Annotated in this window: 55 protein-coding genes, 2 pseudogenes and 1 riboswitch (2 of these 58 only partly in view); of the genes and pseudogenes, 33 read left to right on the forward strand and 24 right to left on the reverse strand. The window is 72.0% G+C overall.

Annotated features, from left to right (window positions below; genetic code table 11):
• Positions 1-296, forward strand: partial view of a hypothetical protein gene (locus ACZ4M3_RS05525; protein WP_467730340.1) — the final stretch only. It extends 679 nt beyond the left edge of the window; 296 of the gene's 975 nt are visible here — the last part of the coding sequence; the start codon falls outside the window, past its left edge; it ends in the stop codon at positions 294-296.
• A 47-nt stretch (positions 297-343) separates the two neighbouring features.
• Here ACZ4M3_RS05525 and ACZ4M3_RS05530 read toward each other — a convergent pair whose 3' ends face one another.
• The gene (locus ACZ4M3_RS05530; RefSeq protein WP_467730341.1) at positions 344-844 is read right to left on the reverse strand and encodes a carboxymuconolactone decarboxylase family protein; all 501 of its coding nucleotides are present in this window, start codon (positions 842-844) and stop codon (positions 344-346) included.
• Positions 845-890: 46 nt separating this feature from the next.
• Here ACZ4M3_RS05530 and pdxR point away from each other — a divergent pair, with 46 nt between their 5' ends.
• Positions 891-2,318 carry a MocR-like pyridoxine biosynthesis transcription factor PdxR gene (gene pdxR / locus ACZ4M3_RS05535; RefSeq protein ID WP_467730342.1) on the forward strand — a complete coding sequence of 476 codons (1,428 nt, stop codon included), beginning with the start codon at positions 891-893 and terminating at the stop codon, positions 2,316-2,318.
• Positions 2,319-2,876: 558 nt separating this feature from the next.
• On the opposite strand, the gene ACZ4M3_RS05540 is transcribed toward pdxR, so the two are convergent.
• Positions 2,877-3,677, reverse strand: coding sequence for a DMT family protein (locus ACZ4M3_RS05540; protein ID WP_467730803.1), 801 nt, complete (start codon positions 3,675-3,677; stop codon positions 2,877-2,879).
• 125 nt (positions 3,678-3,802) lie between these two features.
• On the opposite strand from ACZ4M3_RS05540, the gene ACZ4M3_RS05545 reads away from it, so the two are divergent.
• Positions 3,803-4,117 (forward strand): hypothetical protein, encoded by a 315-nt coding sequence (locus ACZ4M3_RS05545; protein ID WP_467730343.1) that lies wholly within the window; start codon positions 3,803-3,805, stop codon positions 4,115-4,117.
• A 15-nt stretch (positions 4,118-4,132) separates the two neighbouring features.
• Positions 4,133-5,323 carry a glutathionylspermidine synthase family protein gene (locus ACZ4M3_RS05550; RefSeq protein WP_467730344.1) on the forward strand — a complete coding sequence of 397 codons (1,191 nt, stop codon included), beginning with the start codon at positions 4,133-4,135 and terminating at the stop codon, positions 5,321-5,323.
• A 23-nt stretch (positions 5,324-5,346) separates the two neighbouring features.
• Here ACZ4M3_RS05550 and rocD read toward each other — a convergent pair whose 3' ends face one another.
• Positions 5,347-6,552, reverse strand: coding sequence for an ornithine--oxo-acid transaminase (gene rocD, locus ACZ4M3_RS05555; RefSeq protein WP_467730345.1), 1,206 nt, complete (start codon positions 6,550-6,552; stop codon positions 5,347-5,349).
• A 109-nt stretch (positions 6,553-6,661) separates the two neighbouring features.
• A riboswitch (ZMP/ZTP riboswitch) is annotated at positions 6,662-6,752 on the forward strand.
• Between the two features lie 34 nt (positions 6,753-6,786).
• On the opposite strand from rocD, the gene ACZ4M3_RS05560 reads away from it, so the two are divergent.
• From ACZ4M3_RS05560 to ACZ4M3_RS05575, 4 genes are all read left to right on the forward strand, one after another.
• Positions 6,787-8,055, forward strand: a complete 1,269-nt coding sequence (locus ACZ4M3_RS05560) for a serine hydroxymethyltransferase (RefSeq protein WP_467730346.1) — start codon at positions 6,787-6,789, stop codon at positions 8,053-8,055.
• Between the two features lie 501 nt (positions 8,056-8,556).
• Positions 8,557-9,570 (forward strand): tryptophan--tRNA ligase, encoded by a 1,014-nt coding sequence (trpS, locus tag ACZ4M3_RS05565; RefSeq protein ID WP_467730347.1) that lies wholly within the window; start codon positions 8,557-8,559, stop codon positions 9,568-9,570.
• Between the two features lie 87 nt (positions 9,571-9,657).
• On the forward strand, positions 9,658-10,254 hold the full coding sequence (locus ACZ4M3_RS05570; protein WP_467730348.1) for a 2'-5' RNA ligase family protein: 597 nt from the start codon (positions 9,658-9,660) through the stop codon (positions 10,252-10,254).
• Between the two features lie 188 nt (positions 10,255-10,442).
• Positions 10,443-11,444: a YihY/virulence factor BrkB family protein gene (locus ACZ4M3_RS05575; protein WP_467730349.1), complete on the forward strand. Its 1,002-nt coding sequence runs from the start codon at positions 10,443-10,445 to the stop codon at positions 11,442-11,444.
• On the opposite strand, the gene ACZ4M3_RS05580 is transcribed toward ACZ4M3_RS05575, so the two are convergent.
• Entirely contained in the window at positions 11,383-12,648 is a 1,266-nt protein-coding gene (locus ACZ4M3_RS05580; protein ID WP_467730350.1) for a D-alanyl-D-alanine carboxypeptidase family protein, read from the reverse strand. The two genes, ACZ4M3_RS05575 and ACZ4M3_RS05580, sit on opposite strands and share 62 nt — an antisense overlap.
• A 121-nt stretch (positions 12,649-12,769) precedes the next feature.
• Here ACZ4M3_RS05580 and ACZ4M3_RS05585 point away from each other — a divergent pair, with 121 nt between their 5' ends.
• The 3 genes from ACZ4M3_RS05585 to ACZ4M3_RS05595 all read left to right on the forward strand — a co-directional run bounded on the left by ACZ4M3_RS05585 (position 12,770) and on the right by ACZ4M3_RS05595 (position 15,916).
• Positions 12,770-13,015: an SCO4848 family membrane protein gene (locus ACZ4M3_RS05585; RefSeq protein WP_136217236.1), complete on the forward strand. Its 246-nt coding sequence runs from the start codon at positions 12,770-12,772 to the stop codon at positions 13,013-13,015.
• Positions 13,012-14,271 carry a metallophosphoesterase gene (locus ACZ4M3_RS05590; RefSeq protein ID WP_467730351.1) on the forward strand — a complete coding sequence of 420 codons (1,260 nt, stop codon included), beginning with the start codon at positions 13,012-13,014 and terminating at the stop codon, positions 14,269-14,271. The genes ACZ4M3_RS05585 and ACZ4M3_RS05590 overlap by 4 nt, the downstream gene beginning before the upstream one ends.
• Before the next feature lie 88 nt (positions 14,272-14,359).
• Entirely contained in the window at positions 14,360-15,916 is a 1,557-nt protein-coding gene (locus tag ACZ4M3_RS05595) for an ABC transporter substrate-binding protein (RefSeq protein WP_467730352.1), read from the forward strand.
• A gap of 19 nt (positions 15,917-15,935) precedes the next feature.
• Here ACZ4M3_RS05595 and ACZ4M3_RS05600 read toward each other — a convergent pair whose 3' ends face one another.
• The 4 genes from ACZ4M3_RS05600 to ACZ4M3_RS05615 form a co-directional block, all read right to left on the reverse strand.
• A complete protein-coding gene (locus tag ACZ4M3_RS05600) occupies positions 15,936-16,670 on the reverse strand; it encodes a TetR family transcriptional regulator (RefSeq protein WP_467730353.1) in 735 nt (244 codons plus the stop codon).
• Between the two features lie 11 nt (positions 16,671-16,681).
• A complete protein-coding gene (locus ACZ4M3_RS05605; RefSeq protein ID WP_467730354.1) occupies positions 16,682-17,107 on the reverse strand; it encodes a thiol-disulfide oxidoreductase DCC family protein in 426 nt (141 codons plus the stop codon).
• Between the two features lie 6 nt (positions 17,108-17,113).
• Positions 17,114-17,518: a hypothetical protein gene (locus ACZ4M3_RS05610; protein ID WP_467730355.1), complete on the reverse strand. Its 405-nt coding sequence runs from the start codon at positions 17,516-17,518 to the stop codon at positions 17,114-17,116.
• Between the two features lie 79 nt (positions 17,519-17,597).
• Positions 17,598-18,011, reverse strand: coding sequence for a hypothetical protein (locus ACZ4M3_RS05615; RefSeq protein WP_467730356.1), 414 nt, complete (start codon positions 18,009-18,011; stop codon positions 17,598-17,600).
• A 149-nt stretch (positions 18,012-18,160) separates the two neighbouring features.
• Between ACZ4M3_RS05615 and ACZ4M3_RS05620 the strand changes: the two genes are divergently transcribed.
• Both ACZ4M3_RS05620 and ACZ4M3_RS05625 read left to right on the forward strand, forming a co-directional pair.
• Positions 18,161-18,922 (forward strand): helix-turn-helix domain-containing protein, encoded by a 762-nt coding sequence (locus ACZ4M3_RS05620; protein WP_467730357.1) that lies wholly within the window; start codon positions 18,161-18,163, stop codon positions 18,920-18,922.
• Complete coding sequence (locus ACZ4M3_RS05625; protein WP_467730358.1) at positions 18,919-19,161, forward strand: DUF397 domain-containing protein; 243 nt, start codon at positions 18,919-18,921, stop codon at positions 19,159-19,161. Before ACZ4M3_RS05620 ends, ACZ4M3_RS05625 begins: the two co-directional genes overlap by 4 nt.
• On the opposite strand, the pseudogene ACZ4M3_RS05630 reads toward ACZ4M3_RS05625, so the two are convergent.
• The 7 genes and pseudogenes from ACZ4M3_RS05630 to ACZ4M3_RS05660 all read right to left on the reverse strand — a co-directional run bounded on the left by ACZ4M3_RS05630 (position 19,158) and on the right by ACZ4M3_RS05660 (position 25,019).
• Positions 19,158-19,864: pseudogene (locus ACZ4M3_RS05630) on the reverse strand (Uma2 family endonuclease). The gene ACZ4M3_RS05625 and the pseudogene ACZ4M3_RS05630 overlap by 4 nt on opposite strands.
• A gap of 41 nt (positions 19,865-19,905) precedes the next feature.
• Entirely contained in the window at positions 19,906-20,511 is a 606-nt protein-coding gene (locus ACZ4M3_RS05635; RefSeq protein ID WP_467730359.1) for a Uma2 family endonuclease, read from the reverse strand.
• Positions 20,512-20,750: 239 nt separating this feature from the next.
• The gene (locus ACZ4M3_RS05640; protein WP_463410444.1) at positions 20,751-21,518 is read right to left on the reverse strand and encodes a succinate dehydrogenase iron-sulfur subunit; all 768 of its coding nucleotides are present in this window, start codon (positions 21,516-21,518) and stop codon (positions 20,751-20,753) included.
• Positions 21,518-23,272 (reverse strand): succinate dehydrogenase flavoprotein subunit, encoded by a 1,755-nt coding sequence (gene sdhA, locus ACZ4M3_RS05645; RefSeq protein ID WP_467730360.1) that lies wholly within the window; start codon positions 23,270-23,272, stop codon positions 21,518-21,520. The genes ACZ4M3_RS05640 and sdhA overlap by 1 nt, the downstream gene beginning before the upstream one ends.
• 24 nt (positions 23,273-23,296) lie before the next feature.
• Positions 23,297-23,779: a succinate dehydrogenase hydrophobic membrane anchor subunit gene (locus ACZ4M3_RS05650; RefSeq protein ID WP_467730361.1), complete on the reverse strand. Its 483-nt coding sequence runs from the start codon at positions 23,777-23,779 to the stop codon at positions 23,297-23,299.
• Between the two features lie 5 nt (positions 23,780-23,784).
• Positions 23,785-24,165 carry a succinate dehydrogenase, cytochrome b556 subunit gene (gene sdhC, locus ACZ4M3_RS05655; protein ID WP_467730362.1) on the reverse strand — a complete coding sequence of 127 codons (381 nt, stop codon included), beginning with the start codon at positions 24,163-24,165 and terminating at the stop codon, positions 23,785-23,787.
• Positions 24,166-24,317: 152 nt separating this feature from the next.
• The gene (locus ACZ4M3_RS05660) at positions 24,318-25,019 is read right to left on the reverse strand and encodes a 2-oxo-4-hydroxy-4-carboxy-5-ureidoimidazoline decarboxylase (protein WP_467730363.1); all 702 of its coding nucleotides are present in this window, start codon (positions 25,017-25,019) and stop codon (positions 24,318-24,320) included.
• Between the two features lie 329 nt (positions 25,020-25,348).
• On the opposite strand from ACZ4M3_RS05660, the gene ACZ4M3_RS05665 reads away from it, so the two are divergent.
• Together ACZ4M3_RS05665 and ACZ4M3_RS05670 are read left to right on the forward strand one after the other, a co-directional pair.
• On the forward strand, positions 25,349-26,146 hold the full coding sequence (locus ACZ4M3_RS05665) for an RNA polymerase sigma factor (RefSeq protein WP_467730804.1): 798 nt from the start codon (positions 25,349-25,351) through the stop codon (positions 26,144-26,146).
• Entirely contained in the window at positions 26,146-27,192 is a 1,047-nt protein-coding gene (locus ACZ4M3_RS05670) for a hypothetical protein (protein ID WP_467730364.1), read from the forward strand. Before ACZ4M3_RS05665 ends, ACZ4M3_RS05670 begins: the two co-directional genes overlap by 1 nt.
• A 193-nt stretch (positions 27,193-27,385) precedes the next feature.
• Here ACZ4M3_RS05670 and ACZ4M3_RS05675 read toward each other — a convergent pair whose 3' ends face one another.
• On the reverse strand, positions 27,386-28,006 hold the full coding sequence (locus tag ACZ4M3_RS05675) for a L,D-transpeptidase family protein (RefSeq protein WP_467730365.1): 621 nt from the start codon (positions 28,004-28,006) through the stop codon (positions 27,386-27,388).
• On the opposite strand from ACZ4M3_RS05675, the gene ACZ4M3_RS05680 reads away from it, so the two are divergent.
• From ACZ4M3_RS05680 to leuE, 3 genes are all read left to right on the forward strand, one after another.
• Positions 28,005-28,289: a hypothetical protein gene (locus tag ACZ4M3_RS05680; RefSeq protein ID WP_467730366.1), complete on the forward strand. Its 285-nt coding sequence runs from the start codon at positions 28,005-28,007 to the stop codon at positions 28,287-28,289. The genes ACZ4M3_RS05675 and ACZ4M3_RS05680 overlap by 2 nt on opposite strands.
• 130 nt (positions 28,290-28,419) lie before the next feature.
• Positions 28,420-30,012, forward strand: coding sequence for an acyl-CoA mutase large subunit family protein (locus ACZ4M3_RS05685; protein WP_467730367.1), 1,593 nt, complete (start codon positions 28,420-28,422; stop codon positions 30,010-30,012).
• Between the two features lie 67 nt (positions 30,013-30,079).
• A complete protein-coding gene (gene leuE, locus ACZ4M3_RS05690; RefSeq protein ID WP_467730368.1) occupies positions 30,080-30,724 on the forward strand; it encodes a leucine efflux protein LeuE in 645 nt (214 codons plus the stop codon).
• 25 nt (positions 30,725-30,749) lie between these two features.
• Here leuE and ACZ4M3_RS05695 read toward each other — a convergent pair whose 3' ends face one another.
• Entirely contained in the window at positions 30,750-32,063 is a 1,314-nt protein-coding gene (locus ACZ4M3_RS05695) for a polysialyltransferase family glycosyltransferase (protein WP_467730369.1), read from the reverse strand.
• Positions 32,060-33,034 (reverse strand): glycosyltransferase family 2 protein, encoded by a 975-nt coding sequence (locus ACZ4M3_RS05700; protein ID WP_467730370.1) that lies wholly within the window; start codon positions 33,032-33,034, stop codon positions 32,060-32,062. Before ACZ4M3_RS05700 ends, ACZ4M3_RS05695 begins: the two co-directional genes overlap by 4 nt.
• Positions 33,035-33,210: 176 nt before the next feature.
• Between ACZ4M3_RS05700 and ACZ4M3_RS05705 the strand changes: the two genes are divergently transcribed.
• From ACZ4M3_RS05705 to ACZ4M3_RS05760, 12 genes and pseudogenes are all read left to right on the forward strand, one after another.
• Positions 33,211-34,548 (forward strand): DUF6716 putative glycosyltransferase, encoded by a 1,338-nt coding sequence (locus ACZ4M3_RS05705; protein ID WP_467730371.1) that lies wholly within the window; start codon positions 33,211-33,213, stop codon positions 34,546-34,548.
• Between the two features lie 137 nt (positions 34,549-34,685).
• Positions 34,686-35,051 (forward strand): annotated as a pseudogene (locus ACZ4M3_RS05710) (acylneuraminate cytidylyltransferase family protein); the annotation flags it as partial.
• A 348-nt stretch (positions 35,052-35,399) separates the two neighbouring features.
• Positions 35,400-36,311: an N-acetylneuraminate synthase family protein gene (locus ACZ4M3_RS05715; RefSeq protein WP_467730805.1), complete on the forward strand. Its 912-nt coding sequence runs from the start codon at positions 35,400-35,402 to the stop codon at positions 36,309-36,311.
• A 38-nt stretch (positions 36,312-36,349) separates the two neighbouring features.
• Entirely contained in the window at positions 36,350-37,501 is a 1,152-nt protein-coding gene (locus tag ACZ4M3_RS05720; protein ID WP_467730372.1) for a hypothetical protein, read from the forward strand.
• 137 nt (positions 37,502-37,638) lie between these two features.
• On the forward strand, positions 37,639-38,883 hold the full coding sequence (locus ACZ4M3_RS05725; protein ID WP_467730806.1) for an amidohydrolase: 1,245 nt from the start codon (positions 37,639-37,641) through the stop codon (positions 38,881-38,883).
• A gap of 229 nt (positions 38,884-39,112) precedes the next feature.
• Entirely contained in the window at positions 39,113-40,177 is a 1,065-nt protein-coding gene (locus ACZ4M3_RS05730; RefSeq protein WP_467730373.1) for a BMP family lipoprotein, read from the forward strand.
• Between the two features lie 237 nt (positions 40,178-40,414).
• Positions 40,415-41,986 carry an ABC transporter ATP-binding protein gene (locus tag ACZ4M3_RS05735; RefSeq protein ID WP_467730807.1) on the forward strand — a complete coding sequence of 524 codons (1,572 nt, stop codon included), beginning with the start codon at positions 40,415-40,417 and terminating at the stop codon, positions 41,984-41,986.
• Positions 41,983-43,098, forward strand: coding sequence for an ABC transporter permease (locus ACZ4M3_RS05740; RefSeq protein ID WP_467730374.1), 1,116 nt, complete (start codon positions 41,983-41,985; stop codon positions 43,096-43,098). The genes ACZ4M3_RS05735 and ACZ4M3_RS05740 overlap by 4 nt, the downstream gene beginning before the upstream one ends.
• On the forward strand, positions 43,095-44,360 hold the full coding sequence (locus ACZ4M3_RS05745) for an ABC transporter permease (RefSeq protein WP_467730375.1): 1,266 nt from the start codon (positions 43,095-43,097) through the stop codon (positions 44,358-44,360). The genes ACZ4M3_RS05740 and ACZ4M3_RS05745 overlap by 4 nt, the downstream gene beginning before the upstream one ends.
• Positions 44,357-44,746 (forward strand): cytidine deaminase, encoded by a 390-nt coding sequence (locus ACZ4M3_RS05750; protein WP_467730376.1) that lies wholly within the window; start codon positions 44,357-44,359, stop codon positions 44,744-44,746. Before ACZ4M3_RS05745 ends, ACZ4M3_RS05750 begins: the two co-directional genes overlap by 4 nt.
• Before the next feature lie 99 nt (positions 44,747-44,845).
• On the forward strand, positions 44,846-46,123 hold the full coding sequence (locus ACZ4M3_RS05755; RefSeq protein WP_467730377.1) for a thymidine phosphorylase: 1,278 nt from the start codon (positions 44,846-44,848) through the stop codon (positions 46,121-46,123).
• Positions 46,124-46,285: 162 nt separating this feature from the next.
• Positions 46,286-46,621, forward strand: a complete 336-nt coding sequence (locus ACZ4M3_RS05760) for an STAS domain-containing protein (protein WP_467730378.1) — start codon at positions 46,286-46,288, stop codon at positions 46,619-46,621.
• On the opposite strand, the gene ACZ4M3_RS05765 is transcribed toward ACZ4M3_RS05760, so the two are convergent.
• The 3 genes from ACZ4M3_RS05765 to ACZ4M3_RS05775 form a co-directional block, all read right to left on the reverse strand.
• Positions 46,508-47,515, reverse strand: coding sequence for a sigma-70 family RNA polymerase sigma factor (locus tag ACZ4M3_RS05765; RefSeq protein ID WP_467730379.1), 1,008 nt, complete (start codon positions 47,513-47,515; stop codon positions 46,508-46,510). The two genes, ACZ4M3_RS05760 and ACZ4M3_RS05765, sit on opposite strands and share 114 nt — an antisense overlap.
• A gap of 102 nt (positions 47,516-47,617) precedes the next feature.
• The gene (locus tag ACZ4M3_RS05770; RefSeq protein ID WP_467730380.1) at positions 47,618-48,352 is read right to left on the reverse strand and encodes a L,D-transpeptidase family protein; all 735 of its coding nucleotides are present in this window, start codon (positions 48,350-48,352) and stop codon (positions 47,618-47,620) included.
• Positions 48,353-48,461: 109 nt separating this feature from the next.
• A complete protein-coding gene (locus ACZ4M3_RS05775; protein ID WP_467730381.1) occupies positions 48,462-49,742 on the reverse strand; it encodes an MFS transporter in 1,281 nt (426 codons plus the stop codon).
• Between the two features lie 99 nt (positions 49,743-49,841).
• Between ACZ4M3_RS05775 and ACZ4M3_RS05780 the strand changes: the two genes are divergently transcribed.
• Positions 49,842-50,768: a LysR family transcriptional regulator gene (locus ACZ4M3_RS05780; RefSeq protein WP_453355707.1), complete on the forward strand. Its 927-nt coding sequence runs from the start codon at positions 49,842-49,844 to the stop codon at positions 50,766-50,768.
• On the opposite strand, the gene ACZ4M3_RS05785 is transcribed toward ACZ4M3_RS05780, so the two are convergent.
• From ACZ4M3_RS05785 to ACZ4M3_RS05795, 3 genes are all read right to left on the reverse strand, one after another.
• Positions 50,719-51,846, reverse strand: coding sequence for a helix-turn-helix transcriptional regulator (locus tag ACZ4M3_RS05785; protein WP_467730382.1), 1,128 nt, complete (start codon positions 51,844-51,846; stop codon positions 50,719-50,721). The two genes, ACZ4M3_RS05780 and ACZ4M3_RS05785, sit on opposite strands and share 50 nt — an antisense overlap.
• Positions 51,847-52,086: 240 nt before the next feature.
• On the reverse strand, positions 52,087-52,455 hold the full coding sequence (locus ACZ4M3_RS05790) for a cupin domain-containing protein (RefSeq protein WP_467730383.1): 369 nt from the start codon (positions 52,453-52,455) through the stop codon (positions 52,087-52,089).
• Positions 52,456-52,548: 93 nt separating this feature from the next.
• Positions 52,549-53,286 (reverse strand): alpha/beta hydrolase, encoded by a 738-nt coding sequence (locus ACZ4M3_RS05795; RefSeq protein ID WP_467730384.1) that lies wholly within the window; start codon positions 53,284-53,286, stop codon positions 52,549-52,551.
• Between the two features lie 114 nt (positions 53,287-53,400).
• Between ACZ4M3_RS05795 and ACZ4M3_RS05800 the strand changes: the two genes are divergently transcribed.
• Both ACZ4M3_RS05800 and ACZ4M3_RS05805 read left to right on the forward strand, forming a co-directional pair.
• On the forward strand, positions 53,401-54,549 hold the full coding sequence (locus ACZ4M3_RS05800) for an adenosine deaminase (protein ID WP_453357284.1): 1,149 nt from the start codon (positions 53,401-53,403) through the stop codon (positions 54,547-54,549).
• Positions 54,550-54,687: 138 nt separating this feature from the next.
• Positions 54,688-54,715, forward strand: partial view of a hypothetical protein gene (locus ACZ4M3_RS05805; protein WP_467730385.1) — the start only. It continues 236 nt past the right edge of the window; only the first 28 of its 264 coding nucleotides appear in the window; the start codon lies at positions 54,688-54,690; its stop codon lies off the right edge, out of view.

The following is a 54,715-nucleotide window of genomic DNA, read 5'->3' on the forward strand; positions in this document are numbered from 1 at the left end:
AAGCGGAACTCAGCCCGCTGCAGGCCGTCCAGGGCGCCTCCGCCGACCTGCGGGCCCGCACCTCGGGCTACGAGGAGATCCGGGTCGGCCAGGTCGCGGGGGCCGATGACGCCGCCGAACTGGTCTACGAGTACGACAGCGCGGAATCCCACGGCCGGCGCCGGGGCGTGGAGCGGGTCTCCCGCACCCCGGACGGCGGCAAGTGGGCCGTCCTGACCGCCGGCCCGGCCGCCGAGTGGGCGGTCACCCGGCAGCACCACGCGGCGGCGCTGGAGGCCTTCCGGCCCGGCGGCTGAGGCGGCGGACGCCGGTGCCCCGGCGCCGTCGCCCGGCCGCCGGTGGATCAGTGGCCCAGCATGCCCGGCGTGTAGTGCCCCGGGACCAGACGGCAGCTGACGCCGAACCGGTTCCAGGCGTTGATCGTCGTGATCACGGCGATCAGCCGGGCCAGTTCGGCCTCCTCGAAGTGCTCGGCGGCGGTCGCGTAGACCTCGTCCGGAACGAACCCGTCCGTCAGCACGGTCACCGACTCCGTCAGCGCGAGCGCGGCCAGCTCCTTCTCGGTGTAGAAGTGCCGGGACTCGCGCCAGGCCGAGAGCTGCACGAGCCGTTCGACGCTCTCGCCCGCCGCCAGGGCGTCCTTGGTGTGCATGTCCAGGCAGAAGGCACAGTTGTTGAGCTGCGAGGCGCGGGTCTTGACCAGCTCGACCAGCACCGGGTCCAGGCCCTTCTTGGAGGCGATCTCCAAGGCCACCATGGCCTGGTAGACCTCGGGCACGTGCTTGTACCAGTTCAGGCGGGCCGGTTCTTCGGGGGCGTGCTGCGCGGCTGCGGTCGTCGTCATGCCCCCACCGTATGAGGGAGGCAGCCCGCCGATATGGTCCACATCCATGACGGAATCCTGGGCCACTTTCGGCGCCGACCTGCACCTCGACCTGGCCGCCGGACGCGGGCTGCGGGCCGGGCTGACCGAGGCCATCCGCGAGGCCGCGCGCAGCGGGCGGCTGGCACCCGGGACCCGGCTGCCGTCCTCGCGGTCCCTCGCGGCGGACCTGGCCATCGCCCGGAACACGGTCGCGGAGGCGTACGCGGAACTCGTCGCCGAGGGCTGGCTGACGGCCCGCCAGGGCTCGGGCACCCGGGTCGCGGAACGGGCCAGGCCGCGCCGGTCCGCGCCGGTGGCCGCCGCCCGGGTGCGTCCCCCCGCGCGCCGGGGGCCCGCGTACAGCCTCGTCTCCGGCACCCCGGACCTGGGCAGCTTCCCGCGCGCGGGCTGGGCGGCGGCGACCCGGCGGGCGCTGACGGACGCCCCGAACGAGGCGCTGGGGTACGCGGTGGACGCGCGCGGCCGGGTGGAGCTGCGGGAGGCGCTGGCCGGGTACCTGGCGCGGGCGCGCGGCGTGTACGCGGACCCCGGGCGGATCGTGCTGTGCGCGGGGTTCGCGCACGGGCTGATGCTGCTGGCGAAGGCGCTGCGGGCGCGGCGGGTACGGACCGTGGCGGTGGAGGGGTACGGCCTCGGCGTGCACCGGGAGCTGCTCACGGGGGCGGGCCTGCGGACGCACCCGCTGCGGCTGGACGGGGCCGGGGCGCGGACCGACGAACTGCCGGCCGCGACGGTGGGCGCGGTGCCGGTGGGCGCCGTGCTGCTGACCCCGGCGCACCAGTTCCCGACGGGCGTCGCGCTGACGCCGGAGCGGCGGGCCGCGGCGGTCGACTGGGCGCGGACCACGGGCGGGCTGATCCTGGAGGACGACTACGACGGGGAGTTCCGCTACGACCGCCAGCCCGTCGGCGCGCTCCAGGGCCTGGACCCGGACCGGGTGGTGTACCTGGGGACGGCGAGCAAGTCCCTCGCGCCGGGGCTGCGGATGGGCTGGATGGTGGTGCCGGACGCGCTGCTGGAGGAGGTGCTCGCGGCGAAGGGCCACACCGACTGGACCTCCGGCGTGGTGGAGCAGCTGACGCTGGCCGAGTTCATCCGGTCGGGGGCGTACGACCGGCACGTGCGGGGGATGCGGACGCGGTACCGCAGGCGCCGGGACGCGGTGGTGCGGGCGGTGTCCGACCGGGCGTCGGTGACGGGGGTCGCGGGCATCGCGGCGGGGCTGCACGTGGTCCTGGACCTGGCGGCGGGCATGGAGCGGCCGGTGCTCCAGGCGGCGGCGGGCCAGGGCCTGGCCCTGGAGGGCCTGTCGGCGTTCCGCCACCCGGCGTCGGGGCTGCCGCGGCGGGAGGCGGTGGTGGTGGGCTACGGGGCCCCGCCGGACAGCGCGTGGTCGCTGACGCTGTCGGCGCTGGTGTCGTCCCTACCGTAGCCCTGGCCGGGCGGTGCGGGGTCCCGGTGCGGGTAGCCCGTGCCGCCGGGCGGGGCCGGTTCGCCTCAATCTCCCCCAGCTACCGCCGGGCGGTGCCCCCGCGGGGCTGGGTTCGGCTGCGCCTGGGCGGGGTGCCGGGTGCGTGGGCGGGGTGGGGGGTAGTCCGGGGCGGGCATGATTTATGGCGCCTGTTCCGGGCCGGCGAAGTAGGACCCCGGCCCGGCGCCCGGCCCCGCCGGCGCTTGAGGCGAAACCGACCCCCCGGCGGCACGGGCAACCCCAACGGCATCCGGCCGACCGCCCGGCCGGGGCACCGGCCCCGCCCGGCGCAACGGGCAACGCCAACGGCATCCGGCCGACCGTCCGGCCGGGGCACCGGCCCCGCCCGGCGGCACGGGCAACCCCAAGGGCATCCGGCCGACCGCCCGGCCGGGGCACCGGCCCCGCCCGGCGGCACGGGCAACCCCAACGGCATCCGGCCGACCGCCCGGCCGGGGCACCGACCCCCCCCGGCGGCACGGGCAACCCGAACCCGCCCCGTCAAACACCCGGCCAGGGTCACGGTTCGCCGAAGCGGGCCAGCGCCAGCGAGCCCGCCACCGCTACCGCGAAGCCGGCCGCCGCCAGCCAGGTCAGGCCCTCGCGGGGGGTGTCGCCGAGCCAGGCCAAGCCCACCGCCGCCGGGCCGACCGTCTCGCCCAGGACCAGGCCCGCGGTCGCCGCCGTCACCGAACCCCGCTGGAGCGCCGACGTGAGCAGCAGGAACCCCGCGCCCCCGCCCAACAGCAGCGCGTACACGGCCGGGTTGGTGAGGTCCGGGCCGTCGATGAGGCGGACCGACACCTCCACCACCCCGAAGCCGGTCCCCGCCCCCAGCCCCAGCGCCAGCGCCCGCGCGCGGCCCGGGAGCCGGCCCGCCGCCGCCCCGGCGAGCAGCACCAGCACCGCCACCACCAGCAGCGCCGGCTTCAGCGCGGGCGGCCCCGGCTGCGTGCCCTCCTCGCCCGAGGACAGCCCCAGCATCACCAGCCCCCCGCACACCACCGCGACCGCCCACCACTCCGCCCGGCTCAGCCGCACCCGCAGCAGCCGCGCCGCGACCACCGCCGTCACCGCCAGGCTGGCCGCCAGCGCCGCGCCCACCACGTAGATCGGGATGTGCCGCAGCGCCACGATCTGCAGGACGAACCCGACCGCGTCCAGGCCCAGCCCCGCCACGTACCGCCACTGCCGGACCGCCCGCAGCAGCAGGGCCGCGTCCACCCCCGACCCGGTCCCCGGCGCCGTCGCCCGCGCGGCCACCGCCTGCAGCACCGACGCCGTCCCGAAACAGACCGCCGCCCCCAGCGCGCAAACCATCCCAATCAGCACGAAGAGACTGTAGGTCACCGTCGTGACAAGGGTGTGACGACGGCCGGATTCCATCCCCCGGCCACCCCGCTCTAGTCTGTCGGGCAAGCCACCCAGGGGGAGCGAACCCGTACATGGAACCCACCGACGACACCACCCACGACACCACCGCCCGGCGCCGCATGCGTTCCGGCGCCGTCGCCCTCGGCGGCATGGGCCTGCTCGCCGCCACGCTCGTGGCCTGCGGCAGCAGCGAGCCCGACAAGCGCTGCGCCGACCGCGCCACCCTGCAGAAGCTGAACGAGAAGGAGTGCCGGAGCAGCGGCGGCCGCGGCGCGTACTACTACGGCGGCACCACCAGCAGCGGCAAGGTCAAGGGCGGCAGCTTCGACAAGTCCGCCGTCACCCGCGGCGGCATCGGCGGCCACAGCGGCTCCAGCGGCGGCTGAGGGAAGGCCGGCCCCGTGCAGCGCCACACCATAGAACCCCGCCCCGACTGGCAGAAGACCGTCGAGGAGCAGGGCCTGATCTACCCCCTGACCCGCTACCCCGACGACTCCCTGCGGCCCTACTGGGACGAGAGCGCGTACTACTCCTTTTCCCTGCCCGAGGTCGAGGCGCTGGAGGACGTCGTCGAGGAACTGCACGCCATGTGCCTCGCGGCGGCCGCGCACATCGTCGAGCACGACCGCTTCGCCGACCTCGGCATAGCCGATCCGGGGCTCGCCGCGCTCATCGCCGAGTCCTGGCGCCGCCGCGCCGAACAGCCGTCCCTGTACGGCCGGTTCGACCTGCGCTACGACGACTCCGGCGCCCCCGCCAAGCTGCTGGAATACAACGCGGACACCCCCACCTCGCTGGTGGAGGCCGCGAGTCCGCAGTGGTTCTGGATGGAGGAACGCTTCCCCGGCGCCGACCAGTGGAACTCCCTCCACGAGCGCCTCGTCGAAGCGTGGCGCCGGCAGGCGGAGCTGCTGCCGCCCGGGCCCGTGCACTTCGCGCACTCCGAGACCGACGAGCTCGGCGAGGACCTGATGACGGTCGCCTACCTCCAGGAGACCGCCGAGCAGGCGGGTCTGGCCACGCACGCCCTGTCCGTCGAGCAGATCGGCTGGGACAGCCTCTCCGGCCGGTTCGTGGACGACCGGCTGCGGTTCATCCGCAGCTGCTTCAAGCTCTACCCCTGGGAGTGGCTGGCGGCCGACGAGTTCGGCCCGCAGGTCCTCGGTACGTACGACCACGGCGGCGGCTCCGGCAGCACCTGCTGGATCGAGCCGCTGTGGAAGATGCTCCTGGCGAACAAGGCGCTGCTGGCGATCCTGTGGGAGCTCTTCCCCGATCACCCGAACCTGCTGCCCGCCTATCTCGACGGGCCGCGCGAGCTCGCGCACACCACCGGCTTCGCGGCCAAGCCGCTGCTCGGCCGCGAGGGCGCGGGGGTCACCCTGCACCCGGTGGGCGGGGAGCCGTTCGCGGCGGAGGAGGGCGAGACGTACGTGTTCCAGGCCCTGGCCCCGCTGCCGGACTTCGACGGCAACCGGGTGGTGCTCGGCGCGTGGGTCGTCGAGGAAGAGGCGGCGGGGCTGGGCATCCGGGAATCGGCGGGGCCGGTCACGGACGAGTACGCCCGCTTCCTGCCCCACGTCATCCTGTAGTCGCGGGTACGGGCCTACGGGCCTCAGACCGCGAGCACCGACCGCAGCTGGTCCAGGCCCCAGTCCAAGTCCTCCTTGCTGATGACCAGCGGCGGGGCGATCCGGATGGTCGAGCCGTGGGTGTCCTTCACCAGCACGCCCAGCTCCATCAGCTTCTCGGAGATGTCCCGGCCCGTACCGCGCGCCGGGTCGATGTCCACGCCCGCCCACAGCCCGCGGCCCCGTACGGCGGTCACCGCGCCGCTGCCCACCAGCAGGTTCAGCTCCCGGTGCAGGTGGTCGCCGAGTTCGGTGGCGCGTTGCTGGTACTCGCCGGTCCGCAGCATCGCGATCACCTCCAGGGCGACCGCGCAGGCGAGCGGGTTCCCGCCGAAGGTGGACCCGTGTTCGCCGGGGCGGAACACCCCGAGCACGTCCCGGTCGGCGACCACGGCGGAGACGGGGACGACGCCGCCGCCCAGCGCCTTGCCGAGGATGTACACGTCCGGCACGACCCCCTCGTGCGCGCACGCGAAGGTCTCGCCGGTACGGCCGAGGCCCGACTGGATCTCGTCCGCCATGAACAGGACGTTCCGCTCGCGCGTCAGTTCCCGTACGCCCTGGAGGTAGCCGGCGGGCGGTACCAGGACGCCCGCCTCGCCCTGGATCGGCTCCAGCAGCACGGCCACGGTGTTCGAGGTCACGGCGTGGGAGAGGGCGGTGAGGTCCCCGTACGGGACGATCTCGAAGCCGGGGGTGTACGGCCCGAAGTGGTCCCGGGCTTCGTGGTCGGTCGAGAAGGACACGATGGTGGTGGTCCGGCCGTGGAAGTTGTCGGCCGCCACCACGATCTTGGCGTGGCCGTCCGGCACGCCCTTGACCTCGTACCCCCACTTGCGGGCGGTCTTGACCGCCGTCTCCACGGCCTCCGCGCCCGTGTTCATCGGCAGCACCATCTCCTTGCCGCACAGAGCGGCGAGTTCGGTGCAGAAGTCCGCGAAGCGGTCGTGGTGGAAGGCGCGGGAGGTGAGCGTGACCCGCTCCAGCTGCGCGCGGGCGGCGTCGATCAGACGGCGGTTGCCGTGGCCGAAGTTCAACGCCGAATAGCCGGCGAGCATGTCGAGGTACCTGCGGCCCTCCACGTCGGTCATCCACGCGCCCTCCGCCGTCGCGACGACGATCGGGAGCGGGTGGTAGTTGTGCGCGCTGTGCGCGTCGGCGGTGCGGATGGCATCAGCAGTCTTCGACACGGGGTCTCCGATCGTCCGTCAGGCAGTCGACGAGGGTGGCGTCACTTTCCATGTTCGCTCGTATACCGGACGGAGAAACCTTTCTTGTGGCGCGCCCGCTAAGGTGGTCGGTACGCACGGCGACTGGCGCACGGAGAACGGACTCTGGGGGAGTCGTGCGCGCAGGACCGCACACAGGGCCGCTCGCCTGGGCCTCGCGGGGACGAGACCAGACATCGACCCCGGAGGACCGCCATGACAGCGCCCCGCCATCCCGCCCTGTACGCGACCGACCCCGAGCTGGCGTCGTTCGTCGCGGCCGAGGAAACCCTCCAGGCGGAGACGCTCCGCCTCATCCCGAGCGAGAACTACGTGTCCGCGGCGGTGCTGGAGGCTTCCGGCACCGTCCTGCAGAACAAGTACAGCGAGGGCTACCCGGGCCGCCGCTACTACGAGGGCCAGCAGAACATCGACCGGGTCGAGGCCCTCGCGATCGAGCGGGCCAAGGGCCTGTTCGGGGTGGACCACGCGAACGTGCAGCCGTACTCCGGCTCCCCGGCGAACCTGGCCGTGTACCTGGCCTTCGCGGAGCCCGGCGACACGGTGATGGGCATGGCCCTGCCGATGGGCGGGCACCTCACGCACGGCTGGGGCGTCTCGGCGACAGGTTCCTGGTTCCGGGGCGTGCAGTACGGGGTCTCCGCGGAGACCGGGCGGATCGACTACGACGCGGTGCGGGAGCTGGCGCTCGCCGAGCGCCCGAAGATCATCTTCTGTGGCGGTACCGCGCTGCCGCGCACGATCGACTTCGAGGCCTTCGCCTCGATCGCCAAGGAGGCGGGCTCGGTCCTGGTCGCGGACGTCGCGCACATCGCGGGCCTGATCGCGGGCGGGGCGCACCCCAGCCCTGCGGGCCACGTGGACGTCATCTCCACGACCACCCACAAGACGCTGCGCGGGCCGCGCGGGGCGATGCTGATGTGCCGGGAGGAGCACGCGAAGGCCATCGACAAGGCCGTCTTCCCGGGTCTCCAGGGCGGCCCGCACAACCAGACGACGGCGGGCATCGCGGTGGCGCTGCACGAGGCGTCGCAGCCGGCGTTCGTCACGTACGCGCACGCGGTCGTGGCCAACGCGAAGGCGCTGGCCGCGGCGCTGCTGGAGCGGGGCTTCGACCTGGTGTCGGGGGGTACGGACAACCACCTGATCCTGCTGGACCTGACGTCGCGGGGGGTGCCGGGGAAGGTGGCGGCGAAGGCGCTGGACCGGGCGGGGATCGTGGTGAACTACAACACGGTGCCGTTCGATCCGCGCAAGCCGTTCGACCCGTCGGGGATCCGGATCGGTACGCCGTCGCTGACGTCGCGGGGGCTGTCGGTGGAGCACATGCCGGTGGTGGCGGAGTGGATCGCGCGAGCGGTGTCCGCGGCGGCCGCGTCGGACGAGCGCGCCCTGTCCGCGATCCGCGGCGAGGTCTCAACCCTGATGTCCGCCTTCCCGGCCCCGGGCCTCCCCCTGTCCTGACGATCGCCCCGCCCCGTCGTTTGATGCGCGGGCCCGCCAATCCAGCCTCGCCGGCGTTGACCTGACACCGGGGCCCGCCATCCAGCCTCCCCGGCGCCTGAGGCGGGGGGTCCGCCATTCCGGCCTCCCCGGCGTTTGAGGCGGGGGGTCCGCCAATCCGGCCTCCCCGGCGCCTGATGCGGGGGGTCCGCCAATCCAGCCTCGCCGGCGTTTGAGGCGCGGGGTCTGGGGCGGAGCCCCAGGAAACCCGGCTCCGCCGGGCACCGGGCTACGCCCGGGCCCACGCCTCAAACGCCGGCGAGGCTGATTTGGCCCGCCGGAGAGCGCGTCGGGGGGTACGGCGGCCCCGGTACGGGGAAAGCGGTCGCTCGGACGGGGTGGGATCCGGTCGGGGTGCTACCGGGCGGTACCGCGGCAGCGGACCGGCGGCGGCGCCGCCCGGCGGAAGGTTCCGGCCAGCGGCGGCGCCGAGCCCGCCCCCGCACCTGAGAGAATGAAGCCATGGCTTCTGATCGTCCTCGCGCGCTCTCCGGCATCCAGCCCACCTCCGGTTCGTTCCACCTCGGGAACTACCTCGGTGCCATCCGCCAGTACGTCGCCCTGCAGGAGACGCACGACGCCTTCTACATGGTCGTCGACCTGCACGCGATCACCATGCCGCAGGATCCGAAGGACCTCCGCGCGAACACCCGGCTTTCCGCCGCCCAGCTGCTCGCCGCCGGCCTGGACCCCGAGCGCTGCACGCTCTTCATCCAGAGCCACGTCCCCGAGCACGCGCAGCTCGGCTGGGTCATGAACTGCATCACCGGCTTCGGCGAGGCCAGCCGGATGACCCAGTTCAAGGACAAGTCCGCCAAGGGCGGCGTCAACAACGCCACCGTCGGCCTCTTCACGTACCCGATCCTCCAGGTCGCCGACATCCTGCTCTACCAGGCGAACGCCGTCCCCGTCGGCGAGGACCAGCGCCAGCACATCGAGCTCACCCGCGACCTGGCCGAGCGCTTCAACCAGCGGTTCGGCCAGACCTTCACGCTGCCCGCCGCGCACATCGTCAAGGAGGTCGCGAAGATCTACGACCTCCAGGACCCGGCGAGCAAGATGTCGAAGTCCGCGTCGTCCCCCAAGGGCCTGATCAACCTCCTCGACGAGCCCAAGGTCACCGAGAAGAAGATCAAGAGCGCGGTCACCGACACCGAGGCCGAGATCCGCTTCGACGCCGTGCACAAGCCCGGCGTCAGCAACCTGCTCACGATCTACTCCACCCTCACGGGCGAGTCCATCCCCGCCCTCGAAGCCGCGTACGAGGGCAAGGGGTACGGCGCGCTCAAGACCGACCTCGCCGGGGTGATGGTCGACTTCGTCACACCGTTCCGCCAGCGCACCCAGGAGTACCTGGACGACCCGGAGACCCTGGACTCGGTGCTGGCCAAGGGCGCGGAGAAGGCCCGGGCGGTCGCCGCCGAGACCCTGGCGCAGGCGTACGACCGACTCGGTTTCCTGCCCGCCAAGCACTGACCGGCGACAGCCCTGGCGGTCCGGGGGTCGGTACCGCCACACTGAGGCGGACCGCCACAGACGGAAGTGACAGACGGAGGAGACAACGTGGGGACCGTAACGCTCGGCGTTTCGATCGCGGTCCCGGAGCCCTACGGCAGCCAGCTCCAGGAGCTGCGCGCGGGCTTCGGGGACGTCGCCGCGCACGGCATCCCCACGCACGTCACCCTCGTCCCGCCCACCGAGGTGGACGGAGACCGGCTCCCGGCGATCCGGGCCCACCTCGCCGAGGTCGCGGCGGGCTTCCGCGCCTTCGCGATGCGGCTGGAGGGCACGGGAACCTTCCGTCCGCTCTCCCCGGTCGTCTTCGTCCAGGTCGCGGAGGGCGGCGCCGGCTGCACCCGGCTCCAGGGCCGGCTGCGCGACCCCGAAGGGCCGCTCGACCGGGAGCTGGCGTTCCCGTACCACCCGCACGTGACCGTCGCCCACGGGATCTCCGAGGAAGCGATGGACCTGGCGTTCGGCACGCTCGCCGACTACTCCGCCGAGTGGCTGTGCGGCGGCTTCGCGCTCTACGAGCAGGGCTCGGACGGCGTCTGGCGGAAGCTGCGCGAGTACCCTTTCGGGCCCGGCCCGGCGGGCTTTCCGGCGCAGTCGGGCTCGCCGGCGAACGAGACGGCCGAAGCGGTCATACGGCGTTCCTGACGGAGCGGCCGCAGGGCCTGGACCGTGCCGAACCTGAGCCTCCGTAGGACCAGGGCGTGAAACGGGCGCCCCATCGAGTGCGCATGGCGAAAAGTCACAATCGACGACCGTAGTCCCAAAGTGGTGCAATACCGGCTATTTCCGGCATTCCACTTACGGTGACCTCCTGACTGGCTGACGGTGACCCCATGGACTGGCTGACGAAGATCCCGTTGATCGGGCCGCTGGCGGCAGCCCTGATGCGGACGCACGCCTGGCGTTCGTACGAGCGGCTCGACCGGGTCCACTGGTCCCGGCTCGCCGCCGCGATCACCTTCATCAGCTTCCTCGCGCTCTTCCCGCTGATCACCGTGGCCGCCGCCGTCGGCGCGGCGCTCCTCAGCCAGGAGCAGCTGGACCGCCTCCAGCACACCCTCGCCCAGCAGGTCCCCGGCATCTCCGACCAGCTCGACCTCAACACGCTCGTCGCGAACGCGGGCACCGTCGGACTCGTGGCGGGCGGCCTGCTGCTCCTCACCGGCATCGGCTGGGTCGGCTCGATGCGCGACTGCCTGCGCGCCGTCTGGGACAAGGACGACGAGGACCAGGGCAACCCCGTCGTCCGCAAGGGCAAGGACGCGCTGGTGCTGCTCGGGCTCGGCGGCGCCGGACTGGCCTCGGCCGCCGCCTCGATCGTCGGGTCCAGCGCGGTCGGCAAGTTCGGCGACCTGCTCGGCGTCCCCCGGCACGGCGCCGGCGGGGTGGTCCTGCGTACGGGTGCCTTCCTGGTCGGCGTGGTGGCCGCCTTCCTGCTGCTGCTCTACCTGCTGACCCTGCTCCCCGGGGTCGAACCGCCGCGCGGCCGGCTGATCCAGGCGGCCCTCATCGGCGCGGCCGGGTTCGAGCTGCTGAAGCTGCTGCTCAGCGGATACATCCGGGAGGTCGCCGGGAAGAGCATGTACGGGGCCTTCGGCGTGCCGATCGCCCTGCTGCTCTGGATCAACTTCACGGCCAAGCTGCTGCTGTTCTGCGCGGCGTGGACGGCCACCGGCCACGCGGACCCGGAGCCGGCCACCGAGCCCGACCCCGCCGGGACGGACGACGCGCGCGCCGAGAACGCCGCGCGTGACGGCGGCGGCCCCGCCGCCCCTACACGAGGTCCTCGTCCGGCGAGCGGCGGCCCCGCCGGCCCGGCGGCCACCGCCGGTTGAAGGCGAACGCGCCACCCGCCAGCGCGGCCAGCACCCCGCCCGCGATGCCCAGCGCAGTGCCCAGACCGCTGTCGCCCGGGTCGGCGCCGGCCGCCGCCTGCTTCTGTTCGTGCGACTGGGCGGGCGCGCCCTTCGACTTGGTGTCCGCGCTCTTCGGCGGCACCAGCTCCCCGACCGGCTTGACCTTCCCGGCCGCCGCGAAGCCCCAGTCGAAGAGCTCGGCGGTCTCCTCGTACACCGAATTGATCCCGCCGGCGTCCGGGTTCATCACCGTGACCAGGAGCTTCTTGTCGCCGCGCTGGGCCACGCCGGTGAAGGTGGAACCGGCCATGCTGGTGTTGCCGTTCTTCACCCCGGCGATGCCCTTGTACGGGGAGATGCCGCCCGCTCCCGTCATCAGCCGGTTGGTGTTCTGGATCTCGAAGAAGTCGCGCGGTTTGCCCCCCTCCTGCCTGCCGGGGAACTGGGCGCTCGCGGTGCCGCAGTACTCGCGGAAGTCCTGCTTCTGGAGGCCGGAGCGGGCGATGAGGGTGAGGTCGTACGCGCTCGACACCTGACCGGGGGCGTCGTACCCGTCGGGGGAGACCACGTGCGTGTCGAGGGCCTGGAGCTCCTCGGCGTGCGCCTGCATGTCCTTGACGGTCTTCTCGATGCCGCCGTTCATGGCCGACAGCACGTGCACCGCGTCGTTGCCCGACCGTAGGAAGACCCCGAGCCACAGGTCGTGGACGGTGTACTCGGCGTCCTCCTTGACCCCGACCAGACTGCTGCCCGCCCCGACGTCGGCCATCTCCTGCTCGCTCACCCTGTGCACCTGGTCCTTGGGGAGGCTCGGCAGCACCGTGTCCGCGAACAGCATCTTCATCGTGGAGGCCGGCGGGAGCCGCCAGTGCGAGTTGTGCGCGGCCAGCACCTCGCCGGTATCGGCGTCCGCCACGATCCAGGACCGCCCCGTGAGGTTCGCCGGCAGCGCGGGCGCCCCGGGCAGCAGGTTCACCTGGGTGCCGGGCTGGCCGAGCGCGGCGCCGCCGACGCTGGACATCGAGGAGGGCGGCGCGGGTGCCTGGCGTTTGCCCTTCCCGTCCGCCGGCCGCGCCGGCCGCGCCGACGGCGCCGCCGGGTCGGCGTGCGCGGGGGCCGAGAGCATGGCGGGGACCAGCAGCGCGGCGGACAGGACCGTCAGCGCGGTCTTCTTTGCAGACACGCAGGTGAACGTACATCCCGATGGGCCGACCGCAGCCACGGGCAGGTCAACCCGCCGCAGCCACCGCCGGTACAGCCCACCCCGGCGTGTCCGTCCGGACGGCGAAACCGATACTGAGGGCATGAAACTCAGCCGCGCCGCCTCCTGGTTCCTGCTCGCCTTCGGAGTGTGGAGCTGGTTCATCTGGGTGACCTTCGTCCGGAATTTGTGGAAGAACGGAAGCGGCCTGTCCTTCGACGCGGCCGGTGACCCTACGGCGTACTTCTGGGTCCACCTTCTCCTCGCGGTGACGTCCTTTCTCCTGGGGACGGCCGTTGGGGTGATCGGGTTGCGCGGCGTGCGGGCGCTGCGGCGTGAGTCACGATGACCGTATTCGTCTTCGCGGCGGTCGCGCTCGCGGTACTGCTCCTGTTGGCCCTGGTGCACCGGTGGCTGTGGGCCCGGCTGGTCCGTGACACCACCCGACCGGGTGGACCGGCCCGCCGGGCGGGCACCGTGCTGGCGTTCGCCCTGCCGGTGCTCGCCGTCGCGGCGCTGGTGGCGGGGCACGCGGGCGCGCCGTTCTGGCTCCAGCGGGCGGTGGCCTGGCCCGGGTTCATGTGGCTGGCGGTGCTGCTGTACCTGACGCTGGCGATGCTGGTGGCCGAGCCGGTGCGCCGGATCTGGCTCCGCCGGTCCGCCGCCCGGCAGGCCGCGCCCGCGCCCGCCCCCGTACCCGCGCCCGCCCCCGTACCGGCTGCCGCGCCCCCGGCGGCCGAGCCGGCCGCCGCCCCGGGGCCCGCCGCCACCTCCGCCGACCTCACGCGGCGGCGGTTCGTCGCGCGCACGGTCGGCGGGGCCGCGGCGGCCGCCGCCCTCGGCACCGTCGGCGCGGGGACGTACGGGGTGCTGCGCGGGCCCCGCGTCAAGCGCGTACAGGTGCCGCTGGCCAAGCTGCCGCGCGCCGCGCACGGCTTCCGGATCGCCGTCGTCAGCGACATCCACCTCGGCCCGATCCTCGGGCGGGCGCACACCACCCGCATCGTCGACACCGTCAACCGCACCCAGCCCGACCTCATCGCCATCGTCGGCGACCTCGTCGACGGCAACGTGCACGACCTCGGCCCGGCCGCCGAACCCCTGCGCGGGCTCAGGGCCCGGCACGGTTCCTTCTTCGTCACCGGAAACCACGAGTACTTCTCGGGCGCCCAGCAGTGGGTCGACCACGTCCGCGAGCTCGGCATCCAGCCCCTGGAGAACGCCCGCCGGGCCCTGCCGTACTTCGACCTCGCCGGGGTCAACGACGTCCAGGGGGAGAGCGAGGGCCACGGCCCCGACTTCCGGGCGGCCCTCGGCGACCGCGACCGGACCCGGACCGCGGTGCTCCTCGCCCACCAGCCGATCGTCATCCACGACGCCGTCCGGCACGGCGTGGACCTCCAGCTCTCCGGCCACACCCACGGCGGCCAGCTCTGGCCGGGCAACTACATCGCCGAACTCGCGAACCCGACCGTCGCCGGACTGGAGCGGTACGGGGACACCCAGCTGTACGTGTCGCGCGGCGCGGGCGCCTGGGGGCCGCCCGTCCGGGTCGGCGCGCCGTCGGACATCACGGTGGTCGAACTAGCCTCATACCAGGCCTGAGCAGGCATAACGGGCCTTCCGGTGGCCGGTATTCCGTGATTGGGTGACCGATAATCGGAGCGCCTAGTGTGAATAGCGGGGTCAGGGGATGCGGTCTGCCAGACCGAAGATCATCGCGGCCGGTCTCGTCCTCGTCGCGGCGGGCGGCGTCGCGGCGTGGCAGCTGATGCCCGACGGCGAGGGCCGCGGCGCCCTCAGGGTCGGCACCAGCGACTCCGTCTCCAGCCTCGATCCGGCCGGGGCGTACGACGCGGGCTCCTGGGCCCTGTTCAGCAACGTCTACCAGTCGCTGCTGACCATCAAGCCCGGCTCGGACACCCCGGTCCCGGACGCCGCCTCCGAGTGCGCGTTCGTCGGGCAGAAGCTCACCACCTACCAGTGCCAGCTCCGCCCGGAGGTGAAGTTCTCCAACGGGCGCGCGGTCACCGCCGACGACGTGAAGTTCTCCTTCGACCGGATCAAGACGATCAAGGCGGACCAGGGCCCGGCCTCGCTCTTCGACACCTTGGAGTCGGTCAAGGCCGACGGCCGCACCGTCACTTTCAACCTCTCCGCCCCCGACGCCACCTTCCCCTTCAAGATCGCGACGGGCGCCGCCTCGATCGTGGACAAGGACGTCTACCCGGCCAAGGGGCTGCGCGAGGGCACCAAGGTCGACGGCTCGGGCCCGTTCACCCTGGCCGGGTACGAGGCCGGCGCGAGCGCTGAGCTCAAGCCCAACCCGGCGTACAAGGGCCAGGCCAAGCCCGCCCTCGCCCCCGTCACCGTCAAGTACTTCAAGGGCTCGGACGAACTCAACAAGGCCTGGACGGACCGGAAGATCGACGTCGCCCACCGCGACATGCCGCCCGAGGTGCTCGCGGGCCTCGGCCCGGGCCTGGAAGACACCCGCTACCAGGTCTCCGGCGGCACCGAGACCCGCATCATGATCTTCAACGTCCGGCCCGGATCGACCGTCGCCAAGCCCGCCGTGCGCCAGGCCGTGGCCGCCGTCCTGGACCGCTCCAAGCTGGCCGCCGAAATCCACAAGGGCACGGTCACCCCGCTCTACTCCCTCGTCCCGGCCGGCGTCGCCGGACACAGCACGCCGTTCTTCGACACCTACCCCAAGCCCGACGAGGCGACGGCCAAGAAGATCCTCAAGGACGCCGGGATCGACGCCCCGGTGCCGCTGACCCTGGGCGTCAACGAGCGGGGCGCCAACGTCGCGGAAGCCGACGCGATCGCCAAGCAGCTCACCGCCACCGGCCTGTTCCAGGTGAAGATCAAGACGGTCGCCACGTTCCAGGACTACCAGAAGCGGTACGCGGCGGGCGAGTTCGACGCCTACACCCTGGGCTGGATCGCCGACTTCCCGGACGCGGACAACTTCATCGCCCCGCTCGTCGCCACCGGCTCCAGCATGAACAACGGCTACTCCGACAAGACGGTGGACGACCTGATCGCCCGCACCCGCGGACACTCGGACCGGGGCGACGCCGCCACCGACTTCCGCGAACTCCAGAAGCTGGTCGCCCAGCAGATCCCGATCCTGCCGATCTGGCAGAAGAAGGACTACGTGATGTCCCGCGACGCCGTCAGCGGAGCGCAGTACCTCTCCGACGGTACGGGCGTCTGGCGCCTGTCGGAACTCAACTGGCTCTGACGCAGCGGCCCGCCGCCGGCTACGACCCCTCGCCGGGGTACGGGTCGGAGGCGCGCTTCTTGCGGGAGACCGCCGTCTGCGCCATGCCGGGCAGGAAGTCCGCGAACAGTTCGTGGACCTCCCGCACCAGCGGCCGCAGCACCCGGAACCGGGCGAGGACGATGCCCCGCGTCGTGAGCTGCGCGCCGCGCTCGGCGAGCCGGCGGGTCTTCTCGCTGTCGGGCGAGCGGTCGAAGACCCAGTACAGGACGAGTCCCATCTGCGAGAGCCACATCAGCTCGGGCAGTACGTCGGCCAGTTCCTCCGGCACCTTCGTCTTCGCGCCCGCCAGCACCTCGCGGTGCATGTCGATCGCCGCCTTGCGGGCGGGTTCAGACTCGGGCGAGAAGGGGCTGAGCGGACTCTCCGGGTCGGCCGCGTTCTTGAAGAACTGCGAGGCGAACTCGTGGTACGGCGCCGCGATGTCCAGCCAGCTCGTCAGCACACCGGCGAGGCGCTTCTGCAAGTCGGTCTCGCTGTCCAGGATCGGCCGGACCGCCGCCTGGTGAGCGGCGCCGATCCGGTCGTAGAACCCCTGGACCAGGTGTTCCTTCGAAGCGAAGTAGTAGTACGCGTTCCCGACCGAAACCCCGGCCTCCTTGGCGATGGCCCGCATGGTCGTCTTGTCGAAGCCGCGCTCCTGGAACAGGCGGAGGGCGGTTTCGAGGATGAGGGTGCGGGTCTGTTCGCTCTTCGGAGCCTTCTGATCGGTCACGGTGTACGACCCTATCGGGGTACTGCGCACTGGTCGTCACAGGCCGGTTCTTCCGCCCCCGCCGCGCCGTTCGTACGTACCGCGGCCCGCCAGGCGGAGGCGGTGTACATGGCGGCCCGGGCGAAGGGCCGGCCCGCCGGGGTGGCGAGCCAGTTGGCCCTCGGCCGGTGCTCGGCCAGGGCCCACAGGCACACGATGAAGGCATCGGTGTCGGTCCAGACCTGGCCCGCGCTCCCGACCACGGTGATCCGGCGCAGCGTCGCCGCGTGGTCCAGGCCCGGGAACCGCTGCCGCGCCTCGTACGATCCGGCGGGGACCAGCCGCAGCGGTACGAGCCACCGCTGTCCGAGCAGCCAGTGCCGGATGTGCACGCAGAGCGGGCAGTTCGCGTCGTAGAGGACGGTCAGGTGCCGGATCGGCGCGCTCGCCGCGGCCATCGGGGCTCAGGCCCCGGCCGGGGCGGTCCACCCCTGGGGGGCGACCGGCGGGGTCTGCTGGCGCTCCATGATGCCGCGGCGGCGCATCTTGTTGAGCACCCACACGTTGCCGAGGTGCATCACGCCGAGGACGAGCAGGACGACGCCGAGCTTCACCGAGAGCGCCTCGAAGAGGCCGCGGGCCTCGGTGATGGTCTCGGCCGAGCGCAGGTAGAGGGTCACGAAGCCGATGTTCACCAGGTAGAAGCCGACGACCAGGAGGTGGTTGACGGCGTCCGCGAGCTTCTCGTTGCCCTGGAGGACGTCGGCTATGAAGACGCGGCCGTTGCGGGTCAGGGTCCGGGCGACCCAGATGGTGAGCCCGATGCTGATGACCAGGTAGATGACGTACGCGACCACGGTGAGGTCCATGCCCCAGCCCCTTTGAACGTGTTCAACTGCTGACGGGGCTGACTGTAGACCTCTTTTTGAACAGGTTCAAGCGGCAGGTTCAAGGCATCATCCCGATCGCCTTCTCCAGCAACTCCGGATCGACGTGCGGAGCCCCGGGCGTCGGCAACGACCGCCAGGCCAGCGGCCAGGTCGTCCCGTACAGGGCGGGCACCCCGACGTACGCGGCGGCGGGCCGGGTGCGCGAGCTGTACCGCTGGGCGTACGAGGGCCAGCACCGCTCCCGCGCGGTGCCGGGCGGCAGCAGGAAGTACATCCAGCGGAAGCCGTTGAGCTCGTAGACGACGGGCCCGGGGTCGTGGTCGGTGAGCCGGCTGAGCCGCTTGGCGACTTCCTCGCCGAGCTGACCCTGAATGCGGACGGCATCGAAGTGCACCCCGGCGAGCCGGAGTTGGAAGCCGGCCTCGGGAACCCAGTCCGGGGCCCACGCGCGGGGGGAGATTTCCTCGTTCACACCACAGAGGGTGACGGCCCGGAGCTAGCCTGAACAGTGGTCGCGCCGTCACAGACGGCGATCTGTGAAGGGCCGTGAAGCCGATGACCGAGCCTGTGAACCCGAGTGAACCCCTCCCGTCGGCGCTCCGCCGCGGCCTGGGAGCCCAGATGCGCACGCTCCGTGAGAAACGGGGGGTGTCGCGGCAGCAGTTGGGCGGCGACACCAACTTCTCTCCGTCCACCATCGGGGCGTTCGAGCGGGGCGAGCGGGCGATGGACGCCGAGACGATCGAGAAGGTGGACGACGTCCTGGGCGGGGAGGGCCTGCTGAAGGCGACGGTTCCGTACCTGGAGGAGGAGCGGTACGCGCCGCAGTTCAGGAACTTTGCGCCTATCGAGGCGAAGGCGGTCAGCCTGTGGGTCTACTCCACCCACGTCCTACATGGCCTGCTCCAAACCGAGGCGTACGCGCGCCAGGTGTTTGTGGACCACTGGCCACCCGTCGCTGCCGCGGAGATAGAGAGTCGGCTGACTGCCCGTTTGGACCGCCAAGCGCTTTTGTACCGGGACCCGCCGCCGGTGCTGTGCTTCGTACTGGAGGAGACCTTCCTGCGGCGCAAAGTGGGAGGAGACACAGTCTGGCGGGAGCAGCTCCGACACCTGCTCGCATGCGGCCGTCTGCCCCATGTGCGCATCCAGCTCGTCCCGCTCGAATGCGAGGAGGTCGTGGGTGCGACGGGACCCATGACGATCGCGGAGACGCCTGAACGCCGCATGTTGGGGTACTTGGAAGGTCAGGGCCAAAGCTGGGTGCTCTCAGACCGGTTGGTGGTCAGCGACATGGTGCAACGGCATGCGAACATTCGAGGAGTGGCGTTGAGCCCGAGGGCTTCGGCGCAGCGGATCGAGCGGCTGCTGGGAGAGCGATGAACACCGGACTGGCATGGTTCAAGAGCAGCTACAGCGACGGCACCGGCGGCGAGTGCGTCGAGGTGGCCATGTCCTGGCAGAAGAGCAGCTACAGCGGTGGTGACGGCGGTCAGTGCGTGGAGGTCGCGGCCTGCCCGTCCGCCGTGCATGTCCGGGACTCCAAGGACACCACCCGCCCCGTCCTGACGCTCACCCCGGCGGCCTGGGGCGCCTTCACCGGCTTCGTGGCGGCGTCCTAGCCCTCCCGCTCCGGCTCGGCGGCCCGGGGCCGCTTCTTGGGCTGTCGGCCGGCCTCCAGGAGCTCGGATGCGTCGAGGGTGACCTTGGCGCCCAGCGTGTCGGGCAGGGTCGCCAGCTCTCCCGCGGCGTGGATGCGGTGGCTCTTGTACTCACCCTGGACGGGGTCGGTCAGAACATGGACCCGCTCGTGCTTACGGTTCACGATGACGTAGACCGGCACCTGGGCTCGGGCGTAGGCAATGGCCTTGGCGCTCAGGTCGTCGTTGTAATTGGACGAGGTCACTTCCAGGACCAGGCGGAACGCCACCGGGTCGTAGCAGTTGTGCTCAAGCAGGTGGTCTTTGATGTCGCCGTCGACCACGGCGAGGTCCGGGATCGGGTAGTCCTCGGGCCCACCGGCCAGCCAGAGGCCGATGCCTTGCGCGACCTTGCAGTCAGGCCCGTGCAGTCCCGCGCTCAGGAACGGGAGCATGAGTTCGGTCAGGACGAGCGAATGCGGGGCGGCGGTGGGGTAACGGTGAGGATGCCTCCGATGATCTCGACGCGGTAGCCGGGGTTCTGCTCCGTGAGCCGGGCGGCCTCTTCGAGGAGGGTCGGCGGCCTCTCGTCGTCGGCGTACTCAGGGTGCTCGACGGGTGCTGGGGACGTTCCGGGCCTCCCGTGGGCTGGGTCGAGGGCATCATCGTAGGCCGTGAGCGGCACCGGGGACGGCAAGCTCCGGCATCGTGCACTACTCCCGGTGCCTACGGGCGCGTCAGGGTGCCGTCGAGCTCCACACCCTTCGCCGGTCCCTCGGGGATCGTGACCGTCGTGCCGTAGGAGACGGTGGTCTTGGTGGCGTAGACGCCCTTCTCCGGGTCCGGTCCGCTGAACACCGTCACCGTGCCCTGGTCGTCGAAGTCGTCTACGACGACGTAGACGGGGATTCCGGCCTGGGCGTACCAGCGGCGCTTGCGGATGTGGTCGCGCCGGTGGGCCTCCTTGCCGGGGGAGACGATCTCGGCGACCAACGAGACACGGGTGGCGTCCACACCCAGGCCTTCCTCGTCCGGGATCTCGTCCAGGTCTTCGGGAGCCATGAAGAGGTCGGGGATGCAGACCTTTCGGCCGCGGATGACGTTACCGTCCTGGTAGACATCGATACCGCTGCCTGCGAGGCGGTCTTCCAGGATCCTGCGCAGACGGTGGACGAGTACGGTGTGGCGGCGACGGCCGGTGGGAGACACCTCGATGGACCCTTCGATGATCTCGGCCCGGTAGCCCTCCGGAAGGTCCATCGCCTTCCAGGCCTGCCAGAGGACTTCGTCGAGACCTGGGTCGCACGGCGCCTCATGGGCGAGAGCGGACATGGAAAGCACCTCCTTCGCTCAGTGTGGGTGCGGACGGCGCTCCGGTTCAAGCGACGCCGGTGACGGTACCGCCGTCCGGGGGCGCCATCCGTCTGATGAAAGGTTCTTCCGGCCGCCCGTTCAGCCCCGGGGGTGAACGGGGGTGAACGTGGATGCCCCGGAACGCGGCTGAGGCCCGCACCCCCAAGGGGTACGGGCCTCAGCCGAGACCGCCGGACGTAGTCCGGCGTGTCAAAGGATCAGAAGCGGCGGGTGATCAGGGCCCGCTTGACTTCCTGGATCGCCTTCGTGACCTCGATGCCGCGCGGGCACGCGTCGGTGCAGTTGAAGGTCGTGCGGCAGCGCCACACGCCGTCCTTGTCGTTCAGGATCTCCAGCCGCTGCTCGCCGGCCTCGTCACGCGAGTCGAAGATGAAGCGGTGCGCGTTGACGATCGCCGCCGGTCCGAAGTACTGGCCGTCGTTCCAGAACACCGGGCACGAGGACGTGCACGCGGCGCACAGGATGCACTTGGTGGTGTCGTCGAAGCGCTCGCGGTCCTCGGCGGACTGCAGGCGCTCGCGCGTCGGCTCGTTGCCCGTCGTCACCAGGAACGGCATGACGTCGCGGTACGCCTGGAAGAAGGGCTCCATGTCGACCACGAGGTCCTTCATCACCGTGAGGCCCTTGATGGCCTCGACGGTGATCGGCTTCTCCGGGTTGATGTCCTTGATCAGCGTCTTGCAGGCGAGCCTGTTCTTGCCGTTGATCCGCATCGCGTCGGAGCCGCAGATGCCGTGCGCGCACGAGCGGCGGAAGGTCAGCGTGCCGTCGAGGTCCCACTTGATCTTGTGGAGACCGTCGAGCACGCGCTCCTTCGGGTCGATCTCGACCTGGAAGTCCTGCCAGGTCGACTCCTCCGAGATCTCCGGGTTGAAGCGGCGGATCCGGAACGTGACCGTGATGAAGGGCGAAGCCGCGGCCGCGGCCTCCATCGCGTCCGTCTTGGAGAGGGTCGGGGTGGCCATCAGTACTTACGCTCCATCGGCTGGTAGCGGGTGACGACGACGGGCTTGTAGTCCAGCCGGACGGAGTCCTTACCGTCGTCGCCCACCTCGCGGTACGCCATGGTGTGGCGCATGAAGTTGACGTCGTCGCGGTTCGGGTAGTCCTCGCGGTAGTGACCGCCGCGGGACTCCTTGCGCGCCAGCGCGGACACGGCCATGACCTCGGCCAGGTCGAGCAGGTTGCCCAGCTCGATGGCTTCCAGCAGGTCCGTGTTGAAGCGCTTGCCCTTGTCCTGGACGGACACGTTCTTGTAGCGCTCGCGCAGCTCCGCGATCTTCTCGACCGCGGTCTTGATGGTCTGCTCCGTGCGGAACACCATCACGCACGCGTCCATCGTCTCCTGGAGCTCCAGGCGCAGGTCCGCGACCCGCTCGTTGCCCGTGGAGCTGCGCAGCTGCTCGACCAGGTCGATGACCTGCTGCGCCGGGTTCTCGGGCAGCTCGACGTAGTCGTTCTCGTGCGCGTACTTGGCCGCGGCGATGCCCGAGCGCTTGCCGAAGACGTTGATGTCCAGCAGCGAGTTGGTGCCCAGGCGGTTCGCGCCGTGTACGGAGACGCAGGCGACCTCGCCGGCCGCGTACAGACCCGGGACGACGGTGGTGTTGTCCGCCAGGACCTCACCCTCGACGTTGGTCGGGATGCCGCCCATGGCGTAGTGCGCGGTGGGCTGGATCGGGATCGGGTCCGTGTACGGCTCGATGCCGAGGTACGTACGGGCGAACTCGGTGATGTCCGGGAGCTTCGCGTCGAGCTGCTCCGGCGGCAGGTGCGTCAGGTCCAGGTACACGTGGTCACCGGCCGGACCGCAGCCGCGGCCCTCGCGGATCTCGGTGTAGATGGAGCGCGAGACGACGTCACGGGACGCGAGGTCCTTCATGACCGGCGCGTACTTCTCCATGAAGCGCTCGCCGTCCTTGTTGCGGAGGATGCCGCCCTCACCGCGGGCGCCCTCCGTCAGCAGGATGCCCATGCGCCAGATGCCCGTCGGGTGGAACTGGAAGAACTCCATGTCCTCCAGCGGCAGGCCGCGGCGGTAGCAGGCCGCCTGGCCGTCACCCGTGAGGGTGTGCGCGTTGGAGGTCACCTTGAAGAACTTGCCGGTGCCGCCCGAGGCGTAGATCACGGACTTCGCCTGGAAGACGTGGATCTCGCCGGTCGCGAGCTCGTACGCGACGACGCCCGCGGACTTCTTCACCCCGTCGACCTCGACCAGCAGCTGGTCCAGGACGTAGAACTCGTTGAAGAATTCCACGCCCTCCTTGACGCAGTTCTGGTACAGCGTCTGGAGGATCATGTGGCCGGTGCGGTCCGCGGCGTAGCAGGACCGGCGGACCGGCGCCTCGCCGTGGTTGCGGGAGTGGCCGCCGAAACGGCGCTGGTCGATGGTGCCGTCCGGGGTGCGGTTGAACGGCAGGCCCATCTTCTCCAGGTCGAGGACCGCGTCGATGGCCTCCTTCGCCAGGATCTCGGCGGCGTCCTGGTCGACCAGGTAGTCACCGCCCTTGACCGTGTCGAAGGTGTGCCACTCCCAGTTGTCGTCCTCCACGTTGGCGAGCGCGGCGGCCATGCCGCCCTGCGCGGCGCCCGTGTGGGAGCGGGTGGGGTAGAGCTTCGTCAGCACGGCGGTGCGGCTGCGCTTCGTCGCCTCGATGGCGGCGCGCATGCCCGCGCCACCGGCGCCGACGATGACGGTGTCGTACTTGTGGATCTTCATGAGTCGATTCGCCTCAGCCCGTGCCTAGCGGATGTTCGGGTCGAAGGTGAAGATCACCAGCGTGCCCAGAAGGATGGTGAACACCGTGGCGGTGTAGAGCAGGCCCTTCAGCCACAGCCGCGTGCCGGGGCGCTCCGCGTAGTCGTTGATGACCGTACGCAGACCGTTGGAGCCGTGCAGCATGGCCAGCCACAGCATCAGCAGGTCCCAGACCTGCCAGAAGGGGGACGCCCAGCGGCCGGCCACGAAGGCGAAGCCGATCTTGCTGACGCCGCCGTCCAGCACCAGCTGGATGATCAGGTGGCCGATGACCAGCACCACCAGGACGATGCCCGAGAGGCGCATGAAGAGCCACGCGGCCATCTCGAAGTTGCCGCGGGTCGAGCGCGGCGTCTTACCGGTGCGCTTGCGCGGGGCCTCGATGTACGGCGCCGGGTTGTCGACGTCGTAGAGGGAGACGCCCTCCACGGAGCCGATGGCCTGGGCGGAAGAAGTGTCAGAAGACATGCGTGTCACTTCCCGAACAGTTCAAGGTAGGCGTGGTGCAGGACGGGGTACACGGCCCCGGCCATCAGCACGATCCACACGGCCAGCACGGTCCAGAGCATCTGCTTCTGGAGACGCGGGCCCTTGGACCAGAAGTCCACGGCGATCACACGCAGACCGTTGAGCGCGTGGAAGAGGATGGCGGCCACGAGGCCGTACTCCAACAGCGCGACGATCGGGGTCTTGTAGGTAGCCACGACATCGTCGTACGCCTCGGGGGAGACGCGGACGAGAGCGGTGTCGAGGACGTGTACGAACAGGAAGAAGAAGATGAGGACGCCGGTGACTCGATGAGCCACCCAGGACCACATTCCTTCCCGGCCGCGGTACAACGTTCCAGCCGGCACGGAAAACCCTCCGGAAGCGGGGCGGGGGCCAGCCGGCTTCTTTGTCGGTCGGGCCCGGCCGGGTACGGTCCACCGGCCCCGGACATCGTAGCGACGCTTTGTCGGTTCCCTTGCGCCGGGTCCATCGGTGTGATCAAACAGGCACGGACGGGCTACCCCACAGGTGCAAATAGCCCGAAATCGGCGGCGGACGGGCCGTCCGGCGGACCGCCGGGCGGAACCGGCCCGGCCGGGACGGCCGACAACCGCTCCAGCAGCCGGACGAGCCGGGCCTGGGCGAGCCGGCGCAGCTCGTCCGCGGAGATCGCGCGCTCCTCGTCCGTCTCGTGGGCCATCCGCCGCCGGATCGCCGCCAGCAGCGCGTCCGCCCGTTCCTCCGGCGGGTGGGCGTCCAGGCAGATCACGAAGGCGTGGCCGAAGGTCCGCTCGTACTCCGCGCGCGCCGCGTCCAGCGCGAGGAGCGCGGCGTACGGGGCGCCGTGCGCCAGCTCCGCCGAGCACTCGCAGGCCAGAGCCCCCGTCAGATCGCCCTGGGACAGGTCGTACGAGGCCTCGTCGGCCGCGGCCAGCAGCGCGGCGAGGTCGGGGTAGGGGCGGTGGACGGCCAGCCGGTGGGCCCAGCGCCCGCTGCCGCAGCAGTGCAGCAGGGCGGCCCGGGCCGTGTCGTGGGGCAGCGCGTTGAACCGGGCGAGACCCGGGCCGTGGGTGCCGACGGGTACCGGAGCGCCGGAGCTTCCCCCAGACTTCTTTCCCGGACCACGTCCGGGAGGGGCTCCGGTGCCCCCTTGGACCTGTGCCGGAAAGTGGCTGGACAGCGGGGGGCTCCTCGGGGCGCGGCGCGGGTGTACCGCCACGCTAGCGATGCAGGGCGGCGTGTGGCGTGCCGATTCGAGGATTTCACCCGGAAGTGAGCCGAAAGGATGACGCCGGGCATGCATGACCAGGACGAACAGGGGAAGGCGACCGAGGCCGCCACCCCCCACAGGAGAGGCCCCGGTCGCCGTCCGACACGGACTCGTGCGACAAGCCCGTATCCATGTCAGCGCCCCGGATGCGTTTTCTGTCACACCCCGCTCCGCGCAGGGCTGGTTGCTGGTTGTACAACTCGTGGACGAGACGTACTTGAAGGCCGTAACGTGCGGATTTGCGCCACACGTACAGGACAGTGAACGGGTTGGGGATTTTGCTGGGGGACGACGCGGAGCTGACCGCCGCGGTGCTCGCGGCACAAGACGGCGACGAGAACGCGTTCCGTACTGTGTACCGCGCCGTGCACCCGCGCCTGCTCGGATACGTACGCACGCTGGTCGGCGACGGCGACGCGGAGGACGTCACGTCCGAGGCCTGGCTGCAGATCGCCCGCGACCTCGACTCCTTCACCGGCGACGCCGACCGGTTCCGCGGCTGGGCCGCCCGGATCGCCCGCAACCGGGCCCTCGACCACATCCGGATGCGCGGCCGCCGCCCCGCCATCGGCGGGGACGACAGCGAACTCACCGGCCACGCCGCCGACAGCGACACCGCGGGCGCGGCGATGGAGTCGCTCGCCACCAGCTCGACCATGGCGCTGATAGCGCAGCTCCCGCAGGACCAGGCCGAGGCCGTGGTACTGCGCGTGGTCGTCGGCCTCGACGCGAAGAGCGCCGCCGAGACGCTCGGCAAGCGGCCCGGCGCCGTACGCACCGCCGCGCACCGGGGACTCAAGAAGCTGGCGGAACTGCTGGGCACGGAACTCGACGCCACGGTGGACGGGACCGGCGGCGGCGCCGGCGCTCCCGCACCCGGCGCTCCCGCACCCGGCGCTCCCGCACCGGACAAGGAGGCGGCCCTCCCTTTCGGTCATAATGCCGGGAGCCCGCCACGGGGCGGCGCGGGCGTCCGCGATCTCGACGCCGTACCGGCACAGCGCGGCCGGAGCGCGGGCCTGGTGGAACAAACCGGTGTGACGCATTCACGTTGGCGGACGCAGAAGGACATGTGATGGCCGACGAGCGCAACAAGTGGCTGGACAGCGCCGCGGCGGAGCGACTGCTGCGCCGCGAACCGCCGGTCGGGCCGGACACCGACCAGCAGACCCGGGCCGACGCCGCGCGGCTGCGCGCAGCCCTGACGGCACTGGTGCCGCCGACGTCCACGGACCGGGAACTGCCCGGCGAGGCCGCCGCGCTGGCCGCCTTCCGCGCGGCCCGCGCCACCGAGGTCCGCGCCACCGACGTCCGCGCCGGGGACGCACGGCCCGCGAAGCCGGTCGCGCGCTCCTTCGCCGACGAACCCCTGGTCGACCTGTCGCCCGCGCCGCTCGTACGGATACCCGCGCAGCGGCGCCGCGGCACCCCGCTGCGCCTCGGGCTGGCGGCCGCACTGGCGAGCGTCGCGGTCGGCGGCCTGGCGGCGGCGGCCAGCGGCCTGCTGGACGGCTCCACGCACGATGCGGCGGCTCCCGGACCGGCCGTCTCGGTCAGCGCCGACGCGGATCCCGGGCCGTCCGGCGATGCCTCGGGCTTCACCCCCGCCCCACCGCTGCGGCCGACCCCGCTGCGGGACGGCGCCGGCTCCACGCCCTCCCCCGGCGCCTCTCGGCTGCCGGGCACCGAGGGACGCAAGGACCCCGGGGCCACCTCCGGGTTCACCTCGGGACCCGCCGGCACCGGCACCCCGGGCACGGACGGCTCCGACGGCCGCAACAGCCTCACGGACGGCACCACCGGTACCACCGACGGCGCGGACAAGGGCCAGGACGCGGACAAGGAGAAGGACAAGGAGCTGCGGCTCCAGGGGAAGGAGCTGTGCGGCGACTACCGCGCGGGCCGGCTCACCGGCGACCGCCGGGAGAAGCTGATCAAGCTGGCCAAGACCCTGGCGCAGGTCCCGCACTACTGCGACGGCCTGCTGGGCGGCCCCGGCGGCACCACCAAGAGCGGCGCGAACGGCCCCGGCGCGGGCACTCCCGACCGGGGAACGGGAGCCGTCCTGCCGGCCCCGACCCTGCTCCCGGGCGGCTCGCTGCGCTTCCGCACGCCGGCCTGAGGGACCCCCTCACACCTGGCTGTAACACTTTTCGACCCGCAGGCGCAGTACATAACGAGCCGACTGGTCATCGGCCGCGCATGAGCCGGGGTTCCCCCCGTACCCCTGGGCTCTGCGCAACCGGCGCGGGCGGGGCACGTTCCCCCGGCCCCGCCCGCGCCCTCTACGTAGACCCCGGCCGCAGCCGCCGGTCTCACCAGTAGACGACGACCTTGTCGCCGACCTGGACCTGATCGAACAAGGACGACAGCTTCCCCTTGTCCCGGACGTTCACGCAGCCGTGCGAGGCACCTGCGTAGCCACGGGCGGCGAAGTCGGACGAGTAGTGCACCGCCTGGCCCTCGCTGAAGAACATCGAGTACGGCATCGGCGTGTGGTAGATCGTCGACACCCAGTCCTTGGCCTTCCACTCCACCTTGAACTCGCCCTCGCGGGTCGGCGTGTTCTCCGACCCGAAACGCACGTCCATGGTGGAGACGATCTTGCCGTCGATCATCCAGGCGAGGGTGCGGCTCTCCTTGCTGATGCACATGACCCGGCCCTGCATGCAGCGCGGGTCCGGCGCGTCCACCTCGTTGGTGGTCGGCGGCCGCAGCTCTTCCTCGGTCGGCTTCTTGCTGGCGGCCTCGATGCTCTTCCAGGTCGCCTGGTCCACCGAACCCGTCGCGGGCAGGCCGTGCCCGGACTGGTAGGTGCGGACGGCGGCGGTCGTCTTCGAACCGTAGAAACCGGTCGGCGCCACCGACATCAGCTTGAGCTGGCGCAGCCGCGCCTGGAGCTCGCGGATCTGGTCGCTCTCGTCACCGTTGGCCATGATCGGCTTGACGGCGGGCGGCTGCGAGGCCGACGCGGAGGGCGAGGCGGACGCGGAGGCCGACGGCGAGGGCGAGGCGGCCTTGCCGTCGTCCGTGGCGGACGCGGTGGGTGAGGCGACCGCCGTGGGCGCGGACGGAGCCGTCGAAGGGGAGCCCGCGGCCCCCGACTTCTGCGGCCCGCAGGCGGTCGCGGCGAGCGCGACGGCGGTGGCGACTCCCAGCGTGCGGATTATTGCCTTCTGGCGGTACATGGCGGCCCCCCGGTTGTTCTCCGTTGTGTAAGTAGGTGATGCCTGACGGGCGTGGACAGTTGCGGACCGGTCCGCGATGTTGCGCCATTGTGACCAGCGGCCGACGCAGCGGGGTCCGGGCGGTGACCCCGGGACCGGCCGGCACCACGGAGGAGTGGGTCATGGTTCGTCCCCCAGCACGCACCGAGAGCGGCATCCCCATCGACCCGGTCTACGGCCCCGAGGCCCTCGCGGACTGGGACCCGGCCGTCAGCCTCGGGGTACCGGGGGAGTACCCCTTCACCCGCGGGGTCTATCCCACGATGTACACCGGGCGGCCCTGGACGATGCGGCAGTACGCCGGCTTCGGCGCCGCGGCCGAGTCCAACGCCCGCTACCGCAACCTGATCGAGGGCGGCGGGACCGGCCTGTCGGTGGCCTTCGACCTGCCGACCCAGATGGGACACGACTCCGACGCACCGCTCGCGCACGGCGAGGTCGGCAAGGTCGGCGTCGCCGTCGACTCCGTCGAGGACATGCGGCTGCTGTTCCACGGGATCCCCCTGGACCGGGTCTCGACCTCCATGACCATCAACGCCCCGGCGGCGCTGCTGCTGCTGATGTACCAGCTCGTGGCCGAGGAAGAGGGCATCGCGGCCGACCGGCTCACCGGGACGATCCAGAACGACGTGCTCAAGGAGTACATCGCGCGGGGGACCTACATCTTCCCGCCCGGCCCCTCCCTGCGGCTGACCGCGGACATCTTCCGCTACTGCCGCGCCGAGATCCCCAAGTGGAACACCATCTCCATCTCCGGCTACCACATGGCGGAGGCCGGGGCCTCGCCCGCACAGGAGATCGCCTTCACCCTGGCCGACGCGATCGCGTACGTCCGTACCGCACTCGACGCGGGCATGCCGGTGGACGACTTCGCCCCCCGGCTGTCGTTCTTCTTCGTCGCCCGGACCACCCTGCTGGAGGAGGTCGCGAAGTTCCGCGCCGCCCGGCGGATCTGGGCCCGGGTGATGCGCGAGGAGTTCGGCGCCCGGGACCCCCGGTCGCTGATGCTGCGCTTCCACACCCAGACGGCCGGGGTGCAGCTGACGGCGCAACAGCCCGAGCTGAACCTCGTACGGGTCGCGGTGCAGGCGCTGGCCGCGGTGCTGGGCGGCACGCAGTCGCTGCACACCAACGCCTTCGACGAGGCGATCGCCCTGCCCACGGAGAAGTCGGCGCGGCTCGCGCTGCGCACCCAGCAGGTGCTCGCGCACGAGACGGACGTACCGCACACGGCGGACCCCTTCGCGGGGTCGTACGCGGTGGAGCGGATGACGGACGAACTGGAGGCGGCCGTGCTCGGGCTGATGCGGCGGGTGGCGGAGCTGGGCGGGGCGGTGGCCGCGATCGAGGCCGGGTTCCAGAAGGGCGAGATCGAGCGGAACGCCTACCGCCTCGCGCGGGAGCAGGAGACGGGCGAACGGGTCGTGGTCGGCGTCAACCGGTTCGCGCTCGCCGAGGAGGAGCGGTACGAGCCGCTGCGGGTGGACCCGGCGATCGAGGCGCGCCAGTGCGCGGCGCTGGCGCGGCTGCGCGCGGAGCGCGACGGGGCGGCGGTGACGGCGGCGCTGGACGCGCTGCGGGCGGCGGCCGCCGACGCCTCGGCGAACGTGCTCTACCCGATGAAGGAGGCACTGCGGGCCCGGGCCACGGTGGGGGAGGTGTGCGGGGCGCTGCGTGAGGTGTGGGGCAGCTACGTACCGGCGGACGCCTCCTGACCCTGCTTCCCCGGGGCCCCGCAAGACGAATTCCGGCCTTTCGCACTCGCGTGGGAGACTCCCTCCCATGCTGGGTGTCACCGATCTGCCGACCTATCTCGCCGGCCTCGTCCTCATCGTCCTCCTGCCGGGGCCGAACTCCCTCTACGTGCTGTCCGTCGCCGCGCGCAAGGGCGTCCGCGAGGGGTACAAGGCCGCCTGCGGGGTGTTCACCGGGGACACCGTCCTGATGTTCCTCACCGCCACCGGGGCCGGAGCGCTGCTCAAGGCCAGTCCGGTGGTCTTCACGCTGGTCAAGTTCCTCGGGGCCGGGTACCTGGCGTGGCTGGCGGTCGGGATGATGCGGGCGGCGTGGGGCATGTGGCGCGACCGGGCCGCCCGGCAGGAGGAGGCCCTGGCCGAGCCGGAGGTGGCGGACGAGCGGCCGTACCGGCGGGCGCTGGTGGTGAGCCTGTTCAACCCGAAGGCGATCCTGTTCCTGCTCTCGTTCTTCGTGCAGTTCGTGGACCCGGGCTACGCCTACCCCGCGCTGTCGTTCCTGCTGCTGGGGACGCTGTCGCAGCTGGCGAGCTTCCTGTACCTGTCCACGCTGATATTCAGCGGGACCCGGCTGTCGGCGGCCTTCCGCCGCCGCAAGCGGCTCTCGGCGGGAGCCACCTCGGCGGCGGGCGTCCTCTTCCTCGGCTTCGCCGCGAAGCTCGCCACGGGCTGAGGCGCCGACGGGCGCCGCCCGCCGGTCAGCGCCGGCGCAGCCGGCGCAGTACGCGGTGGGCCGTCCGGCGCAGCAGCGGGCTGCGCGGCAGGAACGCCAGCCGGGCCGGGACCCCGCCCGGAAGCCCCAGCACCGTCAGCCGGCTGCGCTTGAAGTACCGCCAGGTGCGCGGGGTCAGTGAGCCCGAGAGGTACGTCCGCGCCTGCTCGCGCCGCTCCGCCAGGACGCGCGGCTGCATCGTGAAGCCGACCGCCGCCACGAGGCCGGCCACGTCCGGCAGGGCCGCTTCCGCGGACCCCGACAGCTCCGGCAGCAGCGCGTCCACCAGGGTCAGCGGGATCCGGTTGCTGTTCTGGTACGGCTCCAGGCGGGCCAGCAGGGCCTGCGTCCCGGTCCGGGCGACCGGGATCCCGTACAGCGTCGCCGCCGTGAGCAGCCCGGTCGAGAAGCACCCCACCACCAGGGCCGGGCGCAGCCGCTCGTACAGCGTCTCCGCGAGCACCGGCTCCCCGATCACCGTCAGCCGCGCCCCCAGCCGCCGCGCCTCCGCCTCGGCCCGCCGCGCGTACTGCGCCGGGGCGCTCGGGTGCGGTTTGAAGACCAGCTCCCGGTGGCCCCGGGCGTGCGCCCCGCGCACCATCTCCACGTGCAGTTCCTCCTCCTCGGCCGCCGACATCAGCTCCAGCGCCGACAGGTACTGCCCGAGCAGCAGGGCCGGGGCCTCGCCGACCTCCGGCACCGCCCGCGCGTGCGCCGCGAGTTCGGCCAGCACCTTCAGGAAGCGGTTGCCGGGCACCAGCTCCCCGGGCACCCCGAACTCCGTCAGCAGCAGCGGCTCCAGCCCCGGGACCAGGTCGAGGTGCAGCACCCGCCGCACCCGGGTCCCGATCTGCGGGTCGAGCCGGAAGCGGGTGGGTCCGTAGCTCATCAGCCCGTCGGCATAGACGTCGACGGCGGCGCCGGGGAACAGCCGGCACAGGCTCTGCGCCGGGGGGACCTGCAGCGACTCCACGACGAGCTCGACCCGGTCCTCGCCGAGCCCCCACAGCGTGCGCAGCTGCCGCTCCCACATCGGGACGTCCTCCTCGCGGGGGGCCCAGACGCTCGGGTGCTGCGGCGCGATGACGGCGTTCCAGTCGAGCACCTCGTCGAAGCGGGCGCGCAGCGCGGCGAAGCCCGGCATGGCGGCCGGCCCCGGGGTGACCTCGGGGGCGGGGGAGTGGTTGCTGGTCAGCAGGATGCGGCGGCCGGCCGGCGGGAAGAGGTCCGCGTCGACGGCCGCCGCGAGGGTGGCCGTCCCGTAGGGGGTGGAGGCGAGGAAGATCTGGGTGACGCTCACGCGGCGGCCCCCGAGGCGGCGCGGCGCCGCAGCCGGCGCAGCAGGGCGGAGCGGTCCGCGTCCATGGAGTCCAGGGCCTGGTCGAGCAGGGCCTGGGGCATGCGCGCGAGCGCAGCCGCGCTCAGCGTGCGGAGTTTTCTGGCCACGGCCGGTTCGAACCTCTCGATGGATCCGATCTGATGAGCGATGATCGCGCAATATGTCCGGACGGCTTTCGGGAGGAGCAGGCGCGAATCCCGGTCCGTGGCCGTATCCGACAGGACCTGATCAAATGCGCGAATGAAATCGAGCTGACGCTCGTCCCCGATCTGGGTCAGCGAGGTGGAAATGCCGCGCCGATAGAAGATTCCGGCCGTTCCGACCGCGGCGAAGGATTTCGCCTCCCGGTGCAGCCGCCAGATCCACGGCCGGTCCTCCGCGGTCCGCAGCCCGTCCGTGAAATGCAGCAATCCCCGGTCCAGCAGCCGCCGGTGATACATGCCGGCCCAGGCGTACGGATAGTCCACCGCGGTCGCCCGCGAGGCCGGCAGGATCGCGGCGCGCGGGTCGGCCACGACGCCCTGCGGCCCGAACGGCACCCGCTCCACGCTCCGCGCCCGGCCCGTGACCTGCACGTGGTCGGTGCGGACGAAGTCGCAGCCGAGCGCCTCGACCGCGGCCAGCGTGCGGGCCAGGTGGCCGGGCGCGAGCCAGTCGTCGCCGTCCAGGAAGGCGATGTACTCGCCGCGGGCGGCGTCCAGACCGGTGTTGCGGGCCGTGGCGAGACCGCCGTTCCCGTCCCGCGCGAGGTACACGGCACCCGGCAGCCGCTCCGCCGCCCGCTCCAGCACGGCGGCCGTGCCGTCCGTCGAACAGTCGTCGACCAGCAGGAACTCGAAATCCTCCCGGGCGTTCAGTTCGAGACTCCGCAGGACGTCCGGCGCGTATGTCTGCACGTTGTAGAACGGCACGACGACTGAGAGCTTGAGCACCCGCGTGACGTTAGGAGGCCGCCCGGCATTCACCGTGGCCCGCATAAGGATTCCATGTGAACGACGCGGGGCGGTCACGTTAACCCGTGCGCTTTCGCGTGACGTCGACGGGTTGTTAACCCGCTGTTGTGCGGTCGTTGGGCCGGTCAGCGGAAATGCGGAATAGCTTCTGCCGGGTGCCAGCCACCAGTAATCGTGGCGATCTCCGCATCGCCGTACTCGCCGATTCCGATACGCGATGGAAATGGGGCGCGCTCACCGCGCGGCGCCTCGCGCCCGACCACCGGCCCACCGGATTCCTGCTGCGCGGCCGGGCCACCCCCACCGCACGCCAGCTCGGCGAGGTCGGCATCGAGGCGGGCCCGGCCGGGCCGACCGAGGTGACCTGCGCCGAGTTCCTGGCCGAGATCGGGCGGGCACGCGGCGCCGACCGCTACGACGTGGTCGTCCTGGCCCTCGTCGGCGGCGCGGTCCAGGCCGTCCTGCACGGTGTGCGCGCCCTGTGGCCCGAACCCGCGGCCCGTCCCGTCCTGGTCACCGGCTACGTCGGCGTCGTCTACGAGAAGCTCACCGACGGCCTGCTGCTGCGGCACGGGGCCGACCTGGTCCTCGCCAACTCCCCCTACGACGCAGGCCGCTTCCGCGCCGTGTACGCAGGGGTGGGCGCCGCGTCGGACGCCGTCACGGAGACCGCGCTGCCCTTCCTCGAAGGCGCGGCCCACGAGCCGGGCGGCGGCGCGCGCACCGTCGTCTTCGCCGTGCAGCCCTCCGTGCCCGAGAGCCGCGCCGACCGCACGTACCTGCTCGCGCGGGCCGCAGGGCACGCCCGGCTGCACCCCGACCGGGAGGTACTGGTCAAGCTGCGCAGCCGGCCCGGGGAGCACACCACGCACCTGGAGGAGCACCCCTACCAGCGCCTCGCCGAGCGGCTGCCCGGCGGACTGCCGCCCAACTGCCGCCTGGTGTACGGGAACATGGGCGCGGTCCTGGACGAAGCCGGCCTGCTGGTCACGGTCTCGTCCACGGCCGCCCTGGAGTCCTTGCACCGGGGCATCCCGACCGCCGTGCTGACCGATCTCGGCATCCGCGAGGCGCTCGGCAACCACCACTTCCTCGGCTCCGGCTGCCTCGCCTCCTGGGACCAGCTGGACCAGGGGCTGCTGCCCGAGGGCGACCCGGGGTGGCTCGCGGAACAGGGCGTGGCCCCGGACCGGGAGCCCTTCGCCGCCGCCCGCGCCAGGCTCGCCGAGTTGCTCGCGCGGGAGCTGCTGCCGCCCGTGGCCCCCTACTACACGCGGGTCACCGCCCCCGGCTACCTCCCCGGGGTGCTGGCCCGCCACCGCCTCGACCCGGACGGCCACCCGCTCCCGGGCACCCTGCGGCCGGGCCCGGGCCGGGGCGGGTCCCGGGCCCGGGCCTGGTTCCGCGGCCGGCTGCGCGAGGCGGCGCGGGGTGCGTACCGGCACGGGGTCCAGCGCGTGGCCCCCACGATCCGCCGCCTGGGCGACCTGTGACCCCCCGCCGCCCCGCGCCCGCCCGGGCACCCGGACCCCGGCCGGCTCCCGGCGTGCACTCCGAACCCGCTCCCGTTCCCGTTCCCGACCCGGTACCGGCGGCCGGCGGGCCGGCCCCCGCCGCGCGGGTGCTCGCCGTGATCCCGGCGCGGGGCGGGTCCAAGGGGGTGCCGGGCAAGAACCTCGCCGAGGTCGGCGGGATCCCGCTCGTCGCGCGGGCCGTGCGGGCCTGCCTGGCGGCACCCGCCGTCACCGACGTGGTCGTCTCCACCGACTTCGAGGCCATCGCCGCCGCCGCCCGGGCCGCCGGGGCGGTCGCCCTGCGCCGTCCCGCCGCCATCGCCGGGGACACCGCGAGCAGCGAAGCCGCCCTGCTCCACGCGCTGGACTCGTTCGAGGAACTGCACTCCGTCACCGTCGACGTCGTCCTCCTGGTCCAGTGCACCAGCCCCTTCCTGACCCCGTCCGACATCGAATCCGTGGCCACGGCCGTCGCTTCGGGCGGCGCCGACTCCGCCATGACCGTGGCCCCCTTCCACGGCTTCCTCTGGCGCGCGGCGCCCGACGGCACCGGATGCGGCGTCAACCACGAAGCCGCGTACCGCCCCCGCCGCCAGGACCGCCCCGAGGACCTGCTGGAGACCGGCGCCGCCTACGCCATGGCCGCCGACGGCTTCCGCGCCGCCCGGCACCGCTTCTTCGGGCGCACCCGGCCCGTCCGCACCGACCCGGCCCGGGTCCTGGAGATCGACGACCCCCACGACCTCGCCCGCGCCCGCCTCCTCGCACCCCTGCTCGACACCCCGTCCGACGCCCCGCCCCCGCCCCCCGTACGAAGGACGTCACCCACCATGAGCTCCACCACCCGCCTGCGCAGCTTCGGTCAGCGCCTCGCCGGTCCCGGTCAGCCCGTCTACGTCGTCGGCGAGATCGGCATCAACCACAACGGTGACCTGAACAACGCCTTCGCCCTCATCGACGCCGCCGCCGACGCCGGCTGCGACGCCGTCAAGTTCCAGAAGCGCACCCCCGAGATCTGCACTCCCCGCGACCAGTGGGACATAGAGCGCGACACCCCCTGGGGCCGGATGACGTACATCGACTACCGCCACCGCGTCGAGTTCGGCGAGGACGACTACCTCGCCATCGACGCGCACTGCGCCGAGCGCGGCATCGACTGGTTCGCCTCCCCCTGGGACACCGAGGCCGTCGCCTTCCTGGAGAAGTTCGACCTCCCCGCCCACAAGGTGGCCTCCGCCTGCCTCACCGACGACGAACTGCTGCGCGCCCTGCGCGCCACCGGCCGGACCGTCGTGCTGTCCACCGGCATGTCCACCCCGAAGCAGATCCGGCACGCCGTCGAGGTGCTCGGCAGCGACAACATCCTGCTCTGCCACGCCACGTCGACGTACCCCGCCAAGGCGGAGGAACTCAACCTGCGGGTGATCAACACCCTCCGCGACGAGTACCCCAACGTCCCGATCGGCTACTCCGGCCACGAGACGGGCCTGCAGACCACGCTGGCCGCCGTCGCCCTCGGCGCCGCGTTCGTCGAGCGGCACATCACCCTCGACCGTGCGATGTGGGGCTCCGACCAGGCCGCCTCCGTCGAACCCGGCGGCCTCGCCCGCCTCGTGCGTGACATCCGCACCATCGAGACCGCCCTCGGCGACGGCGTCAAGCGCGTCTACGACTCCGAGCTGGCCCCCATGAAGAAGCTCCGCCGCTTCTCCGGCCAGAGCCAGGCCCCCGCCACCGTCTGACCGCTCCGATCCCGCCCCCCTCAGCCGAGGAGTACGTGGTGACCCCCTCCGTCCCTGGTTCCACCCCCCGTTCGACCCTTGCCTTCGTCGAGAGCCCGGTCCAGCTGCTCAACGTCCTCGAATGGGCCCACGCCGAGCGCGGCCCCGCCGGCGACCGGCTCCTGGACGCCGTGCCCCGCCAGCCCACCGCCGCCTCCCGGGCGGCCGGGCGGGCGGAGGCCCCGCTCATCGTCGTCCTGCCGCCCACCGACCCCATGTCCCGGGGCCAGCTGCGCCGGGTCGCGGCCCTGGCCCGCGACGAGGGGTTCACCGTCCGGTGGCAGGAGGCGCGCGGTGGCGCCGGGGCCCCGTTCCGGGCCCTCGCGGCGCTCGCCGCCGACGTGCACCGGGCCGAGCGGATCGTGGTCGGGGACCCCTTCTCCCGCTTCGTCCAGCTGCTGCTCGCCCCGGCGTCGCGCACCGCCGAGCTGGTCGTCGTCGACGACGGCACCGCCACCATGGAGTTCGTCGCGCAGCTCGGCCGCGGCGAGCGGCTGCGCCGCTGGCACCGCACCGGCGGCGGGACCGCGTCCCGGGTGCGGGAGCTCGCGTACGCCCCGGTGTCGGGGACCGCCCGGCGCCGGCTCACCCCGGGCGGGCGCCGCCGGGTACGGGTGTTCACCTCGATGCCGGTCACCCCGCTGCCCGGGATGGAGCTGCGCGTCAACGACTTCGCCTGGACCCGATCCCGCTTCGGGCCGCCCCGGCTGACGAAGGGCACCGACCTCGTCGGCACCTCCCTGGTGGAGACGGGCGTGGTGGATCCGGCCCGCTACCTCGACGCCGTGTGCGCGCTGAGCCGGGAACACGGCGCGACCCGGTACTTCGCGCACCGCCGGGAATCCCCGGAGAAGCTGCGGGTGCTGAGCGAGGCGGCCGGGCTGGAGATCGTGCGTCCGGACCTGCCGCTGGAGCTGGTCGCCCGGCGCGGGCCGGTGGGCCGGACCATCGTCAGCTTTCCGTCCACGGTCGTCCACACGCTGCCGTACGCCCTGGCCGGTACCGGCGTCACCGTCGCCGTATGCGATGTCGATCCGGCCTGGCTCACGGCGGCCGCCTCGCCCCGGGCCAGGGGCTTCCTCGCCGGGGTCACCGACACCGCGCGCGACGTGCGCAGACTGCCCGCTCAGGCGGCTCCGGCGGCCGGATGAGCGCGCGAGTTTACCCTTCGGTGCATCCGGTCATGCGTCCGGAGGCCGGGTTTCTTTCCCCTAACGGCATGAACTTTTGGTGATCTCCGGCCAGTTGACCCATCCGTGCGCCTAACCTTCAACGGGTGAACCAGTTGATGTCCCGCGAGTCCCAGACCGCCCTGCCCGGCACGCCCGACCGGCCCGAGCTGCCCGGCACGCTTCCGGACCACCTGCGTGCCGAACTGATCTCCTTCCGCCGGGACCTGCACATGCATCCCGAACTCGGGCACCAGGAGTTCCGCACCACGGCGGCGATCAAGGCCCGGCTGGAAAAAGCCGGCCTGCGCCCACGGGTGCTGAGCACGGGCACCGGCCTGATCTGTGACGTCGGCACCTGGGACGGGGTACAGCCCGTGCTCGCCCTGCGCGCGGACATCGACGGCCTGCCCATCCCGGACACGAAGACCCACGTGCCGTACCGCTCGACCTTCCCCGACCGGGCGCACGCCTGCGGCCACGACGTCCACACCGTGACCGTGCTCGGCGCGGGCCTGGTGCTCGCCGAGCTCGACCGGCAGGGCCTGCTGCCGCAGCCGGTCCGGCTGCTGTTCCAGCCCGCCGAGGAGGTGCTCCCGGGCGGCGCCAGCGACGCCATCGAGGACGGAGTGCTGGACGGCGTCGGCAAGATCATCGCGGTGCACTGCGACCCCCGGGTGGACGCCGGGAAGATCGGGCTGCGCCCCGGTGCCATCACCTCCGCCTGCGACCGGCTGGAAGTCACCCTGGCGGGCCCCGGCGGCCACACCGCCCGCCCGCACCTGACCACCGACCTCGTCACGGCCGCCGCCCGTGTCGCGGTCGACGTGCCGGCGGTGCTGGCCCGCCGGATGGACGCCCGCTCGGGCATGTCCGTCACCTGGGGCCGGATCGAGGCCGGGCACGCCTGCAACGTCATCCCGATGCACGCGGAGCTGTCCGGAACCGTGCGGTGCCTGGACCTGAACGCCTGGCACGGCGCCCCCGACCAGATCCACGCGGCGATCGACGAGGTCGCGGCCCTGCACGGGGCCAAGTCGGAGATCACCTACGTCCGCGGCGTGCCGCCGGTGGTCAACGACCCGATGGTGACCGAGCTGCTGCGCGAGGCGATGGCGGCCCGGCGCGGCCCCGGGGCGATCGAGGACACCGAGCAGAGCCTGGGCGGCGAGGACTTCTCCTGGTACCTGGAGCACGTCCCGGGCGCCATGGCCCGCCTCGGCGTGCACAAGCCCGGCGACCCCGCCAAGCGGGACCTGCACCGGGGCGACTTCGACGTGGACGAGTCCGCGATCGCCGTCGGCGTCGAGTTCTTCACGGCCGCCGCCCTGCTCGACGGGCGTCGCGCCAGGCCTTCCCGGTAAAAGCCGGGGCAAAATCTGTACAACATCTGAGCGGCATCCGGCGCACCTGTCCAGCCCTTGGTATGCAAGGGCTGGACGCTCGACCAGTTACTGATCGGTCACTGTCCGGTTCGCGACGATCCGATAACGACTCATGAACGGGCTCTTAACTGACATCTACGCGCGTTACGATCGCCGCGAAACCAGCGCCGGTCGTGGCGCTTCGGTCAGGTTTTGAAGGAGCCTCCCCTTGCGCCGGATCACCAGGATCGCCACCGTGGGCCTCGCGTCCGCGGCGCTGGCCCTCTCGGCCACCGCCTGTGGCGGAAAGAAGTCGTCGGACGCCACCTCGTCCAGCTCGTCCTCCGGTACGAAGGAGGCGAGCGCCGCCATCGCATACGACATCGGCGGCCGCGGCGACCAGTCGTTCAACGACGCCGCCTACGCCGGTCTCGAAAAGGCGAAGACCGACCTCAAGATCAAGACCGCCGAGGCGGAGCCCACCGAGGGCGAGTCCGAGGCCGACAAGGTCCAGCGCCTGACCGAGCTCGCGCGCAAGGGCAACAACCCGGTCATCGGCGTCGGCTTCTCGTACGCCCCGGCCATCAAGAAGGTCGCCGCGAAGTTCCCGAACACCACGTTCGGCATCATCGACGACACCTCGCAGACCGACAAGAACATCGCCAACCTGGTCTTCAACGAGGAGCAGGGCTCCTACCTGGCCGGCGTCGCCGCCGCCAAGACGTCGAAGACCGGCACGGTCGGCTTCATCGGCGGTGTCGAGGTCCCGCTGATCAAGAAGTTCCAGGCGGGCTTCGAGCAGGGCGTCAAGGACACCAACCCGAACGCCAAGGTGCTGTCGACCTACCTGACCCAGCCGCCGGACTTCTCCGGCTTCGCCAAGCCCGACCTCGGCAAGGCCGCCGCCAAGGGTCAGCTCGACAGCGGCGCCGACGTGGTCTACGCCGCCGCCGGCCTGGCCGGCTCGGGTGCCATCGAGGCCGCCGCCACCTCCGGCAAGTGGGCCATCGGTGTCGACTCCGACCAGTACAACCAGCCCGGTCTGTCGAAGTACAAGGACCACATCCTGACCTCGGTCACCAAGGACGTCTCCCTCTCGGTCTACGACCTGATCAAGTCGGTCCAGGACGGCAAGCCGGAGTCCGGCGAGGTCCGCTACGGCCTGGACAAGAACGGCGTCGCCCTGGCCGACTCCAACCCGCAGTACAAGTCGATGGCGGAAGTCACCGCCGCGGTGGAGAAGGCCAAGGCCGACATCATCGCGAAGAAGATCACGGTCAAGACCGCCCCGTAAGGGACGGCCTGCCGGCCGATCGGTTTTCCCGGGGTCCGGGTAGCGGCTCTGCCGTCACCCGGGCCCCGACCCGCGTCAAGTGGCCACCCGGTCACAACTTTTCACTTCCGACAGTGCTACGCGCGTAGAGGAACCGTGGACGCGGTACCTTCTCTCCCCGCCCTGTCCCCCCTGCCTTCCGCTCCTTCGCGCCAAGGAGAGTGCGTCATCAACGCGTCCAGCCCCCCCGCCGTAGAACTGCACGGCATCACCAAGCGTTTCCCTGGCGTCGTCGCCAACAAGGACATCGACATCACCGTTCGCAAGGGCACGGTCCACGCCCTCATCGGTGAGAACGGTGCCGGCAAGTCGACCCTGATGAAGATCCTCTACGGCATGCAGAAGCCGGACGAGGGCACCATCGCCGTCGACGGGGAGCAGGTCTCCTTCGCCAACCCGGGCGACGCGATCGCCCGCGGCATCGGCATGGTGCACCAGCACTTCATGCTCGCCGACAACCTCACCGTCCTGGAGAACGTCGTCCTCGGCGGCGAGAAGCTGTACGGGATCGGCGGCAAGGCCCGCAAGAAGATCATGGAGATCTCGGACGCGTACGGCCTCGGCGTCCGCCCCGACGCCCTCGTCGAGGAGCTCGGCGTCGCCGACCGCCAGCGCGTGGAGATCCTCAAGGTCCTCTACCGCGGCGCCCGCACCCTCATCCTCGACGAGCCGACCGCCGTGCTCGTGCCGCAGGAAGTGGACGCGCTCTTCGACAACCTGCGCGAGCTCAAGGCCGAGGGCCTGACCGTCATCTTCATCTCGCACAAGCTGGGCGAGGTGCTGAAGGTCGCCGACGACATCACCGTCATCCGCCGGGGCACCACGGTCGGCACCGCCGACCCCAAGTCCGCCACCACCAAGCAGCTCGCCGAGCTGATGGTGGGCAGCGAGCTGCCCTCGCCGGAGACCCGCGAGTCCACGGTGACCACGACCCCGATGCTCCAGGTCCAGGGGCTGCGCCTGGCTGCCACCGACCCGGACGGGATCGTCCGCGAGGTGCTCGCCGGCATCGACTTCACCATCCACAAGGGTGAGGTCCTCGGCATCGCCGGGGTGGAGGGCAACGGCCAGACGGAGCTCATCGACGCCCTCATGGGCATGAGCATCCCCGACGGCGGCGTCATCACCCTCGACGGCGAGGACATCTCCACCACCCCGACCCGCAAGCGCCGCGAGGGCGGCATCGGCTACATCCCCGAGGACCGCCACCGGCACGGGCTGCTGCTGGACTCCCCGCTCTGGGAGAACCGCATCCTCGGCCACGTCACCGAGGCGCCGAACTCCAAGCGCGGTGTCCTCGACCCGAAGGCCGCCCGCAAGGACACCGAGCGCATCGTGCGCGAGTACGACGTCCGCACCCCGGGCATCGACGTGACCGCGGCCTCCCTCTCCGGCGGCAACCAGCAGAAGCTGATCGTCGGCCGCGAGATGAGCCACAACCCCAAGTTCCTCATCGCCGCCCACCCCACCCGCGGTGTGGACGTCGGTGCGCAGGCGCAGATCTGGGACGCCATCCGCGAGGCCCGGCACGAAGGCCTGGCCGTGCTGCTCATCTCCGCCGACCTCGACGAGCTGATCGGCCTGTCCGACACCCTGCGCGTCATCTACCGCGGCCGCCTGGTCGCGGACGCCGATCCGGCGACCATCACGCCCGAGGAGCTCGGCACCGCCATGACGGGCGCCGCGACCGGGCACCTGGAAGCAACCAACGACCACGTTGAAGGCTCCGCCGCTGCCGACGGTGAGACGACGGAGGACGAGGCCCGATGAAGAAAATCGACAAGGACCGGCTGCTGCTCTCGGTCGCCGGACCGGTGCTCGCACTGGTCAGCGCCCTGGTGCTGACCGTGATCGTGCTCGCCGCCTCGGGCGTCGACCCGATCGACCCGCTGCGCATCATGATCGACCAGGCCAGTTACGAGGACATCCAGGTCCTGATCATCAACCAGGCCGGCATCTACTACCTGGCAGCCCTGGCCGTCGCCATCGGCTTCCGGATGAACCTCTTCAACATCGGCGTGGACGGCCAGTACCGCCTCGCGGCGATGATCTCCGCGGTGGTCGGTACGGCGGTCTCGCTGCCCGGTCCGCTGCACGTCCTGCTGATCGTGGTCGTGGCCATGCTCACGGGTGCCTTCTGGGCCGGCATCGCGGGCGCCCTCAAGGCCCGCCGAGGGGTGAGCGAGGTCGTCTCCACGATCATGCTCAACGCCATCGCGACCTCGCTGATCGCCTGGCTGATCCTGCCGAAGAACTTCGGCGTCCAGCCGGCCGGCTCCAACGACCTCACCACCGGTGACATCCCGGAGTCCGGCTGGGTCCCGTCGCTCTCCCTCTCCGGCGGCGACATCTACGGCTTCACCTTCGTCGCCTTCGCCCTGGGCATCGTCTACTGGTTCGTGCTGAACCGGACCCGCTTCGGCTTCGACCTGCGCGCCACCGGCGCCAGCGAGACCGCGGCCCAGGCCTCCGGTGTGGACGCCAAGAAGATGATCATGACGTCGATGCTCATCTCGGGCGCGGTCGCCGGCCTGACGGGCATGCCGCTGCTGCTCGGCGAGTCGCACACCTACAACCTGTCCTTCCCGCTGGGCATCGGCTTCACCGGCATCACCATCGCCCTGCTCGGCCGGAACAACCCCCTCGGCATCTTCTTCTCGGCCCTCCTGATCGCCTTCATCGACAAGGCCTCCGCCGGTCTCGACCAGAACGGCTACGCCAAGGAGATCGGCACGATCCTGCAGGGCCTGATCGTGATCGCCGTCGTCGTCAGCTACGAGCTCGTCCGCCGCTACGGCATCCGCCGCCAGCAGCAGAAGGTCGGCGAAGAGCTGGCCGCCGGCCACGCCCTCAAGACCGACAACAAGGAGGTCGCGGCGTGAGCACCAGCACCGTTTCCGCGACGAGCGCCGCGCCCAAGAAGGGCGGCGGCCGCCGCAAGCTCACCCTGCCCTGGATCCTGCTGCTGATCGCGGCCGGGATCGCCCTGATCTCCCTGGTCAGGATCATCTCCGGGGCCGACGACCTGACCTCCGTCGGCCAGGTCTCCGGCGCCCTCCAGCTCGCCGTGCCGATCGCCCTCGCCGGCCTCGGCGGCCTGTGGGCCGAGCGCGCGGGCGTGGTCAACATCGGCCTCGAAGGCATGATGATCCTGGGCACCTGGTTCGGCGCCTGGGCCGGCTACCAGTGGGGTCCGTGGACCGGTGTCCTCGTCGGCATCGCCGGCGGCGCCCTCGGCGGCCTGCTGCACGCGATCATCACCGTGACGTTCAACGTCAACCACATCGTCTCCGGTGTGGCGGTCAACATCCTGGCCGTCGGCTTCACCCAGTACCTGTCGAACTTCACCTTCGACACGGTGCCGGGCGGCTCCTCCAAGCAGTCCCCGCGCATCGAGCCGATCACCGAGATCACCGTTCCGGGGCTCTCGGACTGGCTGACCACGCTCCAGGGCAAGCACTGGTTCCTCGTCTCGGACGTGGCCGGGGTCCTCGGCGGGCTCGTCACCAACCTCTCGCTGCTGACCGTCGTGGCGGTCCTGCTGGTCCCGGCCACCTGGTGGGTGCTGTGGCGGACCTCCTTCGGTCTGCGCCTGCGCTCCTGCGGTGAGAACCCGGTCGCCGCCGAGTCCCTCGGCGTCAACGTCTACAAGTACAAGTACATCGCCGTCGTCGTCTCCGGCGCGATGGCCGGCCTCGGCGGCGCGTTCCTCGCGATCGTCTCCACCGGCATCTACCAGGAGGGCCAGACCGGCGGCCGCGGCTACATCGGTCTCGCCGCGATGATCTTCGGCAACTGGATGCCGGGCGGCATGGCCCTCGGCTCGGGCCTCTTCGGCTTCACCTACAGCCTCCGGCTGCGCGGTGGCGCCGAGAACGTCCACGCGATGCTCCTGCTGCTCGCGATCCTGCTCGTGATCGTCGTCGGCTGGCAGCTGTACAAGAAGAAGTACCTGCAGGCGGGCATCGCGGCCGCCTGCTCCGCCGGCCTCTTCCTCTGGTACGTGCTCACCGACTCCGTCCCGAGCCAGTTCGTGGACGCCGCCCCGTACGTCACGACGCTGCTCGTGCTCGCCCTGTCGGCGCAGCGCCTGAGGATGCCCAAGGCGGACGGCATGCCGTACCAAAAGGGCCAGGGCAAGTGACGGCCGTGGACTGGGAGGCCCTGCGGACCGCCGCCCGGGAGGCGATGACGCGGGCGTACGCCCCGTACTCGGGCTTCCCGGTCGGTGTGGCCGCGCTGGTCGACGACGGCCGCACGGTCGTCGGCTGCAACGTGGAGAACGCCAGCTACGGACTCGGCCTGTGCGCCGAGTGCGGGCTGGTCTCCGCCCTCCAGGCCACCGGCGGCGGCCGGCTCACGCACTTCACCTGCGTGGACGGCAAGGGCGACATCCTGGTCCCGTGCGGCCGCTGCCGCCAGCTGCTCTTCGAGTTCGGCGGCCCCGAACTGCAGGTGGAGACACCCGAAGGGGTGCTGCCGCTCGCGGCGATGCTCCCGCAGGCCTTCGGGCCGGACCACCTGAGATAGCCGTAGCGACGGTCCTTCGTCCCTCCCGGGCGAAGGACCGTCGTCTTTCCGTCTTATCCTTCCCACCCCTCTCTCTATGCGCGTAGAAGGAAGCACTCCATGGACGTCATCTCCGTCATCCGCACCAAGCGCGACCGCGGCGAACTGAGCCCCGAACAGATCGACTGGGTCATCGACGCGTACACGCGCGGCGTGGTCGCCGACGAGCAGATGTCGGCGCTGGCGATGGCGATCCTGCTGAACGGCATGAACCGGGCCGAGATCGCCCGCTGGACCGCCGCGATGATCGCCTCCGGCGAGCGCATGAACTTCGACTCCCTCTCCCGCCCGACCGCCGACAAGCACTCCACCGGCGGCGTCGGCGACAAGATCACCCTGCCGCTGGCCCCGCTCGTCGCCGCCTGCGGCGCGGCCGTGCCGCAGCTCTCGGGCCGGGGCCTCGGCCACACCGGCGGCACCCTGGACAAGCTGGAGTCCATCCCCGGCTGGCGCGCGCTGCTCTCCAACGAGGAGATGCTGAACGTCCTCGACACCACCGGTGCGGTCATCTGCGCGGCGGGCGACGGCCTGGCCCCCGCCGACAAGAAGCTGTACGCGCTGCGCGACGTGACCGGCACGGTCGAGGCGATCCCGCTGATCGCCTCCTCCATCATGTCCAAGAAGATCGCCGAGGGCACCGGCTCCCTGGTCCTGGACGTGAAGGTCGGCTCCGGCGCCTTCATGAAGAACATCGAGGACGCGCGCGAGCTCGCCTCCACGATGGTCGCCCTCGGCACCGACAGCGGCGTCAAGACGATCGCCCTGCTCACCGACATGTCCACCCCGCTCGGCCTGACCGCCGGCAACGCGCTGGAGGTCCGCGAGTCGGTCGAGGTCCTGGCCGGCGGCGGTCCCGCCGACGTCGTGGAGCTGACCCTGGCCCTGGCCCGGGAGATGCTGGACGCGGCGGGCATCAAGGACGCCGACCCGGCCAAGGCCCTGGCCGACGGCTCCGCGATGGACGTCTGGCGCCGGATGATCGCCGCCCAGGGCGGCGACCCGGACGCGGCCCTGCCCGTCGCCCGCGAGCACCACGTCGTCACCGCCCCCGCCTCCGGGGTCCTGACCCGACTGGACGCCTACGCGGTGGGCGTCGGCGCCTGGCGCCTGGGCGCCGGCCGCGCCCGCAAGGAGGACCCCGTCCAGGCGGGCGCGGGCATCGAGCTGCACGCCAAGCCCGGCGAGCCGGTCACCGCGGGCCAGCCCCTGATGACCCTGCACACCGACACCCCGGAGAAGTTCGAGTACGCGCTGGCCGCCCTGGAAGGCTCGTACGACATCGCCCCCGCGGGCACCGCGTTCACCGCGAACCCGATCGTGCTGGACCGCATCGCCTGACCGGCCCCCCGACCCCGTCGGCGCGGCTCCCCGTCCGGAGCCGCGCCGACGGCCTTTTGCCGCCGGCCTTCCGGGCTTCCGGCCTTCCGGGCTTCCGGGCCGAAGGGGCGCCGCGGGGCGCCGGGCCCGATGAGTTCCGGGGCGGCGCCCGGTCAACCTCTCGTGGAGATCAGAAGACTGGTGCTGCCCGGCCCCGCCGTGACCCCGGCGGACGCCGAACGGCTCGACGTCCTGTGCCGGGACGGCCCCCGCCCGCTGTGGGTGGTGTGCGCCGCCGGACAGCTGGCCACGGCCGGGCTCGCCGAGGTGGACGCGCTCGCGCGCCTCGCCCTCGCCGCCCGCCGGGCGGGGGTACGCCTCAGCCTGGCCGGCGTCCCGCCGCGGCTACGCGCCCTGCTGCACCTCGTAGGACTCGTCGAGCTGCTCGGGGAGCCCGAACAGCGGGAACCACCTGGCGGTGTCCAGGAAGGCGTTCAGTCCGACGATCTTCCCCGCTGATATTTCCAGCACCTGGAGCGCCCACGGCTCGTGCCCGGGCCGGCCGTCCGTGCGCGGACGGTACTGCCCGAAGGCCGGCATGCCGTTCGCCGTCGTCGGGACGAGCCGGGAACCCTTGCAGCCGATGCCCTGGTTCAGGTGCCACGCCGCGATGTCGGCGGGGCCCCGCAGCCACAGGTCGAACGGCGGCATCGACAGCACCGCGTCCTCGTGCAGCAGGGCGGTGAGCCCGGAGATGTCGTACGCCTCGAAGGCGCTCAGGTACCGCTCCAGCAGCTTCGCCTGGTCCGGGTCCAGCGGGTCCGCCGGATCGCTCGCCCGCACCGCCTGGCCGGCGAGCGTGGCGCGCGCCCGCTGGAGGGCGCTGTTCACCGACGCCACCGTGGTGTCCAGCAGCGTCGCGACCTCGTCCGCCTTCCAGGCCAGCACCTCGCGCAGGATCAGTACGGCCCGCTGCTTCGGCGGCAGGTGCTGGAGGGCGGCGACGAAGGCCAGCCGCACGGACTCCTTCGCCAGCGCCAGCTCGGCGGGATCCGCGGTCAGCGGCAGCACCCGCCCGTCCGGCACCGGCTCCAGCCACGTCACCTCGGGCCGCTCGTTGAGCACGGCCGAGGCCTGGTGCTGCGGCGCGCTGAGGTCCATCGGCCGGGCCCGCTTGTTCCCGGCGTTCAGCAGGTCCAGGCAGACGTTGGTGGCGATCCGGTACAGCCAGGACCGCAGCGAGGAACGGCCCTCGAACTTGCCGTAGGCGCGCCAGGCGCGCAGGTACGTGTCCTGCACCGCGTCCTCGGCGTCGAAGGACGAGCCGAGCATCCGGTAGCAGTAACCGGTGAGCTCGACCCGGTAGCGGTCCATCGCCGAGTCGAGTTCCGGGCTGGTCGCGAGGTCACTCATGGCTGCCGTCCCCCAGTAGTTCCACTACGTCGCAAACTACCGGAGGGGTCTGACAACGGCAGCCCGGCGCGGCCCGGCCCGGCGCAGCCCGGCGGGACCGGCCTACGTCCCGGGCTTGCGGCCGTACACGTACACGTCGTCACCGCTGCGCAGCAGGTTCCAGTACGCCTTGGCGTCCGCCGGGCGCATGTTCACGCAGCCGCCCGAGCCGGGTGGGTTCCACATGTCCTTCTCGACCGAGTGGAAGGCGATGCCGCCGTCGAAGAACTGCGCGTACGGCATCGCGACGTCGTAGAGCGTCGACCAGTGGTCGATGCTGCGGTAGTAGATCTTCTTCAGACCGGTCCGCGTCTCCGTCCCGGCCTTGCCCGTGCGCACGGGCACCGGCCCGTAGACCAGCTTCCCGCCGTCCTGCACCCAGCTGAGCTGGCGCGTCAGGTCCACGCAGGCGATCCGCCCGAGGTCGACCGGGCACTTCCCGTCCCGGTTGGGGGTGGTCCCGGCCGCCCGCTGCGCCAGCATCACGCTCATCGTCTGCCAGGTGAGCGGCCCGGCGTACCCCGCGGTCGGGGTGATGCCGTGGACCGCCTGGAACCCCCTGATGGCGGTGCAGTCGGCCGCCGACTGCACGCCGTCCACCGGCCGGCCCAGGAACTGCTCGACCTGCCGCTGGTAGGGCCCGGTGGTCGCGGTGCAGGAAGCGGCCTGCGCCGACCCGCCCCCGACGATCACCAGCGGCGCCGCCAGCGCCACCGCCGCGGCCACCAGCGCCGCGGTCCGGCCCTTCGTACGAATCCGTCGTTTCCGTGTGGATGTCACATCCGCCTCCCCACGCATTACTTCCCTGCCCCGGGACCGAACGTGCCGGAGCCCGGAGCGTGTTGGGCTCCGGGCTCCGTAAATCACCTCGTACCGATGGCGTACGGGCGCATCCGCACGCGTCGTATCAGCGCATCGCGGCCAGCGAGGTCAGGCGGCGCTCGGCGCGCGCCGCGTGCGAGCCGTACAGGGTGATCGACGCGACGCCCACCACCGCCACCAGCGCGATCCCGACCGTGGCCGCCCACCCAGAGGCGTGGTAGGCCAGGGCCCCGAGCGTGCCGCCCGCGCTCGAACCGAGGTAGTACGCCGACTGGTAGAGCGCCGACGCCTGCGCCCGGCCCGTCGTCGCCGTCCGGCTCACCGCCGCCGAGGCCACCGCGTGCCCCGCGAAGAACCCGGCCGTGATCAGCACCAGTCCCGCCAGGACGGCGGCCAGCGCGTCCGCCAGGGAGAACAGCAGCCCGAGCGCGGTCGTGGTCACCGCCAGGTACAGCGCGCCGCGCCGGCCGATCCGGGCCACCAGCTGCCCGGCGGCCGCCGAGGAGACCGTACCGACCAGGTACACCAGGAACACCGACCCGACGAGGCCCTGGCCCAGCGAGAACGGCTCGTCCACCAGGCGGTACCCGATGACCGTGTACACCGCCCCGAACACCGTCATGAACAGCGCGCCGATCCCGTACAGCCGCAGCAGCAGCGGATCCCGCAGGTGCCCGGCGACGGTACGCCCCACCGCGCGCGGGTTCAGCGACGCCGGGCGGAAGAACCGCGCCCGCGGCAGCAGCGCCAGGAACGCCACCGCGCACCCCAGCGCCATCAGCCCGACCGTCAGCAGCCCGGCCCGCCAGCCCCACAGCTGCGCCGCCCAGCCCGTGACGATGCGGCCGCTCATCCCGCCGATCGAGTTGCCCGCCACGAACAGGCCGATCGCGCCGACCAGCGCCTTCGGCCGGACCTCCTCCGCCAGGTACGCCATCGCGGAGGCGGGGATGCCGGCGATCGCCGCGCCCTGGACCGCGCGCAGCGCCACCAGCCACTCCAGGTTCGGGGCGAAGGGGACGAGCAGTCCGACGCCGACGGCCAGCACCATCGCCCAGGTCATCATCCGGGTCCGCCCGAACCGCTCGGACAGCGCGCTCAGCGGCAGGACGAACAGTGCGAGCGCCCCGGTCGCGGCGGACACCGTCCAGCTGGCCTGACCGGCCGTCACGCCGAAGTCGGCGGAGACCGCGGGCAGCAGCGCCTGGGTGGAGTAGAGGAGGGCGAAGGTCGCCAGTCCGGCGGCGAAGAGCGCGAGGCTCATCCGGCGGTAGCCGGGGCGGCCGGGGGAGAGGGGTTCCGGTGCGGGGGACGACGGGGTGGAGGCACCCGGGATGGAGGGTGCCCCGGTATGAACGGGAGGCATGAACCGACGGTAGACCCGGGCGGTTTCATGCGTCCAATGCACAGATTCGCGATAATCAATCCACTCATGCATCAGCCCAGCTCAGAGAGGTGCATGTCAATGAGCCGTTACGAAGAAGACATCCCCGTGACAAGTCTGCTGGCCCCCCGGCTCGCCTACTTCGTCGCGGTCGCCCGGCACGAGCACGTCACCCGCGCCGCGCACGAGCTGGGCGTACCGCAGTCCACGCTGTCCCGGGCGATGGTCCGCCTCGAACAGGACCTGTCCGTCACGCTGTTCGCGCGCAAGGGACGCACCGTCGCCCTCACCACCGCCGGGCGCACCTTCCTGGCCTCCGCCCAGCGGGCCCTCGGCGAGATCGCCCGCGCCGCCGAGTCCGTGCAGCAGGACGCCGACCCGGCCTCGGGGAAGGTCGCCTTCGGCTTCCTGCACACCCTCGGCTCCGAGACCGTACCCGGGCTCATCCGCGCCTTCCGCGCCGACCATCCGAGGATCCGGTTCTCCCTGGTCCAGAACTACGGCGAGGCCATGCTGGAGCGGCTGCGGGCCGGGGAACTCGACCTCTGCCTGACCTCCCCGCTGCCCGACGCGCCCGACCTGGTGGCCCGCCGCCTCGACGAGCAGCGGCTGCGCCTGGTCGTGCCCGACGACCACCGGCTCGCGGGGCGCAAGCGCGTGCGCCTCGCCGAGGCGGCCGAAGAAACCTTCGTCACCCTGGAGCCCGGCTACGGCCTGCGCCGGATCACCGACGACCTGTGCGCGGAAGCCGGGTTCACCCCGCGGGTCGCCTTCGAGGGCGAGGAGGCGGAGACCCTGCGCGGTCTGGTCGCGGCGGGCCTCGGCGTGGCCCTGCTGCCGCCGCCCGCCGTGGCCCGGCCGGGCGTGGTGGAGCTGACGGTGACGGCGCCCCGCGCGGTCCGCGAGATCGGCGTGGCCTGGCTCGACGGGCACCCCGACACGCCGCCGGTGGCGGAGTTCAAGCGGTTCCTGTTGTCCCGGCGGGGCCGGCTGATTCCCGAACTGTGAGCCGCACGGCACCCCGTGTCCCCGGCTCCTCGGGCTCCAGCTCCTCGGGTTTCGGCTCCTCGGGCCCAGCCCTCCGGGCCCGGTCCGACAGCAGGTACCCGGCCTGGAAGCGGGACTTGGCGCCCACCGCCCGCATGATCCCCGCGATGTGCCGCTGACAGGTCCGCTCCGACATGCCCAGCCGGCGCGCGATCACCTTGTCCTCCAGCCCCTCCGCCAGCAGCCGTACGATCGTCCGCCGCAGCTCGTCGGTGAGCGAGCGCGCCGCCCGCGGTCCCACCGTCACGGGGAACGGCTCCGCCGCCACCCACGACCGTTCGAAGGCCGCCTTCATGAAGTGCACGACGTTCGGCTCGCGCACCACCAGCGCCGCCCCGCTGCGGTCCGGCACCTCCATCAGCCCCGCGCGGCCGTCGAAGACCAGCATCCGCATCAGGCCGTCGCCGACCGTGCGGACTTGCGCGCCCAGCGCCGTCAGCCGCTCCACGTACGCCGCCGTCGGGCGCGAGTACCGCGCCGTGTGCTGGTAGACGGCCCGCATCCGCACCCCGCGGGCCAGCAGCGCCTCGTCCCGCCCGATCGACTCCTCCAGCGACTCCGGCGGGCGGCCGCCGCCGGGCTGCGAGGTCAGCAACTCGCACTCGGTGCCCGCCACCAGCTCCGCGATCAGCCCCCGTACCGCGCCCAGGTCGGTCACCAGCTCCAAGTGGCCCGAGCCGCTCGGATCGCGGTGTGCAGCCCCCGCCTCGTACGCCGGGACCAGCTCCTCCAGCCGCCCGCGCAGCCGGTCCATCTCGTCGTGCGTCTCCCGCACGAGCAGCGCCAGCGGGGCCAGGGCCCGGGCCGCCGCCGCGCGCGGCGCCACCGCGCTCCACCGCTCGGGGCCCGGCCCGGGGGCGCGTTGGAGCAGGTGCGCCGCGGCCAGCTCGGTGATGGCCGTACCGGCGCGTGCACCCAGGGCGGCAGTGGCCTCCGCGGCGGCGAAGGCGCGCCGCTCCACCGCGTACGCGTACAGGCGCCGGGCGGCGGGACTCAGCCCGTCGTTCCGGGCGCTCCCGTCGAGGTCGTCGGCCGGCATGCGCCTATTTCTCCCTGTGGGTGAGGATTTGTAAACCCCTCGTGTTCCCGCAAGGCGGCAAAACGACCCCCGGCGGCGGCCCTGCGGCATATGCCGAACCGGCACAGTGGATGACGGCCCGAGGGGGAAGGCAGGGGAAGGCGCACCGGGACGGCCCGGCCATCCGACCGTGAGGGGGCGGATCGGCGGGCCCGGCCGGCCCGGCGCGCCGCCCGTCGCCCCGCCGCTGCGGCGAGTACGTCAGCCGGAGGGCTTCGCGTAGCTCCCGTACCCGGTCCAGTCGACGCAGACGGCCGGCTCGTCACCCACCACCCAGGCGTCGTGCCCGGGCTCGATCTGCATGAAGTCGCCGGGGCCGTACTCCTCGCTCGCGCCGTCGTTCATGACGACCTTGATCCGGCCGCTCACCATGTACCCCGTGTGTGCGGCCTCGCAGCTGTCCGTGCCGGCCAGCGGCTTGATGTGCTCCGACCAACGCCAGCCCGGTTCGAAGACCGCGCGGCCGACGGGCCCGCCCTCCGACTGGATCACGTCCAACCGGCCCTTGCCGTCCTGGAACGGGCGCGTCTCGTCCGCGTCGTCGAAGTTCTTGCGCACGATCTGGGCCATGCCCGATCGCCTCCCGTGGAAGAAGCCCCCGAGGGCAGCCACCCGAGTCCACTTCCCACTTTACGCGCGGACGGCGTTCCCGCCCGGGGCGGTTCAACCCCGCAGCGAGCGCCCGAAACCCGAAGCCAGCGGCATCCGCAGGCCCAGCGGCGGGGGCGCGGCGAGCGCGTCCGTCACCGGGCGCGAGTACCGTCCCGAGAACATGGCGCCGAGGACGAAGTCCACCGAGAGGGCGACCACCTCGGCCCGGTGCTCGCGCAGCCCGTGCCCGTCCGAGTGCACCTCGAACCGGCACGTGGAACGATTCGCCTTCTTCGCCCGCGCCGCCAGCAGGAAGGACGACTCCGGGTCCCAGCGCCCGTCGTCGGTCCCGTGCACGATCAGCACCTGCCGCCCGGCCAGCTGCTTGACCGGCTCCGGGTCCGGCTCCGGGGCGCCCTTGCGGGCCGCCCCGAGCCGGTCGACGGCGGGGGCCAGCGCCAGCACCGCCTGCACGGCCTCGTGCCCGGCCGCCCGCAGCGCCGCCAGGCCGCCCGCGTCGTACCCGGCCAGGCAGACCGGCACGTCCCCGTACCGGCGTACCGCCTCGTCCGCCGCCCACCGGGCGTCGTCCTCGCGGGCGCCCGCCCCGTGCAGCACCGGGTGCGCGACCAGGCCCTGGGCCCCGCCCGCCCGGGCCAGCGCCCGCGCGAGCGGACGCATGGGACCGGGGGAGAATCTGGACGCCCCGGGGAGCAGGAGCACCACACCACTGACCGTCGAGACCGAGCCGTTCGCGCCGGCCGCCCGCCCCAGGCGGGCCCCGCGCGCCGGCGGCGCATGCTGTGCCATGGCGGAACAGTCTCAGACTGACAGGTGTACGCCACCCCTCCGTACGGTCACTGTTACGTATCGACGGCTCACGCCGACCCCTCGCTCTACGCGCGTAGGAGCTAGAGTGCCCAGATGACGAGCGACACCCCGAACCTGCCCACCCCGGACCAGATCCGCCGTGCCCCCAAGGTGCTCCTCCACGACCACCTCGACGGTGGCCTGCGCCCCGGGACCATCATCGAGCTGGCCCGCGAGGCCGGCTACGAGAACCTGCCCGAGACCGACGCCGACAAGCTGGGCGTCTGGTTCCGGGAAGCCGCCGACTCCGGCTCCCTCCCGCGCTACCTGGAGACGTTCGCGCACACCTGCGCCGTCATGCAGACGAAGGCGGCGCTCTTCCGCGTCGCCGCCGAGTGCGCCGAGGACCTGGCCGAGGACGGCGTCGTGTACGCCGAGATCCGTTACGCCCCCGAGCAGCACCTCGAAGCCGGCCTGACCCTCGAAGAGGTGGTCGAGGCGGTCAACGACGGCTTCCGCGAGGGCGAGCGCCGCGCGAAGGCGAACGGCCACCGCATCCGGATCGGGGCCCTGCTGACCGCGATGCGGCACGCGGCCCGCGCGCTGGAGATCGCCGAGCTGGCCAACCGCTACCGCGACAACGGCGTGGTCGGCTTCGACATCGCCGGCGCCGAGGCCGGGTTCCCCCCCACCCGCCACCTCGACGCCTTCGAGTACCTCAAGCGCGAGAACAACCACTTCACGATCCACGCGGGCGAGGCCTTCGGCCTGCCCTCGATCTGGCAGGCCCTGCAGTGGTGCGGCGCCGACCGGCTGGGTCACGGCGTGAAGATCATCGACGACATCGAGGTCGCCGCCGACGGCTCGGTCAAGCTGGGCCGCCTGGCCTCCTACGTACGGGACAAGCGCATCCCCCTGGAGATGTGCCCGACCTCGAACCTCCAGACGGCGGCCGCCGCCTCGTACGCCGAGCACCCGATCGGCCTGCTGCGCAAGCTGCACTTCCGGCTGACCGTCAACACCGACAACCGGCTGATGAGCGGTACGAGCATGAGCCGCGAGTTCGAGCACCTGGTCGAGACCTTCGGCTACACGCTGGAAGACATGCAGTGGTTCACCGTCAATGCGATGAAGTCCGCGTTCATTCCTTTCGATGAACGACTGGCGATGATCAACGACGTGATCAAGCCGGGTTACGCGGAGCTGAAGTCCGAGTGGCTGTTCCGGCAGACCGCTTCGACCAGCGGTTCTGTCTCGGCGTAGGCCATGGCGTGACGTGCGGAAGGCGCTCGGGGAGGGGAATTCCCGGGCGCCTTCTCGTATTTGATGATGTTTGCGGGCCGGGGTTTGAAGTGACTAGTTTGCGGAGCCGCTCAATTCCCCGTCGCAAGGACGATTTTGATGAAGAAGTCAGCTGCCAAGACGCTCG

It is taken from the genome of Streptomyces sp. NPDC026522 (assembly GCF_055567555.1).

Excerpts from the sequence above, each read along its gene's own strand:
- ACZ4M3_RS05530 (WP_467730341.1), bottom strand. The coding sequence starts at position 844 with ATGACGACGACCGCAGCCGCGCAGCACGCCCCCGAAGAACCGGCCCGC.
- pdxR (WP_467730342.1), top strand. The coding sequence starts at position 891 with ATGACGGAATCCTGGGCCACTTTCGGCGCCGACCTGCACCTCGACCTG.
- ACZ4M3_RS05540 (WP_467730803.1), bottom strand. The coding sequence starts at position 3,677 with ATGGTTTGCGCGCTGGGGGCGGCGGTCTGTTTCGGGACGGCGTCGGTG.
- ACZ4M3_RS05545 (WP_467730343.1), top strand. The coding sequence starts at position 3,803 with ATGGAACCCACCGACGACACCACCCACGACACCACCGCCCGGCGCCGC.
- ACZ4M3_RS05560 (WP_467730346.1), top strand. The coding sequence starts at position 6,787 with ATGACAGCGCCCCGCCATCCCGCCCTGTACGCGACCGACCCCGAGCTG.
- trpS (WP_467730347.1), top strand. The coding sequence starts at position 8,557 with ATGGCTTCTGATCGTCCTCGCGCGCTCTCCGGCATCCAGCCCACCTCC.
- ACZ4M3_RS05575 (WP_467730349.1), top strand. The coding sequence starts at position 10,443 with ATGGACTGGCTGACGAAGATCCCGTTGATCGGGCCGCTGGCGGCAGCC.
- ACZ4M3_RS05585 (WP_136217236.1), top strand. The coding sequence starts at position 12,770 with ATGAAACTCAGCCGCGCCGCCTCCTGGTTCCTGCTCGCCTTCGGAGTG.
- ACZ4M3_RS05590 (WP_467730351.1), top strand. The coding sequence starts at position 13,012 with ATGACCGTATTCGTCTTCGCGGCGGTCGCGCTCGCGGTACTGCTCCTG.
- ACZ4M3_RS05595 (WP_467730352.1), top strand. The coding sequence starts at position 14,360 with ATGCGGTCTGCCAGACCGAAGATCATCGCGGCCGGTCTCGTCCTCGTC.
- ACZ4M3_RS05605 (WP_467730354.1), bottom strand. The coding sequence starts at position 17,107 with ATGGCCGCGGCGAGCGCGCCGATCCGGCACCTGACCGTCCTCTACGAC.
- ACZ4M3_RS05610 (WP_467730355.1), bottom strand. The coding sequence starts at position 17,518 with ATGGACCTCACCGTGGTCGCGTACGTCATCTACCTGGTCATCAGCATC.
- ACZ4M3_RS05620 (WP_467730357.1), top strand. The coding sequence starts at position 18,161 with ATGCGCACGCTCCGTGAGAAACGGGGGGTGTCGCGGCAGCAGTTGGGC.
- ACZ4M3_RS05625 (WP_467730358.1), top strand. The coding sequence starts at position 18,919 with ATGAACACCGGACTGGCATGGTTCAAGAGCAGCTACAGCGACGGCACC.
- ACZ4M3_RS05635 (WP_467730359.1), bottom strand. The coding sequence starts at position 20,511 with ATGTCCGCTCTCGCCCATGAGGCGCCGTGCGACCCAGGTCTCGACGAA.
- ACZ4M3_RS05640 (WP_463410444.1), bottom strand. The coding sequence starts at position 21,518 with ATGGCCACCCCGACCCTCTCCAAGACGGACGCGATGGAGGCCGCGGCC.
- sdhA (WP_467730360.1), bottom strand. The coding sequence starts at position 23,272 with ATGAAGATCCACAAGTACGACACCGTCATCGTCGGCGCCGGTGGCGCG.
- ACZ4M3_RS05650 (WP_467730361.1), bottom strand. The coding sequence starts at position 23,779 with ATGTCTTCTGACACTTCTTCCGCCCAGGCCATCGGCTCCGTGGAGGGC.
- ACZ4M3_RS05670 (WP_467730364.1), top strand. The coding sequence starts at position 26,146 with ATGGCCGACGAGCGCAACAAGTGGCTGGACAGCGCCGCGGCGGAGCGA.
- ACZ4M3_RS05680 (WP_467730366.1), top strand. The coding sequence starts at position 28,005 with ATGATCGGCTTGACGGCGGGCGGCTGCGAGGCCGACGCGGAGGGCGAG.
- ACZ4M3_RS05675 (WP_467730365.1), bottom strand. The coding sequence starts at position 28,006 with ATGGCCAACGGTGACGAGAGCGACCAGATCCGCGAGCTCCAGGCGCGG.
- ACZ4M3_RS05685 (WP_467730367.1), top strand. The coding sequence starts at position 28,420 with ATGGTTCGTCCCCCAGCACGCACCGAGAGCGGCATCCCCATCGACCCG.
- leuE (WP_467730368.1), top strand. The coding sequence starts at position 30,080 with ATGCTGGGTGTCACCGATCTGCCGACCTATCTCGCCGGCCTCGTCCTC.
- ACZ4M3_RS05715 (WP_467730805.1), top strand. The coding sequence starts at position 35,400 with ATGAGCTCCACCACCCGCCTGCGCAGCTTCGGTCAGCGCCTCGCCGGT.
- ACZ4M3_RS05725 (WP_467730806.1), top strand. The coding sequence starts at position 37,639 with ATGTCCCGCGAGTCCCAGACCGCCCTGCCCGGCACGCCCGACCGGCCC.
- ACZ4M3_RS05740 (WP_467730374.1), top strand. The coding sequence starts at position 41,983 with ATGAAGAAAATCGACAAGGACCGGCTGCTGCTCTCGGTCGCCGGACCG.
- ACZ4M3_RS05755 (WP_467730377.1), top strand. The coding sequence starts at position 44,846 with ATGGACGTCATCTCCGTCATCCGCACCAAGCGCGACCGCGGCGAACTG.
- ACZ4M3_RS05765 (WP_467730379.1), bottom strand. The coding sequence starts at position 47,515 with ATGAGTGACCTCGCGACCAGCCCGGAACTCGACTCGGCGATGGACCGC.
- ACZ4M3_RS05770 (WP_467730380.1), bottom strand. The coding sequence starts at position 48,352 with ATGCGTGGGGAGGCGGATGTGACATCCACACGGAAACGACGGATTCGT.
- ACZ4M3_RS05775 (WP_467730381.1), bottom strand. The coding sequence starts at position 49,742 with ATGCCTCCCGTTCATACCGGGGCACCCTCCATCCCGGGTGCCTCCACC.
- ACZ4M3_RS05780 (WP_453355707.1), top strand. The coding sequence starts at position 49,842 with ATGAGCCGTTACGAAGAAGACATCCCCGTGACAAGTCTGCTGGCCCCC.
- ACZ4M3_RS05785 (WP_467730382.1), bottom strand. The coding sequence starts at position 51,846 with ATGCCGGCCGACGACCTCGACGGGAGCGCCCGGAACGACGGGCTGAGT.
- ACZ4M3_RS05790 (WP_467730383.1), bottom strand. The coding sequence starts at position 52,455 with ATGGCCCAGATCGTGCGCAAGAACTTCGACGACGCGGACGAGACGCGC.
- ACZ4M3_RS05795 (WP_467730384.1), bottom strand. The coding sequence starts at position 53,286 with ATGGCACAGCATGCGCCGCCGGCGCGCGGGGCCCGCCTGGGGCGGGCG.
- ACZ4M3_RS05800 (WP_453357284.1), top strand. The coding sequence starts at position 53,401 with ATGACGAGCGACACCCCGAACCTGCCCACCCCGGACCAGATCCGCCGT.